General features: G+C 50.5%; 50 protein-coding genes (2 of these 50 only partly in view). 33 read left to right on the top strand and 17 right to left on the bottom strand.

Annotated features, from left to right (window positions below; all coding sequences use genetic code 11):
* Nucleotides 1–583, bottom strand: partial view of a TonB-dependent receptor plug domain-containing protein gene (locus BFC18_RS13360; protein ID WP_170826605.1) — the start only. It extends 2,027 nt beyond the left edge of the window; only the first 583 of its 2,610 coding nucleotides appear in the window; it begins with the start codon at nt 581–583; its stop codon lies off the left edge, out of view.
* A 249-nt stretch (nt 584–832) separates the two neighbouring features.
* Nucleotides 833–1,753 (bottom strand): LysR family transcriptional regulator, encoded by a 921-nt coding sequence (locus BFC18_RS13355; RefSeq protein WP_083273077.1) that lies wholly within the window; start codon nt 1,751–1,753, stop codon nt 833–835.
* A 123-nt stretch (nt 1,754–1,876) separates the two neighbouring features.
* Between BFC18_RS13355 and BFC18_RS13350 the strand changes: the two genes are divergently transcribed.
* Nucleotides 1,877–3,025, top strand: a complete 1,149-nt coding sequence (locus BFC18_RS13350; RefSeq protein ID WP_070126039.1) for a metallophosphoesterase — start codon at nt 1,877–1,879, stop codon at nt 3,023–3,025.
* Here BFC18_RS13350 and BFC18_RS13345 read toward each other — a convergent pair.
* Nucleotides 2,970–4,166, bottom strand: a complete 1,197-nt coding sequence (locus BFC18_RS13345) for an MFS transporter (RefSeq protein ID WP_211481028.1) — start codon at nt 4,164–4,166, stop codon at nt 2,970–2,972. The genes BFC18_RS13350 and BFC18_RS13345 overlap by 56 nt on opposite strands.
* Before the next feature lie 107 nt (nt 4,167–4,273).
* On the opposite strand from BFC18_RS13345, the gene BFC18_RS13340 reads away from it, so the two are divergent.
* Together BFC18_RS13340 and BFC18_RS13335 are read left to right on the top strand one after the other, a co-directional pair.
* Complete coding sequence (locus BFC18_RS13340; RefSeq protein WP_070126038.1) at nt 4,274–5,242, top strand: LysR family transcriptional regulator; 969 nt, start codon at nt 4,274–4,276, stop codon at nt 5,240–5,242.
* 186 nt (nt 5,243–5,428) lie between these two features.
* Nucleotides 5,429–6,628, top strand: coding sequence for a CynX/NimT family MFS transporter (locus BFC18_RS13335; RefSeq protein WP_070126037.1), 1,200 nt, complete (start codon nt 5,429–5,431; stop codon nt 6,626–6,628).
* A 31-nt stretch (nt 6,629–6,659) separates the two neighbouring features.
* Here the strand turns inward: BFC18_RS13335 and BFC18_RS13330 are convergent, their stop codons facing one another.
* From BFC18_RS13330 to BFC18_RS13320, 3 genes are all read right to left on the bottom strand, one after another.
* On the bottom strand, nt 6,660–7,334 hold the full coding sequence (locus tag BFC18_RS13330; RefSeq protein WP_070126036.1) for an HAD family hydrolase: 675 nt from the start codon (nt 7,332–7,334) through the stop codon (nt 6,660–6,662).
* Between the two features lie 37 nt (nt 7,335–7,371).
* Nucleotides 7,372–9,411: a phosphocholine-specific phospholipase C gene (locus BFC18_RS13325; RefSeq protein WP_070126035.1), complete on the bottom strand. Its 2,040-nt coding sequence runs from the start codon at nt 9,409–9,411 to the stop codon at nt 7,372–7,374.
* A gap of 91 nt (nt 9,412–9,502) precedes the next feature.
* Nucleotides 9,503–11,842: a TonB-dependent receptor gene (locus tag BFC18_RS13320; RefSeq protein ID WP_070126034.1), complete on the bottom strand. Its 2,340-nt coding sequence runs from the start codon at nt 11,840–11,842 to the stop codon at nt 9,503–9,505.
* A 206-nt stretch (nt 11,843–12,048) separates the two neighbouring features.
* On the opposite strand from BFC18_RS13320, the gene BFC18_RS13315 reads away from it, so the two are divergent.
* Both BFC18_RS13315 and BFC18_RS13310 read left to right on the top strand, forming a co-directional pair.
* On the top strand, nt 12,049–12,807 hold the full coding sequence (locus BFC18_RS13315; protein WP_170826604.1) for a DeoR/GlpR family DNA-binding transcription regulator: 759 nt from the start codon (nt 12,049–12,051) through the stop codon (nt 12,805–12,807).
* Between the two features lie 58 nt (nt 12,808–12,865).
* The gene (locus BFC18_RS13310) at nt 12,866–14,173 is read left to right on the top strand and encodes a DUF5690 family protein (protein ID WP_070126032.1); all 1,308 of its coding nucleotides are present in this window, start codon (nt 12,866–12,868) and stop codon (nt 14,171–14,173) included.
* Here the strand turns inward: BFC18_RS13310 and BFC18_RS13305 are convergent.
* The gene (locus BFC18_RS13305) at nt 14,124–17,501 is read right to left on the bottom strand and encodes an ATP-binding protein (protein ID WP_070126031.1); all 3,378 of its coding nucleotides are present in this window, start codon (nt 17,499–17,501) and stop codon (nt 14,124–14,126) included. The genes BFC18_RS13310 and BFC18_RS13305 overlap by 50 nt on opposite strands.
* A 302-nt stretch (nt 17,502–17,803) precedes the next feature.
* On the opposite strand from BFC18_RS13305, the gene urtA reads away from it, so the two are divergent.
* From urtA to BFC18_RS13240, 13 genes are all read left to right on the top strand, one after another.
* Nucleotides 17,804–19,090, top strand: a complete 1,287-nt coding sequence (gene urtA, locus BFC18_RS13300) for an urea ABC transporter substrate-binding protein (RefSeq protein ID WP_070126030.1) — start codon at nt 17,804–17,806, stop codon at nt 19,088–19,090.
* A gap of 116 nt (nt 19,091–19,206) precedes the next feature.
* The gene (gene urtB, locus BFC18_RS13295) at nt 19,207–20,808 is read left to right on the top strand and encodes an urea ABC transporter permease subunit UrtB (protein ID WP_070126029.1); all 1,602 of its coding nucleotides are present in this window, start codon (nt 19,207–19,209) and stop codon (nt 20,806–20,808) included.
* Nucleotides 20,808–21,920, top strand: coding sequence for an urea ABC transporter permease subunit UrtC (gene urtC / locus BFC18_RS13290; RefSeq protein ID WP_083273075.1), 1,113 nt, complete (start codon nt 20,808–20,810; stop codon nt 21,918–21,920). Before urtB ends, urtC begins: the two co-directional genes overlap by 1 nt.
* Complete coding sequence (urtD, locus tag BFC18_RS13285; RefSeq protein WP_070126028.1) at nt 21,917–22,714, top strand: urea ABC transporter ATP-binding protein UrtD; 798 nt, start codon at nt 21,917–21,919, stop codon at nt 22,712–22,714. Before urtC ends, urtD begins: the two co-directional genes overlap by 4 nt.
* Nucleotides 22,707–23,402 (top strand): urea ABC transporter ATP-binding subunit UrtE, encoded by a 696-nt coding sequence (urtE, locus tag BFC18_RS13280; protein ID WP_070126027.1) that lies wholly within the window; start codon nt 22,707–22,709, stop codon nt 23,400–23,402. Before urtD ends, urtE begins: the two co-directional genes overlap by 8 nt.
* A gap of 6 nt (nt 23,403–23,408) precedes the next feature.
* On the top strand, nt 23,409–24,302 hold the full coding sequence (locus tag BFC18_RS13275) for an urease accessory protein UreD (RefSeq protein ID WP_070126026.1): 894 nt from the start codon (nt 23,409–23,411) through the stop codon (nt 24,300–24,302).
* 21 nt (nt 24,303–24,323) lie between these two features.
* Complete coding sequence (ureA, locus tag BFC18_RS13270; RefSeq protein ID WP_070126025.1) at nt 24,324–24,626, top strand: urease subunit gamma; 303 nt, start codon at nt 24,324–24,326, stop codon at nt 24,624–24,626.
* A 13-nt stretch (nt 24,627–24,639) separates the two neighbouring features.
* A complete protein-coding gene (locus BFC18_RS13265; RefSeq protein WP_070126024.1) occupies nt 24,640–24,978 on the top strand; it encodes an urease subunit beta in 339 nt (112 codons plus the stop codon).
* The gene (gene ureC, locus BFC18_RS13260) at nt 24,965–26,668 is read left to right on the top strand and encodes an urease subunit alpha (RefSeq protein ID WP_070126023.1); all 1,704 of its coding nucleotides are present in this window, start codon (nt 24,965–24,967) and stop codon (nt 26,666–26,668) included. Before BFC18_RS13265 ends, ureC begins: the two co-directional genes overlap by 14 nt.
* Before the next feature lie 9 nt (nt 26,669–26,677).
* Nucleotides 26,678–27,211, top strand: coding sequence for an urease accessory protein UreE (ureE, locus tag BFC18_RS13255; protein WP_070126022.1), 534 nt, complete (start codon nt 26,678–26,680; stop codon nt 27,209–27,211).
* Complete coding sequence (locus tag BFC18_RS13250; RefSeq protein ID WP_245680384.1) at nt 27,204–27,896, top strand: urease accessory protein UreF; 693 nt, start codon at nt 27,204–27,206, stop codon at nt 27,894–27,896. Before ureE ends, BFC18_RS13250 begins: the two co-directional genes overlap by 8 nt.
* A 26-nt stretch (nt 27,897–27,922) precedes the next feature.
* Complete coding sequence (gene ureG / locus BFC18_RS13245; RefSeq protein ID WP_070126021.1) at nt 27,923–28,534, top strand: urease accessory protein UreG; 612 nt, start codon at nt 27,923–27,925, stop codon at nt 28,532–28,534.
* Between the two features lie 15 nt (nt 28,535–28,549).
* Nucleotides 28,550–28,732, top strand: coding sequence for a hypothetical protein (locus BFC18_RS13240; RefSeq protein WP_070126020.1), 183 nt, complete (start codon nt 28,550–28,552; stop codon nt 28,730–28,732).
* Nucleotides 28,733–28,881: 149 nt separating this feature from the next.
* Here the strand turns inward: BFC18_RS13240 and BFC18_RS13235 are convergent, their stop codons facing one another.
* Nucleotides 28,882–30,975 (bottom strand): TonB-dependent receptor, encoded by a 2,094-nt coding sequence (locus BFC18_RS13235; RefSeq protein ID WP_070126019.1) that lies wholly within the window; start codon nt 30,973–30,975, stop codon nt 28,882–28,884.
* A 112-nt stretch (nt 30,976–31,087) separates the two neighbouring features.
* On the opposite strand from BFC18_RS13235, the gene BFC18_RS13230 reads away from it, so the two are divergent.
* The 11 genes from BFC18_RS13230 (at nt 31,088) to BFC18_RS13180 (ending at nt 45,865) form a co-directional block, all read left to right on the top strand.
* Complete coding sequence (locus BFC18_RS13230; protein ID WP_070126018.1) at nt 31,088–31,525, top strand: BlaI/MecI/CopY family transcriptional regulator; 438 nt, start codon at nt 31,088–31,090, stop codon at nt 31,523–31,525.
* Complete coding sequence (locus BFC18_RS13225; RefSeq protein WP_070126017.1) at nt 31,525–32,445, top strand: M56 family metallopeptidase; 921 nt, start codon at nt 31,525–31,527, stop codon at nt 32,443–32,445. Before BFC18_RS13230 ends, BFC18_RS13225 begins: the two co-directional genes overlap by 1 nt.
* Before the next feature lie 186 nt (nt 32,446–32,631).
* On the top strand, nt 32,632–33,525 hold the full coding sequence (locus tag BFC18_RS13220) for a response regulator transcription factor (protein WP_070126016.1): 894 nt from the start codon (nt 32,632–32,634) through the stop codon (nt 33,523–33,525).
* 6 nt (nt 33,526–33,531) lie between these two features.
* The gene (locus BFC18_RS13215) at nt 33,532–35,097 is read left to right on the top strand and encodes a tetratricopeptide repeat-containing sulfotransferase family protein (protein ID WP_070126015.1); all 1,566 of its coding nucleotides are present in this window, start codon (nt 33,532–33,534) and stop codon (nt 35,095–35,097) included.
* 224 nt (nt 35,098–35,321) lie between these two features.
* The gene (locus BFC18_RS13210; protein WP_425388387.1) at nt 35,322–37,757 is read left to right on the top strand and encodes a TonB-dependent receptor; all 2,436 of its coding nucleotides are present in this window, start codon (nt 35,322–35,324) and stop codon (nt 37,755–37,757) included.
* Nucleotides 37,758–37,810: 53 nt separating this feature from the next.
* Nucleotides 37,811–39,283: an agmatinase family protein gene (locus BFC18_RS13205; RefSeq protein WP_245680383.1), complete on the top strand. Its 1,473-nt coding sequence runs from the start codon at nt 37,811–37,813 to the stop codon at nt 39,281–39,283.
* A 73-nt stretch (nt 39,284–39,356) separates the two neighbouring features.
* Nucleotides 39,357–40,148: a peptidyl-prolyl cis-trans isomerase gene (locus BFC18_RS13200; RefSeq protein ID WP_070126013.1), complete on the top strand. Its 792-nt coding sequence runs from the start codon at nt 39,357–39,359 to the stop codon at nt 40,146–40,148.
* Between the two features lie 3 nt (nt 40,149–40,151).
* Entirely contained in the window at nt 40,152–41,159 is a 1,008-nt protein-coding gene (locus tag BFC18_RS13195; protein WP_070126012.1) for a HupE/UreJ family protein, read from the top strand.
* Nucleotides 41,160–41,200: 41 nt separating this feature from the next.
* Nucleotides 41,201–42,682: an agmatinase family protein gene (locus BFC18_RS13190; protein WP_083273074.1), complete on the top strand. Its 1,482-nt coding sequence runs from the start codon at nt 41,201–41,203 to the stop codon at nt 42,680–42,682.
* A gap of 206 nt (nt 42,683–42,888) precedes the next feature.
* Entirely contained in the window at nt 42,889–44,403 is a 1,515-nt protein-coding gene (locus tag BFC18_RS13185; RefSeq protein WP_245680382.1) for an agmatinase family protein, read from the top strand.
* Nucleotides 44,393–45,865, top strand: a complete 1,473-nt coding sequence (locus tag BFC18_RS13180) for an agmatinase family protein (RefSeq protein ID WP_070126010.1) — start codon at nt 44,393–44,395, stop codon at nt 45,863–45,865. The genes BFC18_RS13185 and BFC18_RS13180 overlap by 11 nt, the downstream gene beginning before the upstream one ends.
* A 95-nt stretch (nt 45,866–45,960) precedes the next feature.
* On the opposite strand, the gene BFC18_RS13175 is transcribed toward BFC18_RS13180, so the two are convergent.
* The 7 genes from BFC18_RS13175 to BFC18_RS13145 all read right to left on the bottom strand — a co-directional run bounded on the left by BFC18_RS13175 (nt 45,961) and on the right by BFC18_RS13145 (nt 52,778).
* Nucleotides 45,961–46,971, bottom strand: coding sequence for a LysR family transcriptional regulator (locus BFC18_RS13175; protein ID WP_070126009.1), 1,011 nt, complete (start codon nt 46,969–46,971; stop codon nt 45,961–45,963).
* Nucleotides 46,972–47,040: 69 nt separating this feature from the next.
* Entirely contained in the window at nt 47,041–47,541 is a 501-nt protein-coding gene (locus BFC18_RS13170) for a c-type cytochrome (RefSeq protein ID WP_070126008.1), read from the bottom strand.
* Between the two features lie 60 nt (nt 47,542–47,601).
* Entirely contained in the window at nt 47,602–48,150 is a 549-nt protein-coding gene (locus BFC18_RS13165; RefSeq protein WP_070126007.1) for a methylamine dehydrogenase light chain, read from the bottom strand.
* Nucleotides 48,151–48,167: 17 nt separating this feature from the next.
* The gene (locus tag BFC18_RS13160) at nt 48,168–48,773 is read right to left on the bottom strand and encodes a thioredoxin-like domain-containing protein (protein WP_070126006.1); all 606 of its coding nucleotides are present in this window, start codon (nt 48,771–48,773) and stop codon (nt 48,168–48,170) included.
* A 13-nt stretch (nt 48,774–48,786) separates the two neighbouring features.
* A complete protein-coding gene (locus BFC18_RS13155) occupies nt 48,787–49,323 on the bottom strand; it encodes a MauE/DoxX family redox-associated membrane protein (RefSeq protein ID WP_083273073.1) in 537 nt (178 codons plus the stop codon).
* A 9-nt stretch (nt 49,324–49,332) separates the two neighbouring features.
* Nucleotides 49,333–50,451, bottom strand: a complete 1,119-nt coding sequence (locus BFC18_RS13150; RefSeq protein WP_070126004.1) for an amine dehydrogenase large subunit — start codon at nt 50,449–50,451, stop codon at nt 49,333–49,335.
* 77 nt (nt 50,452–50,528) lie between these two features.
* On the bottom strand, nt 50,529–52,778 hold the full coding sequence (locus tag BFC18_RS13145) for a TonB-dependent receptor (protein WP_070126003.1): 2,250 nt from the start codon (nt 52,776–52,778) through the stop codon (nt 50,529–50,531).
* A gap of 699 nt (nt 52,779–53,477) precedes the next feature.
* On the opposite strand from BFC18_RS13145, the gene BFC18_RS13140 reads away from it, so the two are divergent.
* The 4 genes from BFC18_RS13140 to BFC18_RS13125 all read left to right on the top strand — a co-directional run bounded on the left by BFC18_RS13140 (nt 53,478) and on the right by BFC18_RS13125 (nt 56,557).
* A complete protein-coding gene (locus BFC18_RS13140) occupies nt 53,478–53,783 on the top strand; it encodes a c-type cytochrome (protein ID WP_070126002.1) in 306 nt (101 codons plus the stop codon).
* Nucleotides 53,784–53,906: 123 nt separating this feature from the next.
* Complete coding sequence (locus tag BFC18_RS13135; protein ID WP_070126001.1) at nt 53,907–54,692, top strand: glycosyltransferase family 2 protein; 786 nt, start codon at nt 53,907–53,909, stop codon at nt 54,690–54,692.
* On the top strand, nt 54,685–55,470 hold the full coding sequence (locus BFC18_RS13130) for a glycosyltransferase family 2 protein (protein ID WP_070126000.1): 786 nt from the start codon (nt 54,685–54,687) through the stop codon (nt 55,468–55,470). The genes BFC18_RS13135 and BFC18_RS13130 overlap by 8 nt, the downstream gene beginning before the upstream one ends.
* 157 nt (nt 55,471–55,627) lie before the next feature.
* Nucleotides 55,628–56,557 (top strand): AraC family transcriptional regulator, encoded by a 930-nt coding sequence (locus BFC18_RS13125; RefSeq protein WP_070126134.1) that lies wholly within the window; start codon nt 55,628–55,630, stop codon nt 56,555–56,557.
* Nucleotide 56,558: 1 nt separating this feature from the next.
* Here BFC18_RS13125 and BFC18_RS13120 read toward each other — a convergent pair whose 3' ends face one another.
* The gene (locus BFC18_RS13120; protein WP_070125999.1) at nt 56,559–57,365 is read right to left on the bottom strand and encodes a sensor histidine kinase; all 807 of its coding nucleotides are present in this window, start codon (nt 57,363–57,365) and stop codon (nt 56,559–56,561) included.
* 170 nt (nt 57,366–57,535) lie between these two features.
* On the bottom strand, nt 57,536–57,671 hold the final stretch of the coding sequence (locus BFC18_RS13115; protein WP_070125998.1) for a RidA family protein. The gene runs 227 nt beyond the window's last position; only the last 136 of its 363 coding nucleotides appear in the window; its start codon lies off the right edge, out of view; it ends in the stop codon at nt 57,536–57,538.

The raw sequence follows: 57,671 nt of genomic DNA, 5'->3' as shown, positions 1-57,671 counted from the left end.
AAATATCGATGCGGTCGTAGTCGCCATGGCCCATGCCATATTGTGCGCTAATTTCGCCGCCTTCCATGTCCTTTTTAGGAATGAAGTTAATAACACCAGCAACAGCATCAGAACCGTAGATAGACGAACCGCCGTCTGGAATCACTTCCACACGTTCCAGCAAGCTTGCCGGAATCATCGACGAATCAACCCAGTTCATTGGGCCAACTGGTACGAGACGGTTACCGCCCAACATGACCAAAGTAGCCATACCACTTAAGCCGCCGATACCGCGAATTTGCGGTGGCTCAAAAGGAATTGAGGCTGTGAGGGTGTTTTCCGGCACGGCGTTGAAGTCGGCCATTTGAGGAATGCGACGCAGCAAATCGGTAGCAGATGTCACACCCTGCTCAATGATTTTTTCCTGATTTAAACCGATGACGTTAGAACCGACAGGGTTTACCCCTTCGATTAATGTACCGGTAACGGAAATGACTTCGACGTCTTCCTCATCTTCTGCTTGTGTGTCCTGAGCAATGGCAGTGGCGCTTAATGAAACGCTTAATCCTGCTATTACAGCCAGGGAAAGCTTGTGTAGTGGCATGGGAGTTTTCATTGTTGTATCTCTCAGTATTAACTTATGAGTGTTTAATTTGTTACTAGGATTTAACAATGTGTATACAGAAGTAAAATACTTAATTTTTAATTATGTATACGCTCAGCCTATACTAGGCCGTTACAGTAAGTGAAATTGAGCTGATATGACTGATAAGTGATTGATTGTGATTGATTTTGTCCTGGTGGATGGATGTACAAGCGACACCATGATCTGATACAAGAATTTACAGTTAGCTCAGGGGACTATCTTGTCTCTTAACATATTCACCAGTTCACGCAGTCCTTTCGGTGGCGTTCTGAAGCTTGGATAATAAATATACATACCATCATCCGGGCTAACCCATTCGGGCAACACTCTTTGTAATTGTCCACAGGAAAGATAAGTCTGAACTCTTCGTTCCGGGCAGTAAAAAATACCTGCATCAGCCAAGGCCAGTTCGATACCCAACGCGGTCTCACCCACGCAAACCTGGCCGGGTACATCAATCGAAAGTCTTTTATCGCGACGGTCGAAATCCCACTTCATAATGACTCTCTCACCCGTACGTATTTGAATACAATTATGTTGCTGTAAATCTACAGGGTGTTTTATTAACGGTTTATCGTTCAGGTAACCCGGAGAGGCAACGGCAATCCAGCGGAGGTTTTCACAAATTTTCATTGCAACAAAATCTTCAGGAATTGTTCCGCCATATCGAATTCCTGCATCGAATCCTGCTTCTACGATGTCTACCATCTGGTCATCAACCATAATGTCGACTTCTACATCAGGATAAGTGCGAAGAAATTGTGCTAAGTGGGGCGCCAGAACCAACCTGGCACCATCACTCAATACACTTAGTCGTATTCTGCCGGCAGGTTTGTCTCTAAATTTGTTGAGTGTTTCGAGGCCGTTGGAAATTTCACGAAAGCCTTTGTTTAGTTGCTTTGCCAGTGCTTCTCCCGCGTCAGTCGGTGCAACGTTGCGACTCGATCTGTTAAGCAATCTGATACCAAGGCGGCTTTCAAGATTTCTTATTGAGTGACTCAGCGCTGATGTGGTGATCCCCAGTTCTACCGCAGCTCTAGTAAAACTGCGCATTCGTTCGACCACACAGAAGGCGTTAAGATCAGAAAGTTCGTGACGAGATAAACGGGAAATTGGTCTTACTGGCAAGAGCGTTCTCCTTGAGTTGCGCTATATGGCTCGTTGAATTAACCACAACAATCGCGATTCGAACTGCGTGTTATAGTTTGCCGACGCAAATCACCGGCACAGCATCGCGGTAACTAACAGAACATGTTTTTCATATACACACTGATCCCCGCAATTATTTTTTTTCTGCGCGCCCGCAGTCTTATTTCGCAAACGAAGAGCAGGTTATTCTGTGCAGCACTGTTAGGTGTCATCTGCGAGTTTCATCTTTGGTGTCTATTTATTTTCGGCAACATGTTTTCTCCTGAGATCCCACGTTTGGCCATTCTTCTCTGGATGTGGCTATTTGGTGGTATCGCATTTTCCTCACTACTGGTTGTTGTAGAATTCGCAGTAACCAGGCTCATATCTGTATTCAGCCGGAAATCTGTTGCGCTAAACAAATGGTCATTTTTTACATTGTTGATAATTGCATATAGTCTTTCTGCTTTTGGCATCCATAGTGCAGTTTCCCAGCCCTCAATTAAGACTGTCAGTGTGTCGTTGCCCGGCCTACCTAAGTCGTTTGATGGCTACAGAATTGCGCTATTGTCCGATCTTCATATCAGCCAGTTGCTCAATTCCACATGGGCAGAACGAGTTGTCAGCACTACGAACCATCTTCAGACCGACCTCACATTAATTGCCGGTGATTTGTCAGATGGGTATCTGACAAATCGCCGCCATGACATGACAGCATTATCAAAGTTGTCCGCGGCAGATGGTGTGTATGCCGTTTTTGGTAATCATGAATACTATTTCGACTACGATAACTGGCGGGACTTTTACACATCGTTACCAATTCAGTTTCTTGAAAATCAACACGTCACCATCAAAAGAAACAGCGACCAGCTGGTGCTCCTTGGTTTACCTGATGACATCGCCTCAACACAGGGAGCTCCGATGCCTGACATAGGAGCCGCGCTGTCTGGCACCCCTGGGAGTGCTACAAAAATTCTGCTTGTACACAAACCAGTGGATGGGCTGAATGCATCGAAACATGGCATTGCTCTTCAACTCTCAGGTCACACCCATGGAGGTATGATCCAGCCTCTGGGATTACTGGCCGGTCCTGCCAATAATGGTTTTGTGCGTGGTCTGTATGATGTCGGAAATATGAAGCTGTATGTCAATGCCGGAACCGGGATCTGGACAGGCTTCCCGTTCCGGCTTGGCGTGCCCCCAGAAATTACCGTAATTACCCTTCGCGCCTCGCCAGCACTAGCGACAATGCAAACACGGGTATACCAATAGCGGCGAGGACCGCGCCGACGATAGCGGGTGATTCCCATCCAAAACCCACCGATAACGCAATGCCGCCGAGCCACGCACCCAGCGCGTTAGAAAGGTTAAAAGCTGAGTGATTTAGTGTTGCGCCCAGAGATTGGGCGTTACTGGCAACGTCCATCAGTCTTGACTGAAGGGCGGGTACGAGGGCAAAACCACACCCAATCAGGAACAGTAAAATGACTGATGACCAGATATCCGTGGCGAAGAAAGCAAACGCAGCGAGAAATAATGCATTCCAGATTAAGATGCCGTATAGCGATGGCACCATGGCTCTATCAGCACATTTCCCGCCGACTATATTGCCTATCACCATGCCTGCGCCCCATGCCATGAGCATCCAGGGAACCGTGCTTTCTGCCATTCCGGTTAAATTCTGCAGACTTGGAGTGATGTAACTGTAAAGAGAGAACATACCGGCAAAGCCTATTGTTGCGACCAGTAACGTCGCCCAGACATCGGCTTGTTTTAGTACACCTAATTCCTTTATAGGGGTTGCGGTGCTATCTCCCGCAACAAAGGGAATAAAGTAAAAGGTAAGCGCAAGCGTTACTAACGCTATCACTGAAATAACAAGAAAAGTGGTTTCCCAACCAGCCACTTGGCCCAACCAAGTAGAAAAAGGTACGCCAAGTAGATTAGCCACGGCCAGCCCTAGCATAACCTGGCCAATTGCTGACGCTCGTTGACCTTTGGGTACCATTGATGCTGCCACCAGTGAAGCAATACCGTAATAAGTTCCATGAGGAATGCCGGATATAAATCTGGCAGTAAGCCAGCAAATCATCTCGGGTGCTAATGCGGTAGCGAGATTACCTGCTAAAACGATTGCCAGGAGGCCTATTAGGACTCGCTGCCGTGGAAGGTGTGCTGTCAATACGGCAAGAAAAGGACCACCGATGACGACCCCAAATGCGTAAGCAATTACGCCATAACCTGCTTCAGACACTGAGATGTCAAAGCTATCTGCCATAGAAGGTAACAAGCCCATGGCGGCAAATTCACCGGTACCTATCGCTAATCCCCCCATTCCCAATACTAATTTTGCATTGGTAAGGCCATGAGGAGGTTTGACTATCTGTTCAACTGTCGCTTGCTCTGATCCCACATTCACTTCCGGTTGATTAATCTGTCAATGCAACTATTCTACGCCTAGACTAACAACCCTTATACGAACTATAAGGTGATACTAAAACAACCAAAAGTTGATACTGAATGGACAAGCTAAGAGCAATAGAAATTTTCCGGCAAGTTGCTGAAATGGGGAGTTTTTACAAAGCGTCAAAAATTCTGGGTATAACGCCGCAGGCAACCAGCAAAGCTATCGCGCAGATAGAAAAACATTTAGGTACGAAACTTTTATATCGTAATACGCGGCAGTGTCGTCTGACAGAAGAAGGTGAACGATTTCTATTAGAGGTTACGAAGGGTGTTTCATTAATAGAGAATGCATGGGAACAGGCCCATGAATTATCCAGCGAACCTCGAGGAACCTTGCGAGTCACTTGTGGGCTTCATTTTGGCAGAACGGTGCTCTTGCCACTCATTGACCAGTTTCAGCAACGGTTTCCGCGAATTGAAGTTGAACTGTATGCCACTGACAATTTCGTCGATCTGGTGAAAGAAGGCATTGACGTGGGTTTCCGGAACGGGCTTGAACCTAGTGGCAATAATTATTCTCAGCGACTTTTTGATCTGCAGATGCTCGCCTGTGCTTCACCCGATTACCTCAGACGTTACGGAATTCCAGACACGTACCACGATTTAAGTGCTCATACCTGCACCGGTTCAAGACAAATAAACAGTGGCAGAATTGAACCGTGGGAATTTATGGAAAACGGTGAGCTGATTTTCCACCATGTTCATTCCAGATTCTGGGTAAGCGATTCTGAAGTAGAAACAGAGGCGGTTTTACGTGGTATGGGGATAGGGTTACTGGCAAATTTAAACGTCGCGGCGCACATTCGCTCGGGAAAACTGGTTCCCGTACTTTGTCGTTACCTCTCTCACAGATATGGGGTTTATCTTTATTTTCCTGGCGGCAAAAAGTTATCTGACCGTGCTTCAAGGTTTATTGAGCATGCGCGTGACGAGTTGTTAGGCAGTTCTTCCTTTCAGTTTTCTGTGGACCAATTACAGCAGTTGCAGGAGAAATTTAAACTGGAACTGGATGGTACCAAATGAGACAGCGCCTTAATGGTTCGTATATTTTTAGTACCTGACTCCTTAACTTTGTGTCACCGTTGACAGCAATAAACATTGCACAGTACTATTGTGTCAGACATTTCAGATAACCTCTGAAGTGCGTAAGCGTTAACGTCAACCAACGCATAACAATACGATTTTTTTCGTAGGGTTTTGGTTGATTGTATGCATCAGAAAAACGCTTTACACACTATTTCATCCCCGCTTATTTCATTAACGTTCCTTGGCATTGTATTAATTGCGGCCAATTTACGAGCCCCCATTACAGCATTAGGTCCTGTGCTACCTGAGATCGCTGAAACATTTCAGTTATCTGCGACGGCTTCGGGGTTAATCAATGCCTTACCGTTACTCATTTTTGCAGTCGCTTCGCCATTCGTACCCGCAGTGACTCTTAAAATAGGTATCGAGAAAACCCTGCTGCTCTCTATTGCACTGGTACTGGGAGGTATTCTATGTCGCTCAACAATCGGACTAACTGGTTTCTGGATTGGAACGTTCTTGATTGGATTGGGTATTGCGGCTGCTAACGTTCTCGTCTCGCCACTGATTAAACGTGATTTCCCAAAATATGCTGCCAGAGCAATTGGTATATATGCCGCTGTGATGGCATTCGCTGCTGCAATCGCCAGCGGCATAGCAGCGCCGATTTCTACAGCGAATGGAAATACATGGAGAATGTCGATTGGCGTTTGGGCCATTCTTGCTGCTTTGACTTTATTGGTCTGGTGGAGAGTTTGCAGCAAAAACTCTGAACAGTTAACTTCATCAGTTAATAATATCTCGCCTCAAAATGCTAAGTCCATATGGAGAAGCCGGGTAGCCTGGTATGTTTCCCTTTTTATGGGGCTGCACACTGTTGTGTTTTATACTTTGATTGACTGGTATCCATCAATGGCGATGGAACATAATATAAGTACAAGTGCCGCCGGCTTTCATCTTTTTATTTATCAAGCCGTTGCCATTGCGGCGAATTTGTCTACAACTGCACTGATACCGCGCTTTCGTGATCAACGTGTACTTGGATTGATGTGTTCTCTATTCATCATGTCCGGACTGGCAGGTTTGCTTTTCTGCCCTTCGCTTGCCGTATGTTGGCTTATACTGGCTGGCATTGGGGCCGGAATGTCAATGGTAACCTGCCTGACTCTGTTTACTCTTCGGGCTGAAAATCACATCCAGGCCACTAAATTGTCAGGCAAAGCGCAATGTGTTGGGTACCTCATTGGTGCGTCTGGTCCCTATCTGGCGGGTATTATTCACGACTATAGTCATAGCTGGTGGGGTGTGCTGTTTAGCTTGCTTGCGCTATCTGTAATCCAGATATTCTTTGCGTGGCAGGCGGGGGTAAAGCGTTTTGTGTAAACAGAGTATTCTGTAAAGATATGCAGCCATCTTAGGTGACTGATTTCCAAAACAAAATTTCCCAATTTTTACGTCTGGCTATCTCAGTCACAAAAGGGTCGGCATTCACCACCATGGCCTTTTGGGCGTGGTTAAGCAGCGGTAAATCGTTGCGGGAATCGCTGTACATTGTGGTGAGCGGCAAGCCGGTTAATTGATGTTCCTGAAGCCATTGTTCTAAACACAACAGTTTGCCTGCACCAAAGCTGAAAGGCTGAACAGCCTGCGAGGTGAACTGGCCATTTTCAATGGCTACATCAATGCCAATGGCGTGCTTAATGCCCAATAGTCGAGCAATGGGGTGCACCACCAACGAAGGGCTGGCGGAAATAAGTACCACGATATCGCCCCGCTGCAGACACGCTTTTACATGGGCAATACCTTCAACGAAGATATGTGCGTTAACCGTTTGAAACGCAAACTCTTCGGCCAACGCCTCTAAGTCGTGAACTGGCTTACCCATAATGGGCTTAACCCATTCAGCCATATAAGCCTGCATATCCATTTCCCCACTGGTATAGCTTTCCATTATGGCTGCACAGCGGGTTTCAGCGTAGCAGGCGCCCGGCCAGTTCTTTTGTTTCAGAAAGGTCAGCCAGTCCTGGGCGCAGTCTGCATCAATGAGGGTGCCGTCTAAATCGAAGACGACCAGAGCCGGTTGCGACATTGGGTTTCCATGTTGATAAGTACTACTGAACAATGCCTTAAGACGGTAAACGACCGGCGTATTGTACAAAGCTAGTGGCGCTACCTGGCAGCGAAAGGGTTAAATCATACCGGCCATTTTCATCAACCGGTACCGGCACTTTTACGCCCACCGGCAGCGGTTGCTCTGCAAGTTTCGCGTTATTCAGCGACAGCGCATAGCCTTTCGCATAGGCGGTAATAAAACAACCTTCCGTATTGGCGGTAAGGGTTAGCTTATCAAGCTGGTTAAGTTGCGTTTTGTCTATGCAAACCCGACGATGAAAGCCTTCTGGCCCCATTACCTGTAAATCAAATTTCGATGGGTCGTTTTTCTCATGGGCTTGCCAGCACGCGTTGTGCTTACCTGTAGCATCAATGGTGAAACGCCGGGGAATCGCATCCAGATCCATGCGGTCGTAAACGTGGAAAACAGCAGTGCGACTGCCACGATTAATGAAAGACAGCGTAAGAGCGCCTTCAGTTGTTTCCAACTCTACATTGATATCGTAAAGGTTTGGCCGCTGAGGCCGACGTCCTTTTTCCTGTTGTGGCATGGTCATATCACCGGGTATCACCGGCACTGTGCGCTCTGGGAGCTCGCCTGCCAGCCGGGCATCTTCACGCGGATCGGGGAATACCGGTAAACTGCCCTTATTCGGCGTTTGAAAATCAAAGGCACTGACAAAATCGCCGCAGACTGCCCGGCGCCACGGTGTGATATTGGGTTCTATTACACCGAAGCGTTGCTCCAGAAAACGGATCACAGAAGTGTGGTCCATGACTTCTGAACTCACAAAGCCACCGCGGCTCCAGGGTGAAATCACGTATGCGGGCACACGCGGACCGAGGCCATAAGGATTACCCATCAAATCGGGTCGCTCCAGGCTTTTATCTGCTTCGGAGACATGCTGGTGGTATTCACCGTCCGTAGCAACCTGTGAATGACCGGCAATCTCGCCGTCAGTGGTCTTTGATGGCGGCGCTGGCGGCGGCATGTGATCAAAGAAGCCGTCGTTTTCATCGAACATGATAAACAGGGCGGTTTTCGACCACACATCAGGATTGGCGGTGAGCGCATCTAACACATCAGCAATGTATGCCGCACCCTGCGCCGGGCTTGATGGTCCGGGATGCTCCGAGCCTTCCGCCGTGGCGATGATGTAAGAAACCTGAGGCAAGGTGCCATTTGCGGCATCGTCGCGAAGTTTATCCAGCGCGCGGGTGGTGAGCGCCCGCTTGGCTAATTCGGGGTCACTGTCAGGAGTTCCAGCGTAGGAATCCTGGAAGGCTTTGAAGCCCACCAGTGGATTGTCGGTAAAGTTATCCGCCATGTCCTGGTAGATGGTCCAGTCGATACCGGCTTCCTGCAGACGCTCAACGTAGGTTGTCCAGGAGTACGCTTCAGCATAACCGCCGTTTTCCGGCAGATTGTCGTGGGAATTACCTATCGCCGGACCACCGTGTGTGGCATTGCCGTCGTTGGTGCCCGACCATAAAAACAGACGGTTAGTATTGGTGCCGGTTTGCGATGAACAATAATAGGCATCGCACAGCGTAAAGGCTTCGGCAAGGGCAAACTGAAAGGGCATATCGTCCCGGTTAAAGTAGCCCATGGCGTGCAGGTATTTGGCATCTGGCCAGTGACTCATGCGGCCGTGATCCCACGCGTCCTGTGCATCGGGCCAGGAGTGCGGTGTGCCTTCAACCCGCATGTGGGCGAAATTCTGGCGGGTATTCAGCGGAAAAGGTAGCACCCATTCCGGCCCTTCTTTGGTGGTATTTTGCTGAAGAAAAACATCCCTGTTCTGTTGTTTTTCCGTTGCTTTCGCTGGCGCCGGGTAGGGATCGGAGAACCCACGTACGCCAGAGAGGGTACCAAAGTAGTGATCGAACGACCGGTTTTCCTGCATCAGAATAACCACATACTCCACATCTTTAATGCTGCCGGATTTCACATTGGCGGGAATGGAAACGGCGCGGGCAATAGAAGGGAAGGCTGCGAACAGTCCGGTTGCCCCGGAAGCGGCCAGAAACTGACGACGATTAATATCGGCCATACAATCACCTTGAATTTATTTAAAAGAACATTCCCCCGAAAGGGGCGGGGGAATGTTAGTCTTGCTTTATGACAGATTAAGGGCTGACTAATTAAAAGTCTGCACCAACAGTCAGGGTTACGGTGCGTGGCGAGCCCGGGTAAACGCTGTTAGTGCCCACACCAATAATGTATTCGCGGTCCAGCAGGTTGTTTACGTTCAGGCGAACGTGCACTTCTTTAAGCTGCGGTGCAACGTCGGTGAAATCGGCACCAATGTAAGCATCAACCACTTCGTAAGCCGGCGCAGACGCGCTGTTTTCAAAGTTGATATAACGGTCACCAATGTGACGCAACGACAAACCTGAGCTCATGGCTTCGCCCATGTAATCCACTGCCAGTGAGTAGAAGGTTTCTGGTCCACCATAAACCTGATTACCCGCTACGATACCTGAATTGGCATCCAGACCGGCATCACCGGTGCCCAAGTATTCAGAGTCGTCAAAGGTATAAGAACCGGATACACGCAGGGCGCTGGTTAACTGATAAGACGCCAGCACTTCCACACCGCGGCTCTTCTGACCACCGGCGTTGATGTATGAGCCGTCGACTTCTTCCTTATAGTCGATGCCTTCCAGCACGTTGGTATCGAGCTGAACGATACGGTTTTCAAACTTGATGTCGTAGAACGTTACCGCCGCTTTGAAATCGCGGTTGTTGAAACGGAAACCCACTTCGATGTTGTCGGAGGTTTCAGGATCGATGGTGCCAAGCTCGTTGTTCGACAGACCAGAATCGATGATTCCCGGCGTGATCGACTTGTAGTTTTCAGAGTAACCGGCGAACACTTCCAGACCCTCTACCGGAGTAGTGTAAGTTGCACCGACATATAGCAGCGGATCAGAAGTGTTATCCAGTTCTGCCGTGCGGTCGTCGTTGTAGAAATGGTCTACGGTGGTGTCTACCTGGAACTGCTTCACACCAATGCTGGCCGCTAACGGACCGACTTCCAGATTTTCCTGAACGTAGTACATCAACTCTTTGGTGTTGGCTTCTGTTTTGTACTGTACCCAGTATGGCGTGCTGCTGAATTCCACGCTGGTTTGCGGGTTATTGATCAGGTGCCACTGACGGGTCACATCGGCATCGTAGTTTTCATACCAGAAACCGGCTCGCAGGGTGTGCGCCACATCGCCGGTGGTGAAATCGTAAGTTGCATCGCCGGTCAGACCATAGCGGCGGTTTGAGTAGTTCGAGGTACGGTAAGAGCTTACCGGCTCCACGTTGCCTGCATAACATTCCGGGTCCTGTGCGGCGCTCAGACCAAAGCGGCCAGTACAGCTGCTCATTACTGAACCAGGCGTGGTGGTACCGGCATTCACGAAGTAAATATCGTCACCGTTGTAATCGCCGTACAGGGTGTCGCCAGATAATTCTGCGTCCAGTGTGCCGTCGCCGTCTACATCAGTGACATAAGGCGGGATCCAGTCGCCACGGCCATCCATGCGATGGAAGTAAGCCGAGGTGTTAAACGCGAAATCGCCGAAATCTTTGTCTAGCTTCAGGCTGTAGAATTTGTTGTCACGCAGGGCGCGCCAACCGTTACGGTTGTTTTCATCGAGGCTTGGCAAACCCGTCCAGTTTGCGTGCAGCGCATCATGACGCGGGTTCTCGGCGTATTGTTCCAGCGAAATATACTCGTACTCATTTTCGTTGGAATCGTTGAACGTAGCGAAGGCGGTAATGTTGTAGCCGTTGTAAGCGGTGATGAGCTTACCAGTGAGGTAGTCTTTCTCGGTTGTCGCAGCATTATCCCACACGTCTTTGTTTTCAGACGAAGAGCCGCTGATGAAGAAGTAGGTATCCTGGGCGACTTCGCCAGAGTCGTAGCGGAAGCGGTACTTACTGGCATCCTGATCACCGGCCATGTAGTACACGCTGATGTTTTCTTCTGCCATAGGGTCGGTGGTGATAAAGTTAAGTGTACCGCCCAGTGCTTCGTTGGAACGTGAACTGATGTCGGCTGTACCCTGACTCACCTCAACGGTTTCAAGATCGAACACGTCGATGAATTTGTTGGCTTTACTGCCGCCTCCGTAGCCTGAACCGCCGTTAGGCATGCCGTCGAGGGTGGTACCAATCTGACCATTGTTGGTGTTAAAACCACGCATGCGGATGTTGGTCATCCAGTCGGAAGAACCAAAGGTATCGGCTTCCTGCACGATTACGCCCGGCAGCTCCTGCACTACGGTGTTCACCGAGGCGTTAGCCGGACGACGGGAAATCATATCCATAGAAACGGTATTTGAAGCAAACGTTTGCTTCTGACCAATAACGACAATCTCTTCAGTCTGCTGTTTTTGTTTTTCTGTTTCAGCTTCCTGTGCAACAACCGTGGCGCTGGCCATGGCAAGCATGAGTGGTGAAAGGGCAAAGCAGCTAAGCTTTTTCATTTCGATTCCTTGTGTGTGGTTTTCTGTGTGATTTCTTTTTGAGGTCGGAAAGGCACTACCCGACGTTGTGACGGCAGTCAGACTAGGGCTGAAATATGACAGTTTGTGTGAATTGGTGTGACATTTTGTGGATTTGTGTGGTTTTGTGCTTGAGCCAAAACGCGAAGCAGATATACTTGCGCCATCATTATCCCGGAGCGTTATTCATGACAGACAGGCAAACGGCAATGCTGGAATTGGTGGAATTACACCGTTCTATGTCGGTATCAGAGCTTTCCAAACAGTTTGCCGTTTCGGAAGAAACCATCCGTCGGGACATCAAACAGTTGGAGTCTGCGGGGCGAGTGGAAAAGATCCACGGTGGCGTACGCTTACCCGCTACCCAGCTTGAGCCGCCTTACTGGCAACGGGTAAATCGCAGTGCAGAAGTGAAAAAGCGTATAGGCCTGAAAGCCGCCGAGCAGGTACAGGACGGCATGACGGTATTCATCGACAGCGGCACGACCAGTTACTGGCTGGCGAAGGCACTAACCAGCCAGAAAAACCTCACTGTGACCACCAATTCACTGGAAGTGGCGGCAGAGCTCGCTGGCAGGCCAGATTGCAAACTGGTGATAGTGGGCGGTGTGGTGGATATGGATTATCGAGCCGCCTTCGGCGTTGAAGCCATCTCCCAGGCGAGTCGTTATGTGCCTGATATTCTGTTTCTCTCTGCTGGTGGTGTAAGTGCAGACGGGGGATGGCTGGACTTCAGTCATGACGAGGCTGATTTTAAACGGGCACTGCTGCCGCTGGCACGCAAAAAAGTGGTGGTGACTGACTCTTCAAAATTCGAAGCACCAGGCACTGTGCAGTTTGCTGCACTGGGTGATGTGGATGTGCTTATCAGCGAACAGCAACCCGCGCCGCCTTTAGCTGCCGCGTTGCAAAAAGCCGGCGTTGCGGTGGATTACGCGCCTCAATAAATTGTTCATATTTCATTGTTAGACTGCAAACCTCTATTTCCCAGCAGGTTTGCAGGCTATGTCTGAATGCAGTGTTGCATCATCAAAGCGCGAGCGGTTTCTGTTTGTGCTTAGCGCTGCCATCGCTGCCTTTTCTACCTACTTCTGCATGTATGCCTTCCGCAAACCCTTTGCGGTGGCGAGCTATGAGCAGGCGGACGCCCTGTTCGGACTGGATTTCAAAAGCGCCCTGATCATCGCTCAGGTGCTGGGCTACGCGCTGTCAAAATTTATCGGAATCCGGGTCATTGCTGAGATGACCGCTGCGAACCGGGGCAAAGCTATTCTGCTGCTGGTGATGGCCTCGGAGCTGGCGCTGATTGCTTTTGCTGCACTGCCTGGTGACTGGAAGCTGCTCGGTCTGTTCTTCAACGGGCTGCCACTTGGGATGATCTGGGGATTGGTGTTTAGCTATCTGGAAGGGCGGCGCACCACAGAAATTCTGGCCGCTATCCTGTCGGTGAGTTTTATCATCTCCACCGGAGTGGTGAAATCTGCCGGGCTGTTTCTGATGCTGGAAATGGGCGTCAGCGAATACTGGATGCCGGCGGCCACCGGCGCTTTGTTTACTCTGCCCCTGTTTTTATCGGTTCGCTGGCTATCGGCAACGCCACCGCCCTCGGCGCAGGATATCAGTGAGCGACGGGTGCGCGAGCCAATGACACGTCGTGACCGGCTGGTGCTGTTAAATCAGTACTTTACCGGACTGACCTGTCTGATTATTGCCTACATGTTGCTGTCTGCCATTCGTGATTTCAGCGATAACTTTGCTGCTGAAATCTGGCAACATCTGGGCTATGGCGATGCGCCGGGAGTCTTCGCCATGTCCTCGCTGTATGCTTCTCTCGTCGTGCTGGTGCTCATCGGCTGCGTGATGTGGATAAAGCAGCACTTTCGCGCGCTAATGGTGAATCATCTCATGGTGGTGGCGGGCTTTGCCGGTATGGGATTAAGCGCGTTACTGTACCAGCAGCACATCATTTCCGGCCTGAGCTGGATGATTTTTCTGACCATCAGCATTTATCTGGCGTACGTGCCTTTTAACTGCATAATCTTTGAAAGGCTGGTGAGCCTGATGAATGTGCGTGCCAACGCCGGCTTTCTGATTTATGTGGCAGACGCCACCGGTTATGCCGGTGGCGTTGCAATTCTGCTGTTTAAAAGCGGCTTTGACGGTGACATGAGCTGGACCCGTTTTCTCGTCGACAGTGCTTACTTTGTGTCGGTATCCGGCATGGCGCTGGTGCTGGCAGCAGCATTCTACTTTCGCCGCCGGTTTATTCACTCGCTGCAATCAGCCCATCAAGAATTTCCACGACTTTCTTAAACTGTATTTTTGAGGCTAACTGCCGTAGCGCTTTGGCTTCTTTGGCCGGAATAGTATGGGTTTCACTGATGGCGTCCAGCTTTGAATTAAAGCCAGACAAATAGCCAATTTCCGCCATTGAACGCAACGATACATACTGGTTTTTACCTGCCGGTGGTAGTGTCGATTCTGGCGTTTCAGTTTCTTGTGGTAGTTCCGGTTTTTGTTCGTAAACCCACTGAATTCCCAGCCAGTGACCCACTTTGTCCAGCAGGTCGGGAATGAGGAACGGTTTGGTCAGATAGTCGCTATGGAACTGCTGGGCGTTGTCGTCTGCATCCAGTTCCCGCACGTTGGCCGAGATAATAATGATTGGAATTTTATTCTGCGCCTGGCGAATCATCCGCGCCACTTCCCAGCCGCTGATTTCCGGCATTTTAAGATCCAGCAGCAACAGGTCAGCTTCGCCCTGCATTACGCTGACAATGCCGTGTTTAGCCGACTCTGCTTTGATCACATTGAAGCCAAGGGGCGTTAGAATATCGGCCAGTAAATCCCGCTGACCCACTTCGTCATCAATGGTGATGATGGTCTTGCGCTCACCTTCATAACCATAAATTTTCTTCTCATCGAGAATCACTTCCCGGTTTTCGCTGGACAGGCGAGGCAACATCAGGCTTAAACGGAATTTGCTGCCTTTTTCCGGTTCGCTAGTCACGCTAATTTCACCGCCCATGAGTTCGGCCAGTGCTCGGGAAATGGTGAGGCCAAGACCGGTTCCGGCAACGGTCGTTTCGGTACCGGCTACCCGCTCGAAAGGATGAAAAATGGTCTCAAGATCTTTCTTCGCAATACCCGTCCCCGTGTCTTCAACCGTAAAATGGGCCACTTCGTTGCGGTACGTCACCGTGAAATTTACGCTGCCCTGACTGGTGAACTTAATCGCGTTGGAAATCAGATTTATCAGAATTTGTCGCAGGCGTTGTTTGTCGCCAGACACCATTGCGGGCAGATTTTTGGTGAAGCTACAGTTAAACTCCAGGCCCTTCGACGAAGCTTGCTGCTCGAACATATTCACCATCTGTTCAAGAAAGCTGTGTAGCTGAATATCTTCTTTGTGTACCGACAGACGTCCTGCTTCAATTTTCGAGACCTCGAGCACGCCCTCAATCAGGTCGCCCAGGTGCTCGCAGTTGCGGCGCATGGTGTTAAGCGGCCCCTGTATACGGGTAGGTAACTGGTCGTCTTTAAACAGCAACTGGGAATAGCCCAGCAGCACGTTAAGCGGCGTACGCAGTTCATGACTGAGACCTGCAAGATAACGACTCTTGGCTTTGTTGGCGGACTCGGCCTCTTCTTTCGCTATCTGATATGCGGTGGCGGTTTTTTCATGGGCGGCCACCTCGGTGGCCAGCGCCATGGTCTGGGAACGCAGCTCCCGCAGCGCGGAGTTATTACTGATTTTAGCCAGGGTAAACAGCCAACTCACCACGCCGATGATGATGAGCAGGAAGAAAAAGACTTTATAAAGGGAGTCCCGTTGAATTTCCCGCAGCTCCAGCGATTCCGGCGGGATCTGAAAATAAATCAGCGACAGAATGGCGGCTGAAATCAGGCTCAGCACCATGGTGAGTGTAAGACTAAGCGCAATAGGCGAGGTCAGCACTTCAATGGTTTTCGTACTGAAACGGTTGCGGAAATATGCCAGCGCCTGCGCCGACAAGGTCGCGCCGGGGCGGCACTGATCATTACAGCGCACATCCAGGCTACAGCACAGCGAACAGATGGGTTGCTGATACGCCGGGCAAAAGCTCATGTCTTCACGGTCGAAAGTGTGTTCGCAAATGCAGCAAGCTTGTTGGTCGCCCTCAAGATGCGCATGGGTTTGGTTGGGCACCAAATAATACTTGCCCCGTGTCATGTAGCCTATAAGTGGAACGGTAATAAAGGGCAGAAAGAAGGCGATAAACGACCCCATCGCCACACCATATTCACCTAATAAGCCGAAATGCGCACCGAAGCCTACCAGCGAGGCAAAGAACATCGAGAAAGTCCCTACAGGGTTGATGTCGTATAGCTTGGAGCGTTTGAACTCGACGATGGGAGGACTGAATCCCAACGGCTTATTTATCAACAAATCGGCCGCCACCGAACTCAGCCAGGACAGCACGAGTACGGAGTAAATCTGCAGCATTTCTTTGATGGTCTGGTAAATCCCAAGCTCCATGAGAAGCAGGGCAATCAGAATGTTGAAGATCATCCACACCACCCGGCCGGGGTGATTGTGGGTAATGCGGCTGAAAAAGTTCGACCACGCTAGCGAACCGGCGTAGGCATTGGCCACGTTAATTTTGAGCTGTGAGATGATCACGAAAGCCGTGGCGATGACCACACTGGCGGTTGTGTTGTTAAAAATGTACCCAAACGCCACCTGATACATGTGGGCCGGATCTGATGCTAAATCTCGGGTGACGCCTTGTTTCAGCGCCAGATAGGCCAGAAACGAGCCGAGGAACAGTTTACCCGCACCGAAAATAATCCAGCCCGGACCAGCCATAATGAGTGCGAACCACCATTTGTGTGCGCCTTCGTTCTTCGGCTTCGGCGGAAGAAATCGCAGTACGTCTACCTGCTCACCAATCTGCGCTACCAGCGACAGCAGGACGGCGGACGCCGCGCCGAACATAAAGATATTAAACGTACCCGGCGACACTTCAGCATCGCCGGTGAAGTTTACCCATTCACGCAGGCTGGAATCCGGATGGTTAAACACATAAAGCAGCGGAATGAGCTGCAGCACAATCCAGACTGGCTGGGTCCACACCTGAAACCGGCTGATGTAGGTAATACCGTGGGTCACCAGCGGCATCACCACCAGCGCACTCAGGGCATAGCCGAGATACAGCGGCAGCCCGAACAGCAGCTCCAGCGCCATACTCATGATGGCGGCTTCCAGGGCGAAAAAGATAAACGTGAATGAGGCGTAAATCAGCGAGGCGATGGTAGAGCCGATATAACCGAAACCCGCTCCCCGGCTCAGCAGGTCGATATCGACACCGTATTTTGCCGCGTAATAGCTGATTGGCGTGCCGCTGATAAAGATAACGAAAACCAGCGCAAGTATTGCCCAGGCGGCGTTTGTGAAGCCATAGTTTAAAGTTATAGCCCCCCCAATTGCTTCGAGCACCATGAACGACACAATGCCCAATGCGGTATTGGCAATTCGCGAGTAAGACCATTTTCGGGCACGGATGGCAGTGAATCGCAGGGCGAAGTCTTCCATCATCTCGTTGGCAACGAGTTTATTGTAGATCCGGCGGCCGGTAGTTATTTTCGGAGTAGGCTGCATAAAGGTTTCTGGCCCGGTTTATGGCGATAAATAAGCATTCAGGTGCCGCGCAGAAATCGTCAGCGAAGCGTTGTACAAAATCATACTCGTAGTTTGGCATTTACAGTATGGGAATAACGCGAGTATCAACTACGTAATTTAACTCATTTTTTTCTTTGAAGTCTCACCATACCATTTAGCCATAGGTATAAGGTATGACGCCAATCAGCAGCTTCTTACGATTTGCTCACCTTCCACAATCTCGCGTCGAGATGACACAAAACGCCAATAATAAAACGCCGGAACAACTTGAAGGACATCACATGAAACTAAAAAAACTGACACTGGCTGCGGCCCTTATTGCCAGTTCACTCGCATCCTCAGTCACGTTCGCAAAAGACGACGATACCATCAAAGTGGGTGTGCTGCATTCTCTTACCGGCACTATGGCCATTAGTGAAACCACACTGAAAGACACAGTTCTGATGATGGTGGATGAGCAGAACAAGAAAGGCGGTCTGCTGGGCAAGAAGATTGAAGCGGTAGTGGTTGACCCGGCGTCAAACTGGCCTCTGTTTGCAGAAAAAGCCCGAGAGTTGTTGGTGCAGGAAGATGTGGACGTGATCTTTGGCGGCTGGACGTCGGTTTCCCGTAAATCGGTTCTGCCGGTTGTGGAAGAGCTGAACGGCATGATGTTCTACCCGGTACAGTATGAAGGTGAAGAATCCTCGAAAAACGTGTTTTACACCGGCGCGGCGCCAAACCAGCAGGCCATTCCTGCGGTTGATTACCTGATGAATGACATCGGCGCAGAGCGTTGGGTACTGCTGGGTACCGATTATGTTTACCCTCGTACCACCAACAAAATTCTTGAAGCGTACCTCAAAGCCAACGGCGTTGAAGACAAAGACATCATGATTCAGTACACGCCGTTTGGTCATTCAGATTGGCAGAACATTGTATCTGACGTGAAGAAGTTCGGTTCCACCGGCAAGAAAACGGCAGTGGTATCTACCATTAACGGCGACGCCAACGTGCCGTTCTACAAAGAGCTGGGTAATCAGGGCATTTCGGCTGAAGACATTCCGGTAGTGGCGTTCTCGGTAGGTGAAGAAGAGCTGTCTGGTTTCGATACGTCACCACTGGTGGGTCATCTGGCGGCATGGAATTACTTCCAGAGCATTTATACCGATGAGAACGATGCCTTTATTGCCAAGTGGAAAGCATTCATCGGCGACGAAGACCGAGTAACGAACGACCCAATGGAAGCCACCTATATCGGCTTCAACATGTGGGCAAAAGCGGTAGAGCAAACTGGCACCACCGACGTAGACACCGTTTCTGACGCATTGATTGGTATGGCAACGCCTAACCTAACTGGCGGTATTGCTGTGATGAACCCGAATCATCACCTGTCTAAGCCCGTATTTATCGGTGAAATTCAGGATGATGGCCAGGTTGAAGTGGTCTGGGAAACGCCGGGAACCGTGCGCGGTGACGCCTGGTCCGACTATCTCGAAACCTCTAAAAACCTGATGTCTGACTGGAGTGCACCCATGAACTGCGGCAGCTACGACGTGGTTAAAGGTGCCTGTACCGGCGCCAAATAATCCCTGCTCTGGCAACCGGGGCTGGCTCCCGGTTGCGCTGAACGAATCGGTTATCAGTTAGCAAATCAAACTCGCAGTGGTAACCCCATCCATTTCGTATTAGCGAAGGAATCTTCATGGTTAAGCCTTTCCTGGCCTTGTTCTTTGTTCTGTCTTTTCTGGGAATGGCGTTTAACGTCGGTGCCGAAGAGCAGAGCTTTGAAGAGCTGGTCGCCGAACTCCCCGATACCAATTTCAAAACCCTGCCTGCCTTGCTCGATAAATTTGCTGAGCAAGACGACCCGCGCACGGCAATCTTGCTGACTAATCTGCTGGGTGGAGACGTGTATTATCATCCACGCTCTCAACAAGTGATCACCATGACGAAAGTGCAGGGTGAACGCCAATTTATCGATGTATTAACCAGTGAAGTCATTGCAGAACCGTCGGGTGTTCGCCTGCGTAAAGTGCGCGTGAACAACAGCGTGCGTAGTCATATTCGTCAGTTGCAAGCACAGCAAAATATCAGCGACAGCAACCCTGATGTGCGCTTGAAAGCCGTGAAGAATCTGCTTTCTGATGTCGATCAGATTTCCCCTCAGCTACTAGCGAATCGTTTGCAGAAAGAGCAGGACAGCGACATACATGCGTTGCTGTCGGCAATCGCCGCGCTGCATGAACTCGATAGCGGTGATGAATCTAAGCAACTCGATGCGATTAATACCCTTCGTGGTAATTTGCAGCCAGACGTGCGCATTGCGTTAATGCAACTGCAGCAACGGGATGCGTTGCCAGAAACCGTGCGCGATGCACTAAACTCTACCCTGGCGGGTATTGAAACACAGCGCAAATGGTATGGCTGGGCAGAGAATATTTTCTTTGGCGTGAGCATGGGCTCGGTGCTGTTACTGGCGGCCATTGGTCTTGCCATCACCTTTGGGGTAATGGGCGTGATCAACATGGCCCACGGCGAAATGATCATGCTGGGTGCGTACACCACTTACGTTATTCAACAAGCCTTTCCGGGTTTAATTGAATACTCTCTGCTGATGGCGGTGCCTGCGGCCTTTCTGGTTTCCGGGTTCGTGGGCATTGTCATCGAGCGGAGCGTTATTCAGTTTTTGAAAGGGCGTCCGCTGGAAACCCTGCTGGCCACTTTCGGCATCAGCCTTATTCTGCAGCAATTGGTGAGAACCGTGTTTTCACCACTGAACCGCCAGGTGGCAGCACCGGAATGGATGAGCGGCTCATTGCAAATCAACCCGGTGTTCTCGGTTACCTATAACCGTCTGTACATCATTCTATTTTCTCTCACCGTGTTTTTCGCGCTGATGATTTTCCTGAAGAAATCGTCACTGGGTCTGCATGTTCGCGCCGTTGCACAAAACCGCGATATGGCCCGTGCACTTAGTGTGAAAAGCAATTGGGTGGATGCCGCAACCTTCGGTTTGGGTTCTGGTATTGCCGGTGTGGCTGGCGTGGTGCTGAGTCAGCTGACCAACGTGGGTCCGAATCTGGGACAGTCGTACATCATCGATTCCTTCCTGGTGGTGGTGTTTGGTGGCGTAGCGAGTTTGTGGGGCACGCTGGTATCAGCAATGACATTGGGCATTGTGAACAAATTCCTGGAGCCGGTCACCGGTCCGGTACTGGCCACTATTATTGTGTTGGTGGGATTAGTGTTCTTTATCCAGAAACGTCCTATGGGCCTGTTCCCGCAGAAAGGGAGAGCTGAATAATGTTAGCGAAATTAATGCGGCTGAGCAGCGTGCAGCGGGTGGTTTCCATCCTCGCTATTGTAGGTATCTACGTGATCCTGGCGAATACCCTGTTCCCGGAAGGTTCGTTCTTCCATGTGAGCAGTTACTCGGTGAACCTGTTGGGTAAATACCTGTGTTACGCATTGCTCGCACTGGCGCTGGATTTGGTGTGGGGCTACTGCGGTATTTTAAGTCTTGGTCACGGTGCTTTCTTTGCGCTGGGCGGTTATGCCATGGGCATGTACCTCATGCGTCAGATTGGTGATCGCGGTGTGTACGGTAACCCTGAACTACCAGACTTTATGGTGTTTCTGAACTGGGACAGTCTGCCGTGGTTCTGGCAGGGTTCCGACAGCTTTGTGTGGATGATTGCCATGGTGGTGCTGGCGCCGGGTCTGCTGGCTTATGTGTTCGGCGCTATGGCGTTCCGTTCCCGGGTGAGCGGCGTGTATCTGTCTATCATGACTCAAGCCATGACCTACGCGCTGATGCTGGCGTTCTTCCGCAACGAAATGGGCTTCGGCGGTAACAACGGCATGACCGATTTTAAAGACATTCTTGGTTTCTCGCTGCAATCGGATACCACCCGTTTAGTGCTGTTCGGTTTGACGGTGGTGATCCTGGCTGCGGCCTATTACCTGTGCGACCGCATTGTGACCTGCAAGGCCGGTAAAATCATTACCGCTATCCGCGATTCCGAAAGCCGTGTGCGTTTCGTGGGTTACAACTCCGCGTCGTACAAGGTCTTTCTGTTTACCTTCTCTGCCGTGCTGGCCGGTATTGCCGGTGCGCTGTATGTGCCGCAGGTAGGCATTATCAATCCTGGCGAGTTCTCACCAATAAACTCTATCGAAATCGTCATTTGGGTAGCTATTGGTGGTCGCGGCACGCTTTACGGCGCCATTATTGGCGCGGTGGTAGTGAGCTTTGCCAAAACCCGTCTGACCGGCATCATGCCAGAAGCCTGGTTGTTCGCATTGGGCGGTTTGTTCGTGCTGGTCACCCTGCTGTTACCTAAAGGGCTAGTGGGATTATTCGATAAACGTTTCCCTGCGAAGAAAAACACCACAGCACAGGAGAACGCCGCATGAGACCCGCTATGATGACACCGGAACAGACCGGCCCGGATACCCGTCATGGCATGATCCTGTACATGGAAAACGTGAGTGTGAGCTTCGACGGTTTCAAAGCGCTGAACGACCTGAACCTGTATATCAAAGAAGGCGAACTGCGCTGCCTGATTGGTGCCAACGGTGCGGGTAAAACCACGCTGATGGATGTGATCACCGGCAAAACCCGCCCGGACACCGGCACGGTAAGTTATGGTCAGCAGTTCAACCTGCTGCAGCACAACGAAGAACAGATTTCACGCTTAGGTATTGGCCGTAAATTCCAGAAACCCACCGTATTTGAAGCGCTAAGCGTAAAAGATAACCTGTACCTGAGTCTTAAAATGGACAAAGGTATTTGGACTTCCCTGTGGCACAACCTGAGCGGCGAGCAGAAAGATGATATCGACCGCATTCTGCACACCATTGGTTTAACAGAACATCGTGATCGTCCGGCATCGGTGCTTTCTCATGGTCAGAAGCAGTGGCTGGAAATCGGCATGTTACTGGCAGCGAAACCCAAGCTGTTGCTGGTGGACGAACCGGTAGCCGGTATGACGGTGTCGGAAGCCGAACGTACTGCAGAACTGCTTACCTCGCTGGCCGGTGAACACTCAGTAGTGGTAGTGGAACACGACATGGGCTTTGTACGTTCTATCGCCCGCACGGTAACTGTGCTCCATCAAGGTAGCGTGTTGGCAGAAGGCACCATGGATGCCATCCAGAGCGATCCGGAAGTGAAAAAGGTGTATCTGGGGGAAGAAGGCAATGCTTAATATTTCTCAGCTGAACCAGCGTTACGGCGGCAGTCACATTCTTTGGGATGTAGATATGAACATCGCTCAAGGCTCCCGTACCTGTATCATGGGCCGTAACGGCGTAGGTAAAACTACCTTGCTGAAATGCCTGATGGGTCTGCTGCCATCGGCCAGCGGCTCCATTACCATTAACGATCAGGACGTGACCAAAAGCAGCATCGAGACCCGGGCCAACATTGGCGTGGGCTATGTACCGCAGGGACGGCATATTTTCGGTCAGCTTACCGTTGAGGAAAATCTTAAGGTGTCGCTGAACTGCAAACGTCAGAAATCCCGCACTATCCCGGAAGAAGTGTTTGAGTACTTTCCGGTGCTAAAAGAAATGCTGCAGCGACGCGGTGGTGATTTGTCTGGTGGTCAGCAGCAACAGCTTGCTATTGCCCGGGCATTGGTGCTTAATCCGAACATGCTGATCCTGGATGAACCCAACGAGGGCATTCAGCCCAATATCGTACAGCTCATTCGTGATGTGCTGCTGCGACTGAATAAAGAAAAAAACATGACCATTGTGCTGGTGGAGCAGAAGTTGCCATTTGCCCGTGCCGTCGGTGAGGAATTCTATCTGATGGAACGGGGCAAGGTTGTTTCTTATGGCGAAATGCCAGCGCTTACTGATGAACTGGTGAAACAGTATCTGTCTGTTTAGGAATTAATGACTACAGCAATACCTCAGGTTGCGGCCGCTTATGAACACTGGTTGGCCCGCCTCGACATGACCTTTAAAGCCAGGCAGGGCAAAACCCGTCTGGTGGACACCAAACGGGAAGGCCCGCTGAGCGTTCAGCGCGCCTTTTATCCTGAGCGCAGTGGCGCAGCCCATCTTTATCTTCTGCATCCGCCCGCTGGCATTGTGTCTGGTGATGAACTCAACATTGCTGCGAACCTTGATACCGACTGTGAAGTGCTGCTTACCACGCCGGGTGCCAACCGTTTTTACCGCGCCCGTGACGCCGTGGGTATTGCCAGCAAACAAAGCCAGCACAATCGCTTTTATGTGCAGGATAACGCCCGGCTGGAATATCTGCCTCACGAAACCCTGGTGTACGCCAACGCCAACGCGTTCAGCACCACGGACATTTTCGTGGAAGGCAACGCCAGCTTTGTGGGCTGGGACATTGCCTGCCTTGGTCTGCCGCACATTCAGCAGCCTTTCGACAAAGGCCGTTTTACGCAAACCTTAAGCCTGTACCACAACGGACGCATCCGCTTCCATGACCGCCTTGCGGTAGAAGCGCAGGACGACATGTGTCGCTCGCGTATCGGTCTTGCCGGTCATCACGTGGTGGGCAACATGGTGCTGTTCAATGGCGAACATGCTGCTTCAACGGCCATGGCAAAACAACTGGTGGAGCTTGCCCGCAACGCCTCAGAAGCGGAGCATGAAAACGGTGAGCTGGCCATTACACAATTACAGGGCGTGGTGATTACCCGCTACCTCGGTGACGACAGTGAAGCCTGCCGGGAATGTTTCGCCCGCATATGGGCGGCAACCCGGCCGCTGATGTCTGGCAGAGACGCGGTGCCACCGCGGATCTGGTACACCTAACCGCATTTTCAGGAGAGAACGTTGGAACTATTACCCAGAGAAAAGGATAAGCTGCTGTTATTCACGGCAGGTCTGCTGGCCGAGCGGCGTTTGAACCGCGGCCTGAAACTGAATTATCCGGAAGCCGTAGCGTACATTTCCTTAGAAATTCTTGAAGGCGCCCGGGACGGTAAAACCGTGGCAGAGCTGATGGATTACGGACGCACCGTGCTCACCGCCGAGCAGGTCATGGAAGGCGTACCGGAAATGATCCACGACGTTCAGGTGGAAGCCACGTTCCCCGACGGTACCAAGCTGGTTACCGTTCATGACCCCATCGTGTAAGCAAGGAGGCATCATGATCCCCGGCGAATTTATTACCGACGAAGGCGACATTGAATTAAACGCGGGTTTACCGGTGACGAAGATCACCGTGGTGAACAGCGGCGACCGTCCCATTCAGGTGGGCTCTCATTACCATTTTTATGAAGTGAATCCGGCGCTGCAGTTCGACCGCGCAGCCACTAAAGGCCAGCGTCTCGATATTACAGCCGGTACAGCGGTGCGCTTTGAGCCCGGCCAGAAACGCAATGTAGAACTGGTGCCGTTTGGTGGCACAAAAACTATATACGGATTCCGCGGTGACGTAATGGGCACCCTGTCAGACGAAGAGGACGCAACCGATGGCAAAGATTGATCGACACGCCTACGCCCACATGTTCGGGCCTACCACCGGCGACCGCGTACGTTTGGCCGATACTGACCTGATCATTGAAGTAGAAAAAGATTACACCCGCTACGGCGACGAAGTGAAATTCGGCGGTGGCAAAGTAATTCGTGACGGCATGGGGCAGGGCCAGTTCAGCTGTGAAGAAACCCCAGACTTAGTGATCACCAACGCCTTAATTCTCGATTACTGGGGCATCGTGAAAGCTGACGTGGCGGTGAACAACGGCCGTATTGCTGCCATCGGTAAAGCCGGTAACCCTGACGTGCAGGACGGCGTGGATATTCTGATTGGTCCGGGTACGGAAATTATTGCCGGTGAGGGTAAAATCCTTACCGCTGGCGGCATCGACGCCCACATTCACTACATTTGTCCGCAGCAGGTGGAAGAAGCATTGATGTCCGGCGTGACCACCATGATTGGCGGCGGCACGGGGCCGGCAACAGGCACCAACGCGACTACGTGTACACCAGGGCCGTGGAACATCGCCAAAATGATGCAGGCCACCCAGGACATGCCGATGAATTTCGGTTTCCTTGGTAAAGGTAACGCCAGCCTGCCAAAAGCCCTGGAAGAACAGATTGAAGCCGGTGTGTGCGGCCTGAAACTGCACGAAGATTGGGGCACCACGCCTGCGTCTATTGATAACTGTCTGGCGGTAGCCGACCGTTATGACGTGCAGATTGCCATTCATACCGATACCCTGAACGAAGCCGGTTTCCTCGAAGATACCCTGGGCGCGTTCAAAGGCCGTACTATCCACACCTATCACACCGAAGGTGCCGGTGGTGGTCACTCGCCGGACATTATCCGTGCCTGTGGCGAGGCCAATGTGCTGCCGTCGTCCACTAACCCCACACGGCCTTACACGGTTAATACCATCGATGAACACTTAGACATGTTGATGGTGTGTCACCATCTCGACCCGTCTATTCCAGAAGACGTAGCCTTTGCCGATTCCCGTATCCGCAAGGAAAGTATTGCTGCTGAGGACATTCTGCAGGACTTAGGCGCTATCAGCATGATTGCGTCAGACAGTCAGGCCATGGGCCGGGTAGGCGAGATGATTTGTCGTACGTGGCAGACTGCCCACAAAATGAAAGTGCAGCGCGGGCCATTGCCGGAAGATTCCGAGCGCAACGATAACTATCGCGCCCGTCGCTACGTGGCCAAGTACACCATTAACCCGGCTATCAGCCACGGCGTGTCTGAGGAAGTGGGTTCGGTGGAAGTGGGGAAAATGGCCGATTTGGTGCTGTGGAAACCAGCGTTTTTCGGCATTAAACCCAGCCTTATTCTGAAGTCCGGCTTTATTGCTGCTGCGCCCATGGGCGATGCCAATGCCTCTATTCCCACGCCACAGCCGGTGTATTACCGCCCTATGTTCGGCAGTTTTGGCAGTGCAGCGTCGCAGATTTCGGTGACGTTTGTGTCGCAGGCATCGCTGGACAATAACATTGGTGAACAGTACGGCATTCGCCGCCAGCTGATTGCCTGTAAGAACACCCGCAACATTACCAAGAATGATATGAAGCTGAACGACTGGCAGCCGGATATTACCGTGGACCCACAGACTTATGAAGTGCGCGCCAATGGCGAGTTGCTTACCTGTGAACCCATGGAAGTATTACCGCTGGCCCAGCGTTACAGCCTGTTTTAAGAGAGTTTTATGCTGACATTTCAGGAACGCCTGAACCATTATCACGGCGATATCGACGATACGGTAACGCTGGATTTCGACACCCGCCAGAAAGCGCGGATCAAAACTGTTACCGATGGCGGCAGTGACATCGGCATCTTTATTGAGCGCGGCAAGCCGCTGCTGGTAGACGAATGCCTGAAAAGTACCTGTGGCAAAGTGATTCAGGTAAAAGGCGCGAAAGAGCCTGTTACTACCGCCAGTACCGACGACTGGCTAACGTTTTCCAAAGTGTGTTATCACCTGGGCAATCGTCACACCCGCTTGCAGGTGGGGGAGCGCTGGCTGCGTTTCCAGCCCGACCACGTGCTGAGTGAGCTGGCGACCCTGTACGGACTCGCGCTGGATCATACCCCGGCGGTATTCGATCCGGAGAGCGGTGCGTATCAGGTGGGGGGACATTCTCATGGCCACTCGCACGACCACGATCATTCACACGGGCGCGGTCACTCGCACTCTCACGACCACGCTCACAGTCACTCCCATGGGCATGACCATGACTGATCTCAGTGCCCTGCAATCAGCACGACTGCTTCAGCTTTGCAGCGCGAACCTGCCGGTGGGTGGTTTCTCGTTTTCGCAGGGGCTGGAACAGGCGGTTGAGCGGGGCTGGGTGAATTCAGCGGCTGCGCTGGAAGAATGGCTCACTGTACTGTTGAAAAGCAGTGTGGCCCATGCCGACGTGCCCATGCTGAAATTGCAGTATGAAGCCATCAGTAATAACGCTGCCGATGACTTTGAACATCGCGATGCCTGGATTGCAGCGACTCGCGAAAGCGAAGAAATCCTGCTGGCTGAACAGGCCATGGGCAAAGCGTTAAAACGCCTGCTGAAAAATCTCGCCGACAAGCCAGAAGGCTCTGCTGCTGACTGGGTGCTAACCCGCAATGCAGACTGCTTTATCAGTCAGTTCGCGCTGGCCGCCCATTTGTTCGGTCTGGATTTACCAGCCTGTCTCAGCGGTTACGTGTGGACGCTGCTGGACAATCAGGTGGCAGCGGGCACCAAACTTATTCCACTTGGCCAGACCGATGGCCAGAACTTGTTGTTTCGTCTTACTCGCAATATCGCCGATACGTTGGATATTGCAGCCCAGGTTGCGCCGGAGAATATCGGTCAGTCCATGCCGTCAATGGCCATGGCGAGCGCCTGGCACGAACAGCAATATTCAAGACTATTTCGATCATAGACGTCGATCATAAGGACTCAGAAACAATGCAAAAACAGACATTACGCGTAGGTGTTGGCGGCCCGGTTGGTTCAGGTAAAACTGCACTGCTGCGGGCATTGTGCTCGGCCATGCGTGAAAAATACAACATGGCAGTAGTCACCAACGATATCTACACCCACGAAGATGCCCAGTTTCTTACCCGTCACGGCGCGCTGGAAGAAGATCGCATCATCGGTGTGGAAACCGGCGGTTGTCCGCATACAGCAATCCGTGAAGATGCCTCAATGAACCTGGCGGCCATTGACGAGCTGCAGTCGCGCCATGCGGATCTCGACTTTGTGCTGGTGGAAAGTGGCGGCGATAACCTGAGCGCTACTTTCAGTCCGGAACTGTCTGATCTCACCTTGTATGTGATTGATGTGTCGGCTGGTGATAAGATCCCCCGTAAAGGCGGCCCGGGTATCACTAAATCCGACCTGCTGATCATAAACAAAACCGACATCGCCGACATGGTTGGCGCGTCACTGGAAGTAATGGATCGCGACTCTCGCAAGATGCGCGGCGACAAACCATTTGTATTTACCAACCTGAAAGCCGGTGAAGGTCTTGACGACATCATCCGGTTTATTGAGGTTGAAGGTATGCTGGTTAAATAAATAAGGACACACACCATGAAGAAAATTTCTGCGCTATTTGCATCTCTGTTCACCGCGTCGGCGTTTGCCCACGATGACAAACTGCTGAACCCGACGTTCCACGAATTCTATCACGCCCTGTTTTACGGCTTGCTGGCTGCGCTGGTGGTTTGCGCCGGTGTTTACGGCCTGAAACGTCTGAGCAAGAAAAAAGACTGATCTCGGCTACATGCCCGGCAAAGAACGCAAAAAACCAAACGCCCGGCCTGCATAGTCGGGCGTTTTTGTTTGTGTTGCCGGCGCTAGCTAAATAGCTAAGCACCGTACATGGCTAGACGCTTCGTATCGCGCTGTATAAATAAGCCCAGTCAGAACTGATACATCACCGAGGCGCGCAGGGTGCGAGGCTCAATCAGGTGATAATGCAGGCCTTCGATTTCAGCGTCTGCAGGGTCAGACTGCAAACGCGATGCGTAGTAATAGTCGATATCGTGGGCATCGGAGTCGGTGAGGTTGAGTACGTCAAGCTGGAAGGTCCAGTCGTTAACGCGGTAGCCCGCACGTAGATTCACGATGGTGCTGTTATCAGAACTTACCGAGCCATCTTCAATGAGCGGGCGACTGCCAAAATAGCGTGCTCGCAAGCTGCCGAACAGGCCGCTGTCTAAATCCACTGATACACCAGTTTGCAATACGTTTTTAATTGCGCCGGGAATGTCATTCCCCTCCGGCGCATCGTCGGTGAACTCCGCATCGGTGTAGGCGTATTCGAAGTCGAACATCCAATCTGGCGCGAAGCGATAGTACAACGCCAGTTCTGCGCCTTTGCGTTTTGATGCCCGGCTGGCTTCGGTGTTACCGGCATCTCCAACAAATAGCAGCTCACTGTCGAGTTTTAACTGCCACAACGAGAACGACAGGTTGAGTTTTTCGTTAACGAAACCGCGTAAACCTGCTTCAACCCCGGTAGAGCGTACTAGTGGATCTACCTGTTCAACGGTTTCTCCGGTTCCCGGGTCAACATTAATGGTGGTGCCACGGGCGTCGTTAGAGTGAAGCCCCTGACCGGCCGACAGATAGGTTTCCCAGTTATCGTTCACGGTGTAAACCACGCTGCCTTTCAATGACGTCATGTTGTCGTCGTTACTGCCACTGTTGGTGGATAAATCTACGCCATTCGTATTCACGCCGAGGCGATCTTTCACATCAAAGTCAAAGTAATCATTGCGCAGACCAATTACCGTGCGCAAGTCTGACGACCAGTGAATGGTACTTTCCACAAAAGCGCCAATGCTGGTTTCTGTAACGCTGTCGCTACGAATCGCACCGAGGCGTTCGCGGGCGGCAGTGTGATACAAACCCACTTCGTCGATATCGTCGATGCGCAGTTCGCCGCCCACACGGGTGGAGGCGTCGTGCCCGAAAATTTTGTGCTCAAACGTGTAGGCCGCATTACCGCCATAAATTGTGCGGTCGTCCACCTGTTCGAACTGGTCGCCGTTTACTGGATCGTCAAGGAAGTAGGTGAAGTTCGACCACAGGTTTATGGAGTAGGACATCACATAAGCGTTGGCAGTAAAATTACCGCTGCTATATTCCGTGCTCAAACTATAGCGATCAGACTCGCCGCCCACGGTGGTGTCGAGCGAGCCCAGCGCATCAATAATGCCTTCATCCACAGCGCGGCCGGGGATTTGGTCGGCGCTGTTCCAGCTGTTGTCGTAACCCATGAATGTCAGCTCAAAGTGGCCATCTTCCAGTTCATGGCTCCACTTTGCCAATACGTTGGTTTTATCCAGATCTTCTTCGATATCTGTCCAGGGGCCGTCGTAGGTGTTGCGCTCGGCGGCAACAAATAAGTTGTCTTTATCGCTTAAGGCAAGGCTGTCCATGGCCATAAAGCGCACATAGTTGTTCTCGCCTAAGATTGCACTTACCAAGCCTTTGTCGGTGTTGCTCAGGGTATGAAAGCTGGCGCTGCCTGCGCCGCTGAAATCACCCACATCGGCATAGCTTACGCCTTTTTGGTAACTCAACGATTGCACCACTTCAGGAATGATGAAGTTAAGATCGGTGTAGCCCTGGCCATGACCGTGGGTACGCATGTTTACCGGCATGCCGTCGACGAAAGTGGCAAAGTCAGTGCCGTGGTCGAGGTTGAAACCGCGAAGGAAATATTGGTTGGCTTTGCCTGTGCCCGAGTGTTGGGTCACCACCATGCCAGGCACAAACTCAAGAATTTCACCGGTGCGCAAAATAGGGCGAAGTTTAATGTCTTCTTTGCCGACAATGCCTTCAGAAGCCGTAGAAGCGCGGCCTAACAAGCTAGTGTCGCGACCAGAAATTTCAATATGTTCTATGTCACTGTCATTGCCGCTTTCTAGTTGCTCGTCGGCAGCCAAAACGAAGGTAGGTGCCTGTAACGACAATGAGGTAAGCAGGGCAAGATAACTGATTTTCATTTTTTTCCTTCGATTTTTTTAATGCTAAAACTACGTCAATTGCGCACTATCTGATAAATTCAATTCCCGTAGTATTGAGGTATTCCTTAAAACCGATAAGAGGTCGGTGTTCATGAAAAACTTCTGTCAGAATTTGTCAGCCTGGTTGGGCGGAAAAAAAGCCTCTGACTCACTTCCTGCTTTGGGTAGTCGAGAAATCGATGTACTCAAATTAGTATGGCAGCAGGGGGAGCTTAGTGCGCAGGAAATGGTGCTTTATTTTTCAGAGGAGCAACTTTCTCTGAGTACTATGCAAAGCACGCTCGAGCGCCTGCACAGAAAAAAGTTACTCAAAAGGCACAAAGTTGGTCGCGCATACGTATACACCGCAGCAGTGTCGCAAAGTGACATTGTTAGCCGCTTGATGGATGACATTGCGCAGCATCTTGGCAATGGCAATTCCGAAGTAATGATTAGCGGTTTTATGTCTTACATTGAGAACCAGGGCGACGACGCCACTCACCAATCAATGAAAACTCGGTTTAAAAAGGATTCTGGTACCCAAAAATAATGGCAATACTGACAGAGCTGTTCAGCTGGTTAATTCTTCTTGTACTCCTTTCCTGGTGCGTATCTGGTCTGTGGGCGGGCATAAAGCGGCCGGTGGAAAAGCTGGTGCCGTCGCTGCAAATTCACACCATGATGTTGTTGGTGGCAACCCCTGTTGTTGTCGCTACCTTCACCCTTTGGTTTTATCAATTTCCTGCTTTTTCAGATTGGCTGGTGCGCGACCATTGCCACGATGGTAACTGCAGTCCTCATTATCTTTACTTACCCGCATCGTTATCATTCAGCCATATTTTGCTGCTGCTAGGTGTTGTGGCTATTGCCACCGCCATTCTTATTGTTATTCGGACGGTGCGGCTTAATGCGCGCTATACCCGTGCGCTTAAATCATTTTCAAAGCGTGCCCCGGAAAGCTTGTATCGGGTGGTCGACAGCGAACAAGTCAGTGCCTGGTGTGCGGGTTTCTTTAGTCCGCAGGTGTACGTAACCAGTGGGCTGGTGGCGTCTGCATCGAAAGACGAACTGCATCTTATTGTTCTGCATGAGCTTAATCACGTCCGTAGGCTGGATAATTTGAAGCGCGCCTTGGCCAGTGTGCTGATGTGTTGCTGGCTGCCGCCGCTACGGCGCGCTTTTTCCAGTCAGCTGGCAAATGCGCTGGAAATTCGCAGTGATGTGTACGCAATGAAAACCGCTGACGAAAAAGACGTTGAAAAGTTGCCGGTGGATCTCTGTGCCCGTGATGCCACAACCAGTATTCATTCTGAAGGCCGCCGTGCCATTCTCGGCGCTTTACTTTCCAGGCCTGATGCGTCTATTTACGGTGCCGCCATGGTATATCTTGCAATGACGTTATGGTTATTTCTGCTGTTTGCTATTACCGTCAGACTGGCTCACCCGTTATTGGAATATTTACTACAGTAAACGACTGTCGATGATTAAAGTAATTGTAAATTTATGCGAAAAAGCCTGGTGCTTTGTTATTAGTCTATTATTTACAATGAGTTAGCTTAATCTACGCAATACTCCCCATATCGACCTATGGCCGCTATAGGTATAGTATATGCCTATCCTCCAGTATTGATGACAACACTAACTCTGTGAGTAACTATGTATACGGTATTAGTAGTTGATGACTCTCCGGACTCACTGAGTCTGATAAACGATATTCTCGAAAAAGAAGGGATCAGCACACTTGTAGCTTTGGAAGGCAGCCAGGCTATTACCATTGCTGAGCAAATCAAACCCGATATTATCCTTCTCGATGCCATCATGCCGAAACTGGATGGTTTTGAAACCTGTAAGCGGTTGAAGCAAAACCGCGAGCTGCAGCATATCCCCGTGGTCTTTATGACTGGCCTCACCGACACTGAAAGCACCTTAAAAGGGCTGAACGCTGGTGGTGTGGATTACATCGTCAAACCCGTTAATCCCGAAGAGTTGATTGCGCGCATTAAAATTCACGCGAACAATGCGCAGATCGCCTCCAGCGCGCAGCAGGCTCTGGACTCCATGGGGCAAAACCTGTTTGCCGTGGATCAGTCAGGTGAGCTCTTGTGGGCCACGCCGCAAACCCACGATTTTTTGTCTCGCATACCCAATGCCGACAACTGGTTTAACGACACACTGTTACCTGCAGTGAAGCAAATTCTCACCAACGGTAGCGACAAATCGGCGAATCAAAAAGTGCCCTACGATGGCGGCGACTGTGAGTTGGCCTTGCTGTTCCACCGTCCAAATGGTGAGTGCACATTCCGCATTAGTCATGCGGTGGAAAATATTTCCGGCGAAGAAAAGCTGCGGACTAAATTGCAACTTACTGCCCGGGAATCCGAAGTGCTGTACTGGTTATCCAACGGTAAAACCAATAAAGAAATCGCACTGATTTTAGATATTGGTGCCCGCACGGTGAACAAACATCTGGAGCAGGTATTCTCCAAATTGAAAGTTGAAAACCGCACCACGGCTGCCGGTATTGCCATCAGGACGTTAGCGGAAGGGTAGTGTGCAATGGTAGTAAATTTAGATGCCTCTGGCCGATTGAAGCAGGCTAATGCCTTGTTCAGCGCCGGAGACATCAAGCAAGCTCACCAAATCTGTGTCGACCTGATCCAGCAGCGCTTGCTTATCGGCGATGCCTACCACTTACTTGCACAAATTCATCTTTCCCTGCAACAGTTTCAAAAAGCGGCTGAGTTGTGCAAGCACGCTATCAAAAATCAAGATAAGACAGACTTCCGGGTAACCCTGTGCCGGGCTTATGCGTTGCTGGGACAAACCGATGCGGTGCTTGCTATCGCCGGTACTGTGCCGCCGTCAGCAACCACAACAGCCTACCAGGCAGATACGCTTGGCGTGGCCCTTTCAGGCTGTAATGAGCACGAAAAGGCGCTGGAATATTTTACTCAAGCTGTGGAACGTAGCCCCACCACCGCGTATCTGTATAACTACGCAGTAAGCTGCAAGTTCTGCGGCGAATTAGAGAAAGCGCAACACGCATTGCATCAGCTTCTCGATACTGACCCTGATTACTATCAAGCGCACTTTGCGTTATCTGAGCTCACCACAGGCGACCAGGCACACACCCATATTCAGGTGCTGCAAAACAAGCTAAGCAACAGCGAACTGGCCCTGGAGCCTTCCCTGCATCTTAGCCATGCCCTGGCTCGTGAGCTTGAGAAGCAAAAAGACTATCACCGCGCATTTACTGTGCTGCGTGATGCAAAAGCAAAAAAACAGCGCGACCTGCCGTACAACCCCGAAGCTGACAAGGCGCTATTTGGTTATCTTAGTGAACAATTTAGCCAAGCAGACGCGATAACCGCGAGTACGCCGTCTCAATCGACTTCAGAGCGGCCCATTTTCATTGTTGGTATGCCCCGCTCTGGCACAACACTGGTAGAGCGTATTCTGAGTAGTCATGCCGATGTATCGTCAGGGGGCGAACTGCAAGATTTCAGTATGCTGCTTAAGCAGATATCTGGCGCGGGTGGACACCAGGTGCTGGATGTCCCTACCTTGCAACAAGCGGAAACCGTTGATTACAACCTTATCGCCAGTGCCTACTTGCAGCGCACCGCACACATCGGCAAAACCAAGCATTTTGTCGACAAGCTACCATTCAATTTCTTTTATTTGCCGTACATTCGCCGTGCCTTTCCGAATGCGAAAATACTCTGCCTGCTACGGGACCCGCTGGACACCTGTGTAGGCAATTACCGGCAACTGTTCAGCATTCAAAATCCTCACTATCACTACACCCAGACACTGGAAGACTGCGCCGATTTTTACCAGCAGTTCAGCGCCTGGGTACATCAATGGCAAACCGTGGATAGCGACAACTTTCTGCTGCTGAGCTACGAAGCGCTTACCGCAGAACCTGAAAAGCACATTCCGGCGCTAATCGAGTTCTGCGGGTTGCCCTGGGACGACCGCTGTATGGCAATGGAACACAACACCGCACCGGTATCGACGGCCAGCAAAATGCAGGTAAAAGAGCCGATAAATCAGCGATCTGTAGGGCGTTGGAAACGCTACCAGCCATTTACAGATGTCATTGAAAGTCGTTTTCGATAAAGACATAAATCTATATTTCAATATTGAAACAATTATTTAACATATTGATGTAAAAGCATTTTCTGCGTCAAATAACGTAGTTCAAATAGCAATAATGCCAGTATTCGTTGCAAATCCTTCAGCACATACTTAATTCGCTGAGGAGATTTACTAAGACCAAAAAGAACAAGAAGCGGTTTGTACATTTCTTTTGGGTAATCAAACAACATAAAACGAGTACACCAATGATGAAAAGCAATGAACAAAGGAAAGTCAGCAAGCTTGCAACAGCTGTAGCTGCAGCGCTTATTCCCATGAGCGGCGTTATTTATTCACAAACGGCTTTTGCGCAGGAAGCTGCCGATAGTGGTGTTGAGAAAATTGAAGTTACCGCTACTCGCCGTGCTGGCTCACTGCAAGAAGTACCAATTAACATTTCTGCCGTGACGAATGACCTGATGGAACAGCAGGATATCGAAGAAATTGAAGATATCGCGCGCTGGGTACCGGGTCTGACTATTTCAGATCAAGGCGGTCGTGATTCATCGCCAATCATTGTTCGTGGTCTTAACACCAACTCTTCAGGCGGTGGTTCAAACGGTACCGTTGCTACTTATGTAGGTGAAGTACCGCTATTTGTTAACCTGCGTCTTTTCGATATCGACCGTGTAGAGGTACTCATTGGGCCTCAAGGTACGCTTTATGGTGCCGGTACACTGGGCGGTGCTATTCGTTACATTCCTAAGAAAGTCGACCTGGACTTTGTATCCGGTTCGATTAACGGCGACCTGTATAAAACTGCTGAAAGCGGCAGCATGGGTGGTGAAGCCGGCTTCGTGTTCAATGCGCCAATCATTGAAGGCGAACTGGGTTTCCGCGCCGCCTTTAACTACTCTGATGATCCTGGTTTCATTGATTACAATTACCTCGTTCGTGAGTCTGGTACGTCACTGCCTGATCCTGATTTTTCAGATCCTGAAGCGGTAGCAGCGAACCTGTACTCACAAGAAGACGGCAACACCTTCGAACAGACGGCTGCCAAGCTGCAACTGCGTTGGGCGCCGACTGACTGGTTTGATTCCACACTGGGATACACCTATCAGAAGGACGATATTGGTGCCAGTGCCGATACTCACTATCAGTCGCTTTCAAGCGAAAACCCGCTGAGCTCGCTGGTCGGTGAATACGACAATGCATCTCGTTTCCTTGACCCCATGGAGCGTGAAACTGAGCTGTTAAGCCTGGAAATGAGCGTAGATTTGGGTTTCGCCGAGCTGGTTTCTTCTACCGGTAAATCTAAAACAACCCGCGATCTTAGCGGTGACGTTACCGACTTGCTAATTCGTCTGAGCTACGGCTACGAAGAATTCCCGGCATTCTCTGGTGTGACACAAAGCTACAGCGAAGAAGAAAACTTAACGCAGGAACTGCGCCTGGTTTCCACCGACGATGGCCCGCTAAGCTGGATTGTGGGTGGTTACTACAACAAAAACGACTACCGCCGCGATTATCGTGAGTTAACTGAAGGCTTCGATGAATTTGCCATTAACACCTGGGGTGCTACTGGCCCGCTGCGTCCTGATAGCATTGAATACATTTCTTACGGTATTGATGCCGTGAAAGAAATGGCGATTTTCGGTGAGCTGAGTTACGAAGTGACAGACAAGCTGGATATCACGGTGGGTATGCGTCAGTACAAGTACGAAGTTGAAACGGAATCCGATACCGACTTGCCGTTATACCAGACTGTATTTAATGGTCGCGATCCAGACTCCATCGTATTCGAACCCAATACGGCTGAGGGCGATGACAACGGTAACCTGCTGAAATTCAACGCCAGCTACCAGTTTACTGATGACCTGATGGGTTACGTAACGGTAAGTGAAGGCTTCCGTATTGGTGGCGTAAACACGGTGGCGGCATGTCCTGACAACGTAGACGAAATTGAGAACCAGCTGATTTGTGCCCGTGCAGACGAAATCATGTACGAAGCCGATACCACCACAAACTATGAAGTGGGTGTTAAAGCAAGCTGGCTGAAAAACAAGCTCACTACTAACCTAGCGGTGTTCAACGTAGACTGGGATGATCCACAAGTTGCCGGTATCACTGAAAACGGCGCGGTAGGGATTACCACTAACGCTGGCGGTGCCAATGCTAAAGGTGTCGAGTTAAGCGTTCGTGCCTCACTCACTGACGAACTCACCATGTATAGCGCCTATTCCTACGCGACGACAGAAATGACCTCAGACGCCTACGGTATCTTCGGTAGCACTGGCGATGTGGTTTACGACGGTGATCGTCTGCCGGGTGCGCCAGAGCATCAGATTTCTGTTGGTCTGAACTACGCCACTGAGCTGTGGAGCCGTGCCCTGGACTTAAGCTATGGTCTGACTGCCCAGAGCGATTCATACTCTACCTTAGGTCTTAAAAACTTTGGTGAAGTGGTACCGGGCTATGCACTCAGCAACTTAAGTGCGAAGCTGTCTGATGACGACTGGGATGTGACTTTCTACATCAACAACCTGTTCGACAAGTATGCGTTCACCAACCCGTCACGGAACTGGGGTGATATCCTCGACCCAGAAATGAATCGCACCGACCTGCAACGTGGATACTCGCACTATGTGCTAACCCCGCGCACCATCGGGCTGAAGTTCGAATACCGTTTCGGTATGTAAGCTAAAAGGGTTCGGCACAAGCCGGACCCTGTTTTGTTTAAGGAAGAAGAAAATTGAAACAACGCACACGCTTTATGAGCGCTCTAATGAGCGGATTGCTGGCCTGTTCTTTGGGCTTTTCTGCGTTTGCTGAGGAAGCTGAAACGCCAATGCCAGACAGCTTCAAGGCCAAAATTAAAAACATTCCGGAAGAAAAACTCGAAATTCTCGAATCGCCCATGCCAGAGATGCTGCTGGGCACCATGGAACGTTTTTACAAAGCCATGGAAAAGAAAACCCCTGAGCAGGTGGAAGCTTATCTCGACGGTATGATTGAAGTGGCAGAAGCCAGCAAGTTCAATCCCGAAACGGATATGGCGTCCATTCCGCTTAATACTGAATCTAAAGGCTTTAACTCGTGGAAAACCGAGCGACCACAAGTGTTGAATCCAAAACGTGAGCCGGGCCCCATTCATTTGAGTCGCTATATGGGCGGCTGGAACACCGGTATTAAAACCTTTGCCAATGCACCCCTGGCTATTTACCCCGACGACCTGATTGCCGGAGATGTAGACGTGGCCATTGTCGGCGCACCGCTGGACATGGGTTCGTATTATCGCGGTCAGAAATTCGGGCCTCAGGCCATGCGTAACGAATACGGCGCTGGTGGCGTAGACATGAACACCATGGTCGATCCAAGCCGTGTGCTGAGCATTGTTGATTATGGCGATATTGCCATCGACAACATGAGCACTGAGCTATCAGTACAGCACGTGCGCGAAAGAGTTCGCGAAATCGCTGAAACCGGCACCATTCCATTTATTGTGGGTGGTGATCACTCACTGGAATATCCTGACGTGGCGGCGCTGGCGGATGTTCACGGCAAAGGCAGTTTTGGTGTGGTTCACTTTGACTCCCATTACGATGCCGGTAAAGGTCGTCCACACTGGCTGACACACGGACAACCGGTTTACCGTGCGGTGAAAGAAGGGCACGTGAATCCAGAAAACTACATCCAGATTGGTTTGCGTGGTCCATGGCCGGGTCCGGAAGGGTTCGAATGGATGCGTAACAACGGCATGCGCTATCACACCATGGCGGAAGTCGAGAAGAAAGGCTGGAAGGAAGTGATGGAAGCGGCGCTGGCAGAAGCCCGTGAAGGCGGCAAGAAGCTGTACATATCTTTCGATGTCGATGTTATCGACCCGGCATTTGTGCCTGGCACGGGTACACCGGTTCCCGGCGGTCTAACCATGCGTGAAGCCATTCCTATCGTTCGTGGCCTGTGTGCACAGAACGACATGGTGGGTTTTGAAATTGTGGAACTCGACCCGTTGCTCGACCCGACTTATCGTTCAGCACTGAACTCCAACTTTGTCATGCATGCCTGTTTAACCGGTATTGCCATGCGCAAGGAAGGCATTGCCGATCCGCATTATTTCTCTGAACTTACCACCGAACACATGCAGCCGGAAGCGGGCATTAAAGGTCGCGAGGAAGGGTTGAGGGAAGAAGTGGATGTTAACTACGCGAAACCTCAGCAGTAATTAAACAGCAAGTCTGGCCGGTGGCACACCCTGCCGCCGGCCTCATAGTTTTATATTTACAGGTGCAGTATTGATGCTTAAGAAATTTTTGCGGGACCCGCTTCTCATGTTTGTGGTGTTGGGCGCAGTGGTATTTGCGTTGTATTACAGCGTGGAAGATGCCAGCCAGGAAGTGGTGGAATTAAGTGAAATTAACCGCAAAGTCTTTGCTGAACAGTTTGAAATGCTCACCGGCCGGGTAGCGACCGCAGAAGACCGGGAAAAAATAGAAAGTGATTATATTCAGGAAGAGGTGCTGTTCCGGGAAGCAATAAAAGCGGGCATGTACCTTACCGATCCGGAAGTGCGCTCGAAGCTCATTGAGGAAATGCGCTATCAGGTAACGGGGGCTATTCCAGAGCCTGAAGAAACTGAGCTGGTGGCGTATTACTTGGAACACATCGACCGCTATTTCGTTGAAGCCACGTACAGTTTTCGTCACGTTTACTTTGAACAATTACCAGAAAACGCCGATGCCATTCTTGCGCAGCTGCAGGTGGGAGAAGAGGTTGCCGGTGATGAATTCTGGCGAGGTCGTGTATTGCCCAATTACGGCATCAGTATGATTCGCGGTATGTTCGGTAAAGCCTTTCTGGATGAACTGGGCACGCACATGGATGGGCAATGGTATGGCCCGGAAGAATCCTTACTCGGCTGGCACTATGTGCTGGTGACTGGCGCCACTGAACGCTCGCCGCTGACTTTCGACGAAGCGCGTATGCAGGTCACTAACGACTACACGGTTGATAAACTGCAGCAGTCGGTAGAAGACTACATCGACGGCTTGGGTGATGAATACAAAATCATTCGTCACAGCGGAGAATAAGTCGTGAGCAGTATATTCTCACTTTGCTCTGCGCTTATCTTTTCATTACTGATGCTATTGGCGGGTTCCGCCACGGCAGATGTGTTCAACGCTGCAGAGTTTCGTCTTACCGATGATGAACACGGTGATGGCTATCGCTTCACTGCTCAGCTACCTACTTCTGTGGCGGTAACCGATATTCTTGAAGTACCCGAGAACTGTCAGGTTGAAGGTATCAACCAGCAACGCTTTGGTGCGAATACCTTATTTACCTACGACATTGCCTGTTCAGGGCCACTGGCCGACGATGCGGTGATCATAACGCCCTGGTATCTCGACGGCGGCAAATTGCAGGTAAATACCCGTGATGATCAGTTTGCTACCACGCTGAAACGTTCACTGAACACCATGGAAATTCCCATGAGGAAGGCAGGGCCGCTTACGTTAAGCGCAGAGGAAACGGTTAAACGTTACCTGTGGCAAGGCATGCTGCATATCTGGTTTGGCTGGGACCATCTGGCGTTTGTGCTGTGCTTGTGTCTGCTGGCCAGTGGTTATCGATTATTGGGGCTTATCAGCACCTTTACGGTTGGGCATTCGCTTACGCTGGCGCTGTCTTATTTTCAGGTGGTGCAGGTACCAATCGCGCCCATTGAAGTATTGATAGCCCTTTCAATTTCGCTCATGGCCCGGGAAGCCATTATGCGTATGGGTGACCAACAAAAGGTGGCGATGACAGCCAGCATTGGTGTGGTCGTTCTGTTCGGGCTTATTCATGGCTTAGGCTTTGCCAGCGCATTGTCTGAACTGGGTGTACCGCAGAATGAAGTGGGCTTAGCCCTGCTGTTTTTCAACGTGGGCGTGGAAGTCGGGCAGGTGGTGTTTATTGGCTTGGTGTATCTCGTCGGCCAGTTATTGAAAGACACCAAAGCGGACAGACCGGTGCGCTACAGCGCGCTGGCATTTGTCGGCACCCTGGGCATGTTCTGGGTGATTGAACGGATTAATGGATTTGGTGGCGGGCTGCTTTAAATCAGCCGCCGCAATAATAAAAATTTAGAGGAATAAAGACCATGGCGAAGAAAAGATTGGGACTGCTGTTATTAGCCTGCCTGTTAAACAACCTTCCATTGCACGCCGCAGAAGAAAACAAAGTCGCGGAAACCCAGCCTTTACCGGCCTGGTTCCAGGAAAAAGTAAAAGGCATGCCGGAAGACGAGCTTGCCGTACTACACACGCCCATGGTGGAAATGCTATTAGGCACCCGTGAGCGTTTCTTCGATTCTATGAAGGAAAAGTCGAAAGAAGAAATTGCAGCCTACATCGCCGGCATGAACCGGGTACGCAGCGACAGCTTGTTTAATCCAGAGAAAGATATGGCCTCGATTCCACTGAATACGGAATCTGAAATGTTTAATTCTTGGAAAGTGGAGCGGCCAAAAAGCTTAAACCCTGAGCGCGAGCCGGGCCCGTTCTATCTTTCTCGCTACGCCACAGCCGGTCGCCAGCAACCTGGCGTGCAAACCTTTGTGGGCGCACCGGTGGCGATTTATCCTGACGACTTAATCGCCGGTAAAGTGGATGTGGCCATTGTTGGCGCACCGCTGGATATGGGCTCTTACTATCGTGGTCAGCGCTTCGGGCCACAGGCTATCCGTTCCGGTCGCTACCGTGGCGGTATTGATATGGCTACGCTGGTCGACCCTAGTAAAGTGCTGAGCATTGTCGATTACGGCGACATTGCTATCGACAATATGAGTACCGAAATTTCTATTCAGCACGTACGCGAGCGGGTACGTGAAATTGCTGAAACCGGCACCATTCCGTTTATCGTCGGCGGTGACCACTCGCTGGAATACCCTGATGTTGCCGCGTTAGCTGATGTACACGGCAAAGAGAGCTTTGGTGTGATTCACTTTGACTCCCATTATGATGCGGGTAAAGGCAGCGTGCACTGGATGACTCACGGACAACCGGTTTATCGTATTGTGAAAGAAGGGCACGTGAATCCGGAAAACTATATTCAGGTGGGACTGCGCGGCCCGTGGCCAAGCCCGGAAGGGTTTGAATGGATGCGTAACAACGGCATGCGTTATCACACTAAGGCCGAAGTCGAGAAAAAAGGCTGGGATGCGGTGGTCGAAGAAGCCTTAACCGAAGCGCGAAACGGCCCGGAAAAACTGTATATCTCGTTTGATGTGGATGTTATCGACCCGGCATTTATTCCCGGCACCGGCACCCCGGTTCCTGGTGGTTTAACCATGCGTGAAGCCATTCCGCTGGTGCGTGCATTGTGCGCCGAACACGATATCGTTGGCTTTGAACTGGTAGAGCTAGACCCGCTACTCGACCCAACATACCGTTCTGCGCTGAACGCCGGCTATATTATGCAGGCGTGTTTAACCGGTGTGGCCATGCGTAAGGAAGGCATTACCGACGGTAAATATCTGTCTGAGCTGTCTACCGAGCACCATCAACCGCAAGCGGGGATTGAAGGCAAGAAAGCCGGTAAGCGTGAAGAAGTCGACCCGGATTTCGCTTATCCGCAGCGCTAATTAACCTTAGCTAGCTGAACCGCTAGCTACCCCGATAAAAGCCGTCTGTTAGCACTACGCTCAGGCGGCTTTTTTCTGTTAAAACACTGTTCAGTTTTTCTACTACGTCATTTTACGGGGGAGATGACTTATTGTTCTGCAACACCCCGGATTTTATAGTCATTCTACGTCTTCTTATAACGTAAGCTCCTATAACGTAAATGATTATGAAAGCGAAACTTCTTCCTCTGGTTGCTGCCACCCTGGCAGCCCTGTATTGCTCTACATCGCTTGCCGCTACAGATACCGAGGAGGCTATTGAAAAGCTGCCTCCTTCACTGCCCGGGCAAGTTCACGCAAAAATTGATTCTGCCACACCGGGGCTCATGCCGGTGAAACCTCTCGAAGAGGTGCCAGACGACATCATGGCCATGCTAAACAAACTGCCCGAGGAAAAACGGGAGTTTGTGCTTAGCGGTAAAGGCGCTGGCGTGCTTAATCCCGACATAATGTACGAATTACTGCGTAAAGCGTCTGCGGCTGAAGTGACTCAGTACGTCGATACCATGATGGAAGTGTACGACCGTGTGCAGTACAAAAAAGGTCGCGACACTGACCAGATTGAAATGAATCGTTCAGCAAAAAATTACAATACCTGGCGCGTAAAGCGGCCGGCAGAGCTCGATCCTGAACGTGAACCGGGACCTATCTCACTAGGGCGGTATCTCGGCGGCGGTCGTTCTGGTATTCCTACGTTTGCTGGCGCGCCGGTAGCAAAAACGCCGGAAGATTTAAAAGCAGGCGAGGTGGATGTGGCCATTCTTGGTGCGCCGTTAGACATGGGGTCGGGCTGGCGTGATGCCATTCATGGCCCATTGGCCATGCGTATGAATGGCCGAGGACTTGGCGGTACAGACGTATCTACCATGGTAAACCCCGGTGCGGTATTGAATATTGTGGATTACGGTGACGTCGCCATTGACCAATTGAGCACGGAGCGCAGCATGCAGGAAGTACGCAGCATGGTTCGCGAAGTGGCAGAAACCGGCACCATTCCGTTCATTGTCGGGGGCGATCACTCCCTTGAATACCCGAACGTTGCCGCCATGGCCGACGTTTACGGCAAAGGCAAAGTAGGCGTGGTGCACTTCGATGCGCACTTAGACACGGGTCGCGGCCGGGTTCACCTGCTAGACCACGGTCAGCCTATCTATCGATTAATGAAAGAAGCCCATGTTCGCCCTGAAGATTACATTCAGGTGGGCTTACGTGCGCACTACAGCAAGAGCTACTACGAGTGGGAAAAAGAAATCGGTATGCATTATCACTCTATGGCGGAAGTTGAGCGCCGAGGCTGGGATGCAGTAATGGAGCGTGTAGTTGAAGAAGCGTCTACCAATACCGAGTATTTGTATGTGTCGTTCGACGTAGATGTGCTCGACCCCGGTTTCCAGTCGGGCACCGGCACACCGGTTTCTGGCGGCCTCACCATGCGTGAAGCCATTCCTATTGTGCGCCGATTGTGTGCTGAAAGTAATCTGGTGGGTTTCGACATTGTTGAGCTGGCCCCTGCGTTGGATGCCAGCTACGTAAGTACATTAAACGCTAACAGCATCATGTTTGCCTGCCTCACCGGTGTAGCCATGCACAAGAAGGGTATTAAGCAGAAGGGCTTTATCAGTGACCTGTCTTCTGAACACGGTCAGACCGACTACTACGGAGACAGCAAAGATGAAAAATAAGATCACCGTTTCTGGCCGTTTGAGCCTGATCAGCAGCGCAGTTGTCGTTGCCCTAACCTTAAGTGGCTGTGAGTCTACGGCGAAACCCACAGCAGAAATGCCGGAAGTGACCATAAACGCTCACACCGAACTTTTTAATCAAACAGAAAAAGCGTTCATTGCTGACGCGCGAAGTTTGGCGGTATTTGGTCTCACGCCTGACAAAATGCAGGTGAAGCTGGCTGAGAAGTCGCCGGAAGAGGCCAAAAAGCTGGTTGCGGCGATGATGGCCACCCTGGCTCAGCGTAGTTATTCTTCTATTACGCAGCCAACCAGCGATACCGATGAAAACGGTATTCACGAGCCCATGTCGATCATGGCAGACACCGGTATTGTGCCGCTAAACCCCGATGCGGGTGGCTACAATGGTCGCACCGTGTTGCAGCCTGCACTTTTCGATAAATACAAGCGCGAACCAGGCCCATTCAGTCTTAACCGTTATCTTGACGAAAAAGGCGGGATCCCAACTTTCGCTGATGCGCCGGTGGCGATTCGCCGGGCTGATTTAGAAGCCGGGAATGTGGAAGTCGCTTTTGTCGGCGTACCGCTGGCGTTAAGCTCTGGCTGGCGTGACTCGAAAAATGCGCCCACCATCATGCGCGGCATGTACGGACTTTCTGGTTATAACGTGACCGGCGGTGTTGATCCGTCGCTGGTACTGAACATTGCCGACTACGGCAATATTTCAGTAGACAACATGAGCCCGGAACTGAACGTTGAACACGTTGAAGAACAGCTTTCCGACATGATTGCGGCGGGCACAATTCCGTTTATTGTTGGTGGTGACCATTCGCTGATGTATCCCAGCGTAAAAGCGGTAACGGCAAGTTACCCTGAAGACACCGTAACCGTGCTGCATCTCGATGCTCATTACCGTGGCGAGCGTGGCCTCGACCACTATTATTCTGATATGCAGAGTGTGTCTAATTTGATCGAACAGGATATTTTGCCTGGCAGTCAGTTGGTACAGCTTGGATTACGCGGAGCGTCGCAGGATAAAGAAGCGTTGGTGTGGTTACGTGAGCAGAAAGTGAAATATCACACCATGGCCGAAGTCGACAACAAAGGCTGGGAGCCGGTGATGGAAGCGGCATTAAGCGAGCTGAAAGCGGGTAAAGGGAAAACCTTTATTTCCTTTGATATGAGCGTTGTCGATCCATCACAAGTAAGCGGCGCGGGACAGCCGGTGGCGGGAGGTATTTCCGTTCGCCAGGCCATGACCACTGTGCGCAGAGCCTGTGCGGAAACCGATGTGGCGGGTTTCGAACTACTGGGTATGGCACCGTATCTCGACCTCACCTACAACTCCGCACTGAGTGCGAACCAAATCATGCACGCGTGCCTCACCGGCGTGGCCATGCGTAAGGAAGGCATAAACAAAACAAACTATGTCGACCCGATGGCCCTGTCCCATGGTGGCTAACTGCACGCCTGCAATCTGAAGCAAAAAAGAAGAGGCTGACGCCTCTTCTCTATTGTGTCTCCCTGTTAAAGCCCGTCAGAAATGATGGGCTTTGTTTATTTACAGGCCGCGAGATAATTTACATTGCTTTTCGACTGGCAAAGCTCAGCTTCCGGATTGCGATAGATAAAGTCACCGGTCCATGCGCCGCTAACGTTGGCTTCACGGGAAAGCGTAACCACCTTATCAATCACCAGGCTCATCGCCTTGGTAATGGTTTTATCTACGTGGGTGTTGATGGTCACTTCGCGCTTGAGCTCTTCGTCTCGTAGTGGCACTAACTTAACCAGCCCATGCTCGGCTAGGTGGTAGGCGGCAGAAGAAGGAGCAATCATAAGTCCCTTGCCATCGGTAATCACACGTAGGGCGGTAGAAAGTTGACCAAATCCGGGCTGCAGTTTTAACTTTTTGCTGTGCTTGTCTTCCATGCTTTTTAGCACATCATACAGCGACTCTTTGTGGCCCGGTGTCATGATTTCCAGATTACACAGTGCATCAAAGGTGAGAGCGTCGAGGGATAGGAGCTGCCGGTAGGTGTTACATTTCCCTTTCGTGCCCACCGCAAGATATAAATCTTCCCGCAGTAGCGGCTTACTCAAAATATTCGCTGCTGGCATTTCTTCTTTATAGCTCAGCGCGATATCGATTTCTTTCTCGGCCAGGGCTTTATTGAGAATTTTAGAGGGCAGGGTGGTGATCTGTACTTTAATGTCGGGGAAAGACTCGCAAATACTTTCGATAAGCGGAATGGCAAGCACGTTACCAATGGCTTGGGTAAGTCCAAGGGAAACCGTGCCGCTGGGGTATTTGGCTAAATCGGTGATAACCGCTTTAGCGTGAATCATCCGGTTAAGGAGCTCGGTGGCATGGGTATAAAAAAGCTGACCGCTTTCGGTTAGCTGCACGCCTTTGTAATTGCGCTCAAATAGCGCGTTTTTTAATTCGTACTCTAAGTTCGCGAGTTGCTGGCTTATGCTGGGCTGAGCAACATCGAGCTCTCTGGCTGCTGCGGTAATGCTTCCGTGTTTAGCGGTGGCAACAAAATATTGAAGTTGCTTGAAGTTCATCAGTGATTCTCCATTTTACCGGTACACCGTTGTGCGTCCTGACAGTGTTTAGCCTCCGTAAAAAAACCACTAATTCCACGGGTAATGGTCGGGCAGTGCTATCCCTCTTTTTTCCAGTCTCTTGCTGATATCACGGCGTAGTTTTACGAGATCTTCAGGGGGATTTTCCCGTAGTTTAGCAACCTGTTCGGCGGTGAACCTATAAGTTGAATTAGGGACACTTTCCGCGCCAAATGACGTAATTACATAGTTCATAATATCTGCTGCGTCTTGATCGCTAATTCCCGCGCTCATAACACCGCCTACATTCACCATGTACCAGGCACCTTCTTCGTCATACAAAAACGCCCCAATTCTAGGTGGCATCATTGGTACATCGGCTTCAATTTCTCCCTTGCCATCAAGGCCATGGCAACCGCCACAGAATAGCGCGTATTTGTTGGCTACTGGTGCGTCATCGGCAATGCCGTGAATAGAAGAAAGGTTGCTGTTAGCAAAAGTTGGAGCACTAAGCAGCAAGGCTGCCGGGAGCAGGGCGCGACTGAAAAACTTCAGCGTTATTGGTTTCATTATTACCCTCCGGTAAAGCCGGCCGAAGCCGGCTCAGTTTCAGAAATTACGAATCAGAAATTACGCAGTACCGACAATGGCAGCAACGGTACAGTGATAGGCATTTTTGTTGTTTGCCATACACCAGTTAATGCCATTGTGCAGACCAAGACGGTATCCCGGACGCTCACGCTCGTGATTACTACAACGACAGCCGTTACAAGACATCTTGCCGCAACAGTCGTTGTAGCTGATGAGGTAAGACTTTTCGTCGTCAGGGTTTTCACAGGTACCAATCCACGACACTTTTGAGATGTCGCTGCCAGGAGGGCAGTCGGTTACTGAACCGCCGCAGCAAGTACATAAGGTGCCCGACAATGCACAGTAGCGCCAATAGTCGCACTGCTGATCGTCGGCGCTGAACGCGCTGTCACCTTTTTGTTCGAATTCGGCAGCAGCCGCTTCGCCAAAACGGTCGTAGGGCAGCATGGGCACTACTGCCATGCCCACCATGGCCTGGCCGGCTTTCGCCAAAAAGCTTCGGCGACCAGAATTAGTAGCCTGGCGACGGACGGAACGTTCAGCCACGCTATCTAACTTGTCTTTAAGTTTAGATAAAATTTCTATCATTATTGTCTCCTTCGGGGTTATGCGTGGGCAGAAGTTTCCGCCTGCTCAATATAAGTTTGTACCGATGCAACACCCATTTCCTTGGCGTTGAACAGGCTTTCGATTTGTTCGCGGTTGTTTACCAGACCTTTCGCCAGTACGTTGCCGTTTTCGCCAATCAGTACCGCGAACGGTAAACGGCTAACGCGGAATGCCAAGCCCAACTCGGTAGATAGCAGGTAAGGGAACGCAGACAGCTTGTGCGATTCAATAAACTTCGCGTGCTCTTCTGCCTTGCCGTCGCTGGCCAATACCACGTTCAACCACGTGCGCTCGTCGTTCTGAATTTTGTTCAGCAGCGGAATAAGCTTCTTACATACCGGGCAGGTAGGTGACAGGAAGAACAGCAATGTACTGTGCGACTGCTGACCACCTACGCTTACCGCGCCTGTACCACTTAATGACTGAATATCGAATTGCGGAGCAGGCTGGCCAACAGCAGGACCGCTATCGGTAACCAGTGCTCCTAATGGCGCTACACGTTCAAACAGAATGCCGGTTTGACGGGCCAGCGCCCACACGGCAACAACCAGTGCCAGCACCACAACGAAGAGAACACCAACAATAATGTCAATTGCTTCCATAATATTTTCCTTATTAACGTAACTTTGATACCACGATGTGGGCTTTAATTTTGAGAAGTTGTTCGAATAGCATGATGCCGCACCACAACATGACGATGCTCAGCACGCAGGTGGCCGCAGGGGCAAAACCGCTGATTTGTTCAACCGGCAACAATGCCGCCGTTGCGGCAATAGCGGCATACACGCCGTTGCGCAGCAAGTGCCACGGCGTAATGCCCTGACCGGTACCACCACAGCCACAGTCGATAGAAACCCGACCGCGTTTGAGGTTGATACCGATTGATGCGGCATAGGCCAGCAACATTGCCATAGCGCCTATTGCGCCGGCGCTTCGCAGCGACGGAACGAGTAGCGACACCGTGATAGCCAGTTCAGCAATGATCACCAGCACGGTAACCGCAGGCACAGTGGCTTCAGGTAACAAACGGTAATCCCGAATGATGCCCTGGGTTTCGAAAAAGTTGAGCAGCTTGCCTACCGCTGCTTTGGCAAAGATCAGTGCGATAAGTCCGGCACTGATAGCGGATAACATGGCAATTCCGGAATCCATAATTACTCCCTACAGCACAAACGCTGACGGACGGTCCATCTTCATGAACTTGTCGCGACGCAGGGTATAGGCAGCGTTAGGATCAACGAAATAGCGCACCAGACCGTGAGACTTGGTACCCAGGAACAGATACTTGCCGTCACCCGAGTAGTACTGCACAGAAATGCCATCGGAAATGGTGCTGCGCGACACAATCTTGTTGGCTTTGTAGTCGTATACCCAAGCTTCTGTAGCCGGTTCGATATGCGAGCCGTCCCAAGCTTCTTCCTGCATTAGAATATACAAGTAGCTGGTGCCAGGTATTTTGCTCATTAGCTGGTAACCGCTGGGCTTATAGTTGCCTGGTTCACCTTCAGGAACGATTTGCTTTTTGCTTTTCAGCACCGCGCGGTCGCCGCTGATATCAATGGTGTAGAAGTTGCCGTTGAAGGAAACGAAGAACAGGGTGTCGCCATCACGCTCAGCAAAGACAAACAGTGGGTCTTGATCCACATCGAAAATCACGTCGCTACGCTTGGTGGAGTCGTATTCGCCAGAATCTTTCACGGTAACCGTGGAAATACGGCCGTCACCACACAGTGCAGCAAAGCGGTCTTCGTCTTTCATCACTGGATACACGCCCCAGCAACCCGGTAGAGGTACTTCTGCAGCCTGTTCCTTGGCTTTTACATCAAACACGGTGACCGAGGTGGCCGGTGTCGCATTTTGCATGAACAGCCACTTCTGCTTTGCCGAACCTTGCATGAAGGGAATTTGCATGCCGGTCATGGCAAGTTTGTCGGTGATAGGCACTTCCAGAGTAGGCTCTAGGGTTTCTAAGTCCCAAAAGCGGACGTTGTCGTGCTTAGCACCTTCACGACCTTTATCGTAGTAAGTGCGGGTGGTGTAGAGCGTTTTTTTATCCAGCGACATCACTTTCTGTGTCGCTTCTGAAATGGTGCCCTGATGGGTGAAATCTTCCGGGTTGATCACATGAGAGCGTTCCCACTCCGACACAATGATGTGCGGGGTATCGGGGAGCTTTTCGACTTTGCCGACTTTCTCAATAGCCAGTTCGGCACTGGCTGAATGCACGATAGCCGCGGCAGAAAGTGCCGAACAAACCGTGATGAGCTTGCGTAGTTTCATAGTGTTCCTCTTTTTATGAAGGGCGCGCAGCAAATCTGCGCTATGTCCCTGTTTTAACTGCCTGAAATAACGGGTTATCAAAATGTGTATTCAACGCTGGCGTATAGTGTTCGTGGCGTTCCCATTTTGTATGAGCCACTGTCGGTTTCGCTGGTACTGATGGCCGACAGGTAGTCCTCATCCAATAGGTTGTAAAAAGCTAACTGGAAGCGCATGTTGGCGAACCTACCGGTATCGTCGCCTACCCATCCCACAGAGCCGTTCACTAGCGTGTAGGCATCGGTTTCTTCTGTATTAATGGCGTTGGCCCAACGGCTGCCGGTGTATTTCACATCCATGTTGAAGAAGTAGTTATCCCCCTTCCATGCGGCTACCAGACTGCCGCTCACTTTCGGTTGGTCGAAAATGTATTTGCCTTCAACTGGGATCAGCACATCGGTGTCGGTATCGGCGTCGTAGGTGAAATAGTCGTTTTTATACTTGGAGCTGTTGTAGGAAAGCGACGCGGTAAACTTCCATTGGTTATCAGGGCGATATTCACCTGACAACTCCGCCCCGTAGGTCTCCATGTCACCCACGTTGGTGTACGCCGAGCCTGAAATGGTTTGAATATTTCGCGACGCGATAGACACAATGCGATCCTGATAATCAATGCTGTACAGCGCGAGGTATCCACTCCATTTCTCGCCACTGGTGCGCACACCAATATCAATATTGGTAGATTGTTCAGGTGAGATATCCGGGTTAAACACGGTGGAAACCAGTGCGGCGCTTGGCGCGCCGGCGTAGTTTTCGGCATAGTTAGCGAATACCTGCGTATCCGGTGTAACAAAGTAGCTCACACCGGCCTGAGGCTGAAACAAGTCCTCGTTCTTCACGTCAAAATCGCGGTAGGTGTTGGAGTTGTAGTCAGTCAGGTTCGCGATGCCCTCAAAGTGGCGGTCTACGGTGAGTGCTTTAGCGCCCACTTCCACGGTGAGGTCGTCGTTTAAGAAACGCATGGTGTCTTTGATGTAAAAGTTCGCCGTTTGTGTGGAGAAATGACGGTCGTAGCTCCAGCCAATGATTTCATTAGTGATGGTGCCGTCGACCAAACTGGAGTTTTGCAGCGGCAAATTCGGGTCGTAATCGTAGTCTTCATACCAGCCACCGAAGGCAAGTGTATTGGTGGCAGAGATATCCCACACCGCATTGACCGTCGTACCATAGCGTTCGCCGGGGCGCTGGCCATTTCGCTGAGCCATGATGCCGTTTGGCTCATATTCGATATCAGTGCGACCGCCGGCAATGGCGCTGTCGTACAATGACTGGGCGTTAGCCGGGGTTACCGAGAACCAGGCGTAGCCGTGCTTCTTCTCGTAATAAGGTGTAACTTTTAGATTGAAGTTTTCGGTGAGCCAGAAATTCCCTTCCAGGTTGTAAAGCCAGGTACGGCGGCCGTTACGCCAATACTCGTAATACATCCAGTCGATTTCCGGGTCGCCGGTAAGGCCATCGAGAATGGTCCACCAGGCTGCAGGATTGCCGTCGAGGTCGTATTCCATGTAATCGTGATCGTCGCGATTGTCCCAGGTCATGCGGAAAGTCAGGCTATTGTCGTCCCAGCTTTGTTTAATCTTCGCTTCAACGTGATCGTTAGACAGCGTGGCGTTATCAATTTCGAAGGTGTTGGAACGCAAACGTGCGCCAGAGATATAGGCCGTTGGACCGCCATCCCATAGTTCGCCGGTATCCACACGGATAAAGCTGCGTTGGAAATTGTAAGAGCCCACGGTAAATGAGGCTTTTCCGCCGACTTCATCTTCAGGGTCGCTACTGAAATAACGAATAGCACCACCCAGCGCGTGTTGCGTTGGCTGACTTACATCCCCCGAACCTGGAGACACTTCTACGCCCGCTAAGTTTTCACTCAGCACATAACGCATAATGGTGCCGCCTTCGCTGTTGTTGACGGATTCCAGCGGCACACCATCTACCGTGACACCTAACTGGCCGGCGTTAAATCCGCGAATAGAAATGGTGTTAATGAGCTCGTACATGCCGTATGGATCAGACGTTTGAACGGTAACGCCGGGTAAGTCTTTCAATAAGTTTTGTGGCGCAATCCCTGGTGCTTGTGCTTCGATATACTCGTTGGTAATCGCTGCCGTTGTACGAGTTGTTTTGGCGCCGATAACACTGATTTGCTCGATGTCGCTATCGTCGGGTACGCCAGCAGCGTCGGCTTCTTCGGCGTTTGACTGCATGGCGGTGAGTGCGAGGCCTATCGCAGTAACCAGTTTGAGCTTTTGTCTTTGTTTCAAAAATGCTGATGTGCTTTCTTTCATGGCAATACCTGTTTCAATTTTTTGTGTAAAGGTATGCCTGCAGTAGTCGTTTACCGTACTAGATAACCTCTTGAGTCTATTGATTCGCATTGCCAGGACAATTCGTGTTCTTCTTATTTCCCTGCAGACCGAACTTGCCGTATCACAAACCACACACTCCTCGTGAGACAGACATGATTACCATGACAATCCGAAAGGAAACTGTGAAGAATCATTCCCCTATGGCCGGACAAGTAAAAAACTATGTACGTCAAATACCCCCCATTTTTTGAAAATGAAAGAATGACCTGCGCGGCTATTTATGAATGTAGAAAACTGAAATGATGTGTTATTCCAGTGTTTTTATTGTGTAAATATCGCGATGAATGGAGTGAAATTGAGGGCGACTAGCAAAAAATATGAATATGAAAGGGGAAGTTAATATTTACTTTATGAATAATTGGCGAAGTATTTATGCGAAAACTTAATGAGTGAGAATTAGACTAAAGTCGAATGCTTATGATCATGAATGCAAGAGGGATGAAAATTTTAAATTTAACTAAGTCGTTGATTTTTATTTATCAACTGTGTTTTCGAAAGATGTGTTCGTCGATTGACGTATATTGCTACTGAATAAATATGTGTAATTTTCCAATATTCAAGCGGAATTATCACCACAAATCAATACGCCGCATTGCACAATAGAGGATCAAATCGACGATGATACGCAGCTTAACAATATTGGTTTTATTGATGTTTGGTTGGTTCGCTAAGGCCGAGAGCGATGACAAGGGGGCCGAGGTTTATAATCAGGCTTGTGTTATGTGTCACGCTGCGGGTATTTCCAACGCCCCGTTGGTGCACAATCAGGAACAATGGAATGAGAGAAAAGAGAAAGGCATGGACGTGTTACTCAAAAATGCGATTTCAGGCATCAACCAAATGCCACCGCGGGGGCTTTGCATGACCTGCAGCGATGAGGATTTGCAGGCAGCGATTGATTATATGATGTCAGCTGGTGGTTAGCTGCTAATCGTTTCCGTTAGCAGGGCAAGTTAGCGATTTAGTAAGATAAATAGCGGAAGCGAGCCAATTGCGATAAAGTCTGCGTTCGAATTTCGAATCAATTTTATTGCCAGAGGAGAGCACATGCCTGCCAAGCGGCCACTTTCGTGTTTTGTGATTGTTAAAGATGAGGGCGACCGGCTAAACCGGTGTCTGGCGTCTTTACACGGATGGGTTGATCAGCTGATAGTGCTCGACTCTGGCAGTACGGATAACTCCGTGGACATTGCCAAAGAATATGCCGATGAAGTGTATGAAACCGATTGGCCTGGCTATGGAAAGCAGCGCAACCGTGCACTGAGTTATTGTCAGCATGATTGGGTGCTGAATATCGATGCCGACGAGGTGGTTACTCCTGCATTGCGGGAAGAGATTATTTCAACACTGGAACAAGAACACCTTGATGCCACCATGATTAAATTCCCGTGGCATACGATCTTTTTAGGTTCAACTCTCAAGCACGGCCGATACAGTACGCCACAGGGAAAGCTCTTCTTTAAAAAAGGGGCGAAGTTTAAAGAAGCCAGTGTCCATGAATCACTCATCATGGAAGAGCAACGCATTCTGGTTTTGAAATCGCCGCTTCTCCACTACAGTTGGCGTGATTACCAACATGCCATCGATAAGCACGTGAAATATGCCGCGTTGTCAGCAAGAGACAAATTTGCCAAAGGTAAGAAAAGCTCGTTGGGCTACGCCTGTCTGCGTTTTTATGCCGATTTCATTCAGCAATATGTGATTCGTGGTGGTTTTCTAGATGGTAAGGCGGGTTTTATGATGGCGCTAATTCTGGCGCAGTATGGATTCCATAAATATGCTGCGCTTTGGGCCATGAATCGTCAAACGGTAACGGAGACCGAGAATGGCTGATAAATCGCCGCTGAGTGTTTACATCATTACCCTCAACGAAGCCGCGAAGCTCGATGAGGTGCTGGCATCAGTCGATTTTGCTGAAGAAATTATTGTGGTGGATTCGGGCAGTACGGATGACACGCTAATGATAGCTGAGCGTCACGGGGCCACCATCTATCATCAAAACTGGTTGGGGTTCGCTGCACAGAAAGCCTTTGCGCTGTCGAAATGCACGCAACCCTGGGTACTGAACCTGGATGGTGACGAGGTACTCACTGCTGAGAATCGTAAAAGTATCCAAGAAATTGTTGTCGCAGAGCAGCCTGCTCACGATGCTTGGGAATTGCGATTCGAGGATGTGTTCTGGGGGCAACCGTTGTCATCTTTTGCCGCCAAGCGACATATCGTGCGTCTATTCCGAAAAGGCGTTGCTCGCTACCCAGAAGACCGAAAGGTACATGAAAATCTGGTACTGGAGAAAGGCACCTCAGTGGGCAGAGTAAACGGTTTGGTATTGCACTATGGCTATGCCGATACCGCCACGCTGATGAACAAACAGAACAGCTATTCATCGTTGAAAGCTGAGCAGAAATTCAGTCGTGGTAAAAAGCCGTCAATCCTAAAGCTTATGCTTATTTTTCCTCTTACCTTTATTAAAGAGTATGTGTTTCGGAAGCAATTCATGTCAGGTAAGCGGGGCGTCACGCATGCTGCTATCAGCGCCATGTATGCCTTCCTTAAAGAGGCGAAGTTGTTCGAACTCTATGCCACGAAAAATAATGCAGGGCGCAAATAACTCATGTTGTAAGTCAGAAAGTCTTGTCGTTCGGACTTTTAGGCAATAATTAGCGATTATTTGGTAATTTGTCGTTCTAGACTTCAGGCTATCATTATAGCGTGACCACAGGTTTATCCTGGGTTGAGTGATGATGAGCAAGTGGGGAATGACGCCAATGACAAACCATAAAGATGCGATTGACGTAATCTCAGAAAATATTGCCGAGCGAATTAAGCACCACGTTGGCAGTACTTTTAATCTGGAGACCTCAATTCCCGGATTGATGTTTTATCGCCAAAATTCTCCTACACAATGCACCACTTGTGTTGCTGAGCCAAGCATCGCTGTGGTGGTGCAGGGCCAGAAAATGATGGCACTGTCAGACAAATCTTTTCATTTCGACCGCTATAACTTTCTGGTTACCTCCCTAGATTTACCTGCAAGAGTGCAGATTAAGCAGGCAGAAAATGCCGTGCCTTATCTTGGCTTCGTTCTTAAATTAGATTTTGCCGTACTCAGCGAATTACTTATGCGAATGCCCATCGATACTAAGAAGCCGAAAGCGCCTTCAAGTGGTATGGGAATGGGCGCTACCACGCCAGACCTTTTAGATGCCTGTTTTAGGCTTATCAAACTGCTCGATGACGAAGCATCTGCGCCTATACTGACACCGCTCATTAAAAAGGAAATCTTCTGGCGCGTACTGAATAGCGACCAGGGCGTTAGGTTAAAAAGCATTGTATCTGCAGGCAGTCACGGATTGCGCATCGCAAAAGTGATTGAGTGGTTGAAGGCGAACTTCAGCGAGTCTTACGCTGTTGAAGAGTTGGCTGAACGGGCACAAATGAGCAAATCGACTTTCCATCATCATTTTCGTGAAATGACATCAATGAGCCCGTTGCAATACCAGAAAAGCCTGAAGTTAATGGAGGCGCGGCGTTTGATGGTCGGTGAGCAAATCGACGCATCAAATGCGGCTTATCGGGTGGGCTACGAAAGTCCGTCGCAATTCTCCAGAGAGTATTCACGCTTCTTTGGGAATTCACCAAAGCGAGACGTTGAGGAACAATGGCGACTCATTGAGGGCCAGGTAAAGGCCAGTTAATTTATTCTTCCATCAGATTGTGCAGTTTGAAGGAAATGGTAAAACCTTCTTCGGGCTTGCTTTCGTTATAAACGTTACTGGCCAGTGTCACCTTGATCAGGTTGTACACCACGCTTAACCCCAAGCCCGCATTGCCACTGCCTCGCTTCGTGGTGTAGAAAGGCTCGAATACCTTTTTCAGTTCTTCCTCGGAAATACCGACTCCGTCATCTGAAAACGTAAATTGGTAACCGTCACCCGCAGGGGCAATAGTGATGGTGATCGTGCAATGCTCGTGATTCGGGCCAGCGGCATGGATCATCACGTTAGACGTTAATGCCGTGAGAATTTGAGTAATTACCGCTGGGTAAGTCGAAACAATAATGTTCGGCGGAAATCTGGGAATGAAGGTTAGTGACTTGTCTTGAGAATGGTGCTCGTAAGACGCAATGAATTCCGTAACCAGTTCTGAAACATTGGTTTTTTCAAGCAGACTGGCTTCTTCAGACTTTTTAACAGCAACTTTCTTAAAGCTTGTGAGGAGCTTAGAGGCGCGCTGCATGTTTTTTAGCATACTGCTGGTGATGTCCTGAGAGGTTGTCAGAAAGTCTGCAAACTTCTCGGCGTCGAGTTCGCCGCCATCGAAATCCTCTTTCAGTTCTGCAAGCAACTCCATCAACAACGTACAGTTGGCAATGTTAACACCCAATGGCGTATTGATTTCGTGGGATACACCGGCCACCAGGCCGCCCACAGCATCCATTTTTTCTGCTTCAAATTGCTTTTCCTGATCGGAAATCTCAGGCGTGGTAGGGATTTGTTTTTTCATGCAACGTCTGCTCTTTAAACAACCCCGAGCAGCAGCAAACAGGCTATCGGGACTGTATTACTATTCAGATAACAGCGTAGCGGTAAGTAACAATTTTGGCAAAATATTGATGATAGACTTTTGGCGAAGTATAAAGCGATTATTCCTCGCCAAATTAGTGTGCAAATAACTTAAAGGTAGTCTTCGCCAGCCGCAGCAGTAAATGCCATTTCAACGAGCCATGTTGGGTCGGCTAGCTCTACTTTTACGCAGGCTCGGCTCGGTGCTGTGCCCTCGTCAAACCAGGCATCCCACACTGCGTTAAGT

The organism is Alteromonas confluentis (genome assembly GCF_001757105.1).
Lineage (GTDB): Bacteria > Pseudomonadota > Gammaproteobacteria > Enterobacterales > Alteromonadaceae > Alteromonas > Alteromonas confluentis.
Note: the sequence above shows the minus strand (reverse complement) of the source record. Positions and strands in the feature narration are given on the sequence as shown.

Bases quoted from the DNA above. Each gene is read 5' to 3' on its own strand.
- BFC18_RS13305 (WP_070126031.1), bottom strand. From the start codon at position 17,501: ATGCAGCCTACTCCGAAAATAACTACCGGCCGCCGGATCTACAATAAA.
- urtE (WP_070126027.1), top strand. From the start codon at position 22,707: ATGCTTAATATTTCTCAGCTGAACCAGCGTTACGGCGGCAGTCACATT.
- BFC18_RS13210 (WP_425388387.1), top strand. From the start codon at position 35,322: ATGATGAAAAGCAATGAACAAAGGAAAGTCAGCAAGCTTGCAACAGCT.
- BFC18_RS13130 (WP_070126000.1), top strand. From the start codon at position 54,685: ATGGCTGATAAATCGCCGCTGAGTGTTTACATCATTACCCTCAACGAA.
- BFC18_RS13140 (WP_070126002.1), top strand. From the start codon at position 53,478: ATGATACGCAGCTTAACAATATTGGTTTTATTGATGTTTGGTTGGTTC.
- urtD (WP_070126028.1), top strand. From the start codon at position 21,917: ATGAGACCCGCTATGATGACACCGGAACAGACCGGCCCGGATACCCGT.
- BFC18_RS13145 (WP_070126003.1), bottom strand. From the start codon at position 52,778: ATGAAAGAAAGCACATCAGCATTTTTGAAACAAAGACAAAAGCTCAAA.
- BFC18_RS13175 (WP_070126009.1), bottom strand. From the start codon at position 46,971: ATGAACTTCAAGCAACTTCAATATTTTGTTGCCACCGCTAAACACGGA.
- BFC18_RS13155 (WP_083273073.1), bottom strand. From the start codon at position 49,323: ATGGATTCCGGAATTGCCATGTTATCCGCTATCAGTGCCGGACTTATC.
- BFC18_RS13200 (WP_070126013.1), top strand. From the start codon at position 39,357: ATGCTTAAGAAATTTTTGCGGGACCCGCTTCTCATGTTTGTGGTGTTG.
- urtA (WP_070126030.1), top strand. From the start codon at position 17,804: ATGAAACTAAAAAAACTGACACTGGCTGCGGCCCTTATTGCCAGTTCA.
- BFC18_RS13275 (WP_070126026.1), top strand. From the start codon at position 23,409: ATGACTACAGCAATACCTCAGGTTGCGGCCGCTTATGAACACTGGTTG.
- urtC (WP_083273075.1), top strand. From the start codon at position 20,808: ATGTTAGCGAAATTAATGCGGCTGAGCAGCGTGCAGCGGGTGGTTTCC.
- BFC18_RS13160 (WP_070126006.1), bottom strand. From the start codon at position 48,773: ATGGAAGCAATTGACATTATTGTTGGTGTTCTCTTCGTTGTGGTGCTG.
- BFC18_RS13120 (WP_070125999.1), bottom strand. From the start codon at position 57,365: ATGAAAAAACAAATCCCTACCACGCCTGAGATTTCCGATCAGGAAAAG.
- BFC18_RS13190 (WP_083273074.1), top strand. From the start codon at position 41,201: ATGGCGAAGAAAAGATTGGGACTGCTGTTATTAGCCTGCCTGTTAAAC.
- BFC18_RS13125 (WP_070126134.1), top strand. From the start codon at position 55,628: ATGACAAACCATAAAGATGCGATTGACGTAATCTCAGAAAATATTGCC.
- BFC18_RS13250 (WP_245680384.1), top strand. From the start codon at position 27,204: ATGACTGATCTCAGTGCCCTGCAATCAGCACGACTGCTTCAGCTTTGC.
- BFC18_RS13235 (WP_070126019.1), bottom strand. From the start codon at position 30,975: ATGAAAATCAGTTATCTTGCCCTGCTTACCTCATTGTCGTTACAGGCA.
- BFC18_RS13180 (WP_070126010.1), top strand. From the start codon at position 44,393: ATGAAAAATAAGATCACCGTTTCTGGCCGTTTGAGCCTGATCAGCAGC.
- BFC18_RS13165 (WP_070126007.1), bottom strand. From the start codon at position 48,150: ATGATAGAAATTTTATCTAAACTTAAAGACAAGTTAGATAGCGTGGCT.
- BFC18_RS13335 (WP_070126037.1), top strand. From the start codon at position 5,429: ATGCATCAGAAAAACGCTTTACACACTATTTCATCCCCGCTTATTTCA.
- BFC18_RS13185 (WP_245680382.1), top strand. From the start codon at position 42,889: ATGAAAGCGAAACTTCTTCCTCTGGTTGCTGCCACCCTGGCAGCCCTG.
- ureE (WP_070126022.1), top strand. From the start codon at position 26,678: ATGCTGACATTTCAGGAACGCCTGAACCATTATCACGGCGATATCGAC.
- BFC18_RS13310 (WP_070126032.1), top strand. From the start codon at position 12,866: ATGTCTGAATGCAGTGTTGCATCATCAAAGCGCGAGCGGTTTCTGTTT.
- BFC18_RS13170 (WP_070126008.1), bottom strand. From the start codon at position 47,541: ATGAAACCAATAACGCTGAAGTTTTTCAGTCGCGCCCTGCTCCCGGCA.
- ureG (WP_070126021.1), top strand. From the start codon at position 27,923: ATGCAAAAACAGACATTACGCGTAGGTGTTGGCGGCCCGGTTGGTTCA.
- BFC18_RS13325 (WP_070126035.1), bottom strand. From the start codon at position 9,411: ATGGCCGATATTAATCGTCGTCAGTTTCTGGCCGCTTCCGGGGCAACC.
- BFC18_RS13315 (WP_170826604.1), top strand. From the start codon at position 12,049: ATGACAGACAGGCAAACGGCAATGCTGGAATTGGTGGAATTACACCGT.
- BFC18_RS13330 (WP_070126036.1), bottom strand. From the start codon at position 7,334: ATGTCGCAACCGGCTCTGGTCGTCTTCGATTTAGACGGCACCCTCATT.
- BFC18_RS13320 (WP_070126034.1), bottom strand. From the start codon at position 11,842: ATGAAAAAGCTTAGCTGCTTTGCCCTTTCACCACTCATGCTTGCCATG.
- ureC (WP_070126023.1), top strand. From the start codon at position 24,965: ATGGCAAAGATTGATCGACACGCCTACGCCCACATGTTCGGGCCTACC.
- BFC18_RS13150 (WP_070126004.1), bottom strand. From the start codon at position 50,451: ATGAAACTACGCAAGCTCATCACGGTTTGTTCGGCACTTTCTGCCGCG.
- BFC18_RS13340 (WP_070126038.1), top strand. From the start codon at position 4,274: ATGGACAAGCTAAGAGCAATAGAAATTTTCCGGCAAGTTGCTGAAATG.
- BFC18_RS13215 (WP_070126015.1), top strand. From the start codon at position 33,532: ATGGTAGTAAATTTAGATGCCTCTGGCCGATTGAAGCAGGCTAATGCC.
- BFC18_RS13265 (WP_070126024.1), top strand. From the start codon at position 24,640: ATGATCCCCGGCGAATTTATTACCGACGAAGGCGACATTGAATTAAAC.
- BFC18_RS13350 (WP_070126039.1), top strand. From the start codon at position 1,877: ATGTTTTTCATATACACACTGATCCCCGCAATTATTTTTTTTCTGCGC.
- BFC18_RS13225 (WP_070126017.1), top strand. From the start codon at position 31,525: ATGGCAATACTGACAGAGCTGTTCAGCTGGTTAATTCTTCTTGTACTC.
- BFC18_RS13240 (WP_070126020.1), top strand. From the start codon at position 28,550: ATGAAGAAAATTTCTGCGCTATTTGCATCTCTGTTCACCGCGTCGGCG.
- BFC18_RS13135 (WP_070126001.1), top strand. From the start codon at position 53,907: ATGCCTGCCAAGCGGCCACTTTCGTGTTTTGTGATTGTTAAAGATGAG.
- BFC18_RS13220 (WP_070126016.1), top strand. From the start codon at position 32,632: ATGTATACGGTATTAGTAGTTGATGACTCTCCGGACTCACTGAGTCTG.
- urtB (WP_070126029.1), top strand. From the start codon at position 19,207: ATGGTTAAGCCTTTCCTGGCCTTGTTCTTTGTTCTGTCTTTTCTGGGA.
- BFC18_RS13230 (WP_070126018.1), top strand. From the start codon at position 31,088: ATGAAAAACTTCTGTCAGAATTTGTCAGCCTGGTTGGGCGGAAAAAAA.